General features: G+C 42.0%; 54 protein-coding genes and 1 tRNA gene (2 of these 55 running past the window's edge). 18 read left to right on the top strand and 37 right to left on the bottom strand.

Features of this window, described 5'->3' with window-relative positions; translation table 11 throughout:
- From AC1DXF_RS15945 to AC1DXF_RS15925, 5 genes are all read right to left on the bottom strand, one after another.
- Window positions 1–89, bottom strand: partial view of an amidohydrolase gene (locus AC1DXF_RS15945; protein ID WP_477449715.1) — the 5' portion only. The gene continues 697 nt to the left of window position 1, outside the view; 89 of the gene's 786 nt are visible here — the first part of the coding sequence; its start codon is at window positions 87–89; the stop codon falls past the left edge of the window.
- A 179-nt stretch (window positions 90–268) separates the two neighbouring features.
- A complete protein-coding gene (locus AC1DXF_RS15940) occupies window positions 269–1,414 on the bottom strand; it encodes a methionine aminotransferase (RefSeq protein WP_477449714.1) in 1,146 nt (381 codons plus the stop codon).
- A gap of 46 nt (window positions 1,415–1,460) precedes the next feature.
- Window positions 1,461–1,898, bottom strand: a complete 438-nt coding sequence (locus tag AC1DXF_RS15935; protein ID WP_477449713.1) for a virulence RhuM family protein — start codon at window positions 1,896–1,898, stop codon at window positions 1,461–1,463.
- A 113-nt stretch (window positions 1,899–2,011) separates the two neighbouring features.
- Window positions 2,012–3,295 carry a site-specific integrase gene (locus AC1DXF_RS15930; protein WP_477449712.1) on the bottom strand — a complete coding sequence of 428 codons (1,284 nt, stop codon included), beginning with the start codon at window positions 3,293–3,295 and terminating at the stop codon, window positions 2,012–2,014.
- Between the two features lie 314 nt (window positions 3,296–3,609).
- Window positions 3,610–3,683: transfer RNA gene (locus AC1DXF_RS15925), tRNA-Ile, on the bottom strand.
- Window positions 3,684–3,747: 64 nt separating this feature from the next.
- On the opposite strand from AC1DXF_RS15925, the gene AC1DXF_RS15920 reads away from it, so the two are divergent.
- Window positions 3,748–4,377 (top strand): HAD family hydrolase, encoded by a 630-nt coding sequence (locus tag AC1DXF_RS15920; protein ID WP_477449711.1) that lies wholly within the window; start codon window positions 3,748–3,750, stop codon window positions 4,375–4,377.
- Between the two features lie 99 nt (window positions 4,378–4,476).
- Here AC1DXF_RS15920 and AC1DXF_RS15915 read toward each other — a convergent pair whose 3' ends face one another.
- Window positions 4,477–5,454 carry a GlxA family transcriptional regulator gene (locus AC1DXF_RS15915; RefSeq protein WP_477449710.1) on the bottom strand — a complete coding sequence of 326 codons (978 nt, stop codon included), beginning with the start codon at window positions 5,452–5,454 and terminating at the stop codon, window positions 4,477–4,479.
- Window positions 5,455–5,554: 100 nt separating this feature from the next.
- On the opposite strand from AC1DXF_RS15915, the gene AC1DXF_RS15910 reads away from it, so the two are divergent.
- The 6 genes from AC1DXF_RS15910 to rpmA all read left to right on the top strand — a co-directional run bounded on the left by AC1DXF_RS15910 (window position 5,555) and on the right by rpmA (window position 10,001).
- Complete coding sequence (locus AC1DXF_RS15910; RefSeq protein ID WP_477449709.1) at window positions 5,555–5,695, top strand: hypothetical protein; 141 nt, start codon at window positions 5,555–5,557, stop codon at window positions 5,693–5,695.
- 1,092 nt (window positions 5,696–6,787) lie between these two features.
- Window positions 6,788–8,164: a dicarboxylate/amino acid:cation symporter gene (locus tag AC1DXF_RS15905; RefSeq protein WP_477449708.1), complete on the top strand. Its 1,377-nt coding sequence runs from the start codon at window positions 6,788–6,790 to the stop codon at window positions 8,162–8,164.
- A gap of 80 nt (window positions 8,165–8,244) precedes the next feature.
- Window positions 8,245–8,622 carry a four helix bundle protein gene (locus AC1DXF_RS15900; RefSeq protein ID WP_477449707.1) on the top strand — a complete coding sequence of 126 codons (378 nt, stop codon included), beginning with the start codon at window positions 8,245–8,247 and terminating at the stop codon, window positions 8,620–8,622.
- Between the two features lie 138 nt (window positions 8,623–8,760).
- Complete coding sequence (locus AC1DXF_RS15895) at window positions 8,761–9,177, top strand: hypothetical protein (protein ID WP_477449706.1); 417 nt, start codon at window positions 8,761–8,763, stop codon at window positions 9,175–9,177.
- A 75-nt stretch (window positions 9,178–9,252) separates the two neighbouring features.
- Window positions 9,253–9,561 (top strand): 50S ribosomal protein L21, encoded by a 309-nt coding sequence (gene rplU / locus AC1DXF_RS15890; protein ID WP_090650782.1) that lies wholly within the window; start codon window positions 9,253–9,255, stop codon window positions 9,559–9,561.
- 50 nt (window positions 9,562–9,611) lie between these two features.
- Entirely contained in the window at window positions 9,612–10,001 is a 390-nt protein-coding gene (gene rpmA, locus AC1DXF_RS15885; protein ID WP_477449705.1) for a 50S ribosomal protein L27, read from the top strand.
- Between the two features lie 79 nt (window positions 10,002–10,080).
- On the opposite strand, the gene AC1DXF_RS15880 is transcribed toward rpmA, so the two are convergent.
- From AC1DXF_RS15880 to pbpC, 9 genes are all read right to left on the bottom strand, one after another.
- The gene (locus tag AC1DXF_RS15880; protein ID WP_477449704.1) at window positions 10,081–11,673 is read right to left on the bottom strand and encodes a M1 family metallopeptidase; all 1,593 of its coding nucleotides are present in this window, start codon (window positions 11,671–11,673) and stop codon (window positions 10,081–10,083) included.
- 13 nt (window positions 11,674–11,686) lie between these two features.
- The gene (locus tag AC1DXF_RS15875; protein ID WP_477449703.1) at window positions 11,687–12,136 is read right to left on the bottom strand and encodes an energy transducer TonB; all 450 of its coding nucleotides are present in this window, start codon (window positions 12,134–12,136) and stop codon (window positions 11,687–11,689) included.
- A gap of 75 nt (window positions 12,137–12,211) precedes the next feature.
- On the bottom strand, window positions 12,212–13,186 hold the full coding sequence (locus AC1DXF_RS15870) for a polyprenyl synthetase family protein (protein WP_477449702.1): 975 nt from the start codon (window positions 13,184–13,186) through the stop codon (window positions 12,212–12,214).
- Window positions 13,187–13,291: 105 nt separating this feature from the next.
- Window positions 13,292–15,430, bottom strand: coding sequence for a ribonuclease R (gene rnr / locus AC1DXF_RS15865; protein ID WP_477449701.1), 2,139 nt, complete (start codon window positions 15,428–15,430; stop codon window positions 13,292–13,294).
- A 73-nt stretch (window positions 15,431–15,503) separates the two neighbouring features.
- Complete coding sequence (locus AC1DXF_RS15860; protein ID WP_477449700.1) at window positions 15,504–15,884, bottom strand: type II toxin-antitoxin system VapC family toxin; 381 nt, start codon at window positions 15,882–15,884, stop codon at window positions 15,504–15,506.
- A complete protein-coding gene (locus AC1DXF_RS15855) occupies window positions 15,866–16,105 on the bottom strand; it encodes a hypothetical protein (RefSeq protein WP_477449699.1) in 240 nt (79 codons plus the stop codon). Before AC1DXF_RS15855 ends, AC1DXF_RS15860 begins: the two co-directional genes overlap by 19 nt.
- Window positions 16,106–16,228: 123 nt before the next feature.
- Window positions 16,229–17,941, bottom strand: coding sequence for an ABC transporter ATP-binding protein (locus tag AC1DXF_RS15850; RefSeq protein WP_477449698.1), 1,713 nt, complete (start codon window positions 17,939–17,941; stop codon window positions 16,229–16,231).
- Window positions 17,941–18,654 (bottom strand): 3'-5' exonuclease, encoded by a 714-nt coding sequence (locus AC1DXF_RS15845; RefSeq protein ID WP_477449697.1) that lies wholly within the window; start codon window positions 18,652–18,654, stop codon window positions 17,941–17,943. The genes AC1DXF_RS15850 and AC1DXF_RS15845 overlap by 1 nt, the downstream gene beginning before the upstream one ends.
- 274 nt (window positions 18,655–18,928) lie before the next feature.
- Window positions 18,929–21,319 (bottom strand): penicillin-binding protein 1C, encoded by a 2,391-nt coding sequence (pbpC, locus tag AC1DXF_RS15840; protein ID WP_477449696.1) that lies wholly within the window; start codon window positions 21,317–21,319, stop codon window positions 18,929–18,931.
- A gap of 82 nt (window positions 21,320–21,401) precedes the next feature.
- Between pbpC and AC1DXF_RS15835 the strand changes: the two genes are divergently transcribed.
- Window positions 21,402–22,127, top strand: coding sequence for a glycosyltransferase family 2 protein (locus AC1DXF_RS15835; RefSeq protein WP_477449695.1), 726 nt, complete (start codon window positions 21,402–21,404; stop codon window positions 22,125–22,127).
- A 158-nt stretch (window positions 22,128–22,285) separates the two neighbouring features.
- Here the strand turns inward: AC1DXF_RS15835 and AC1DXF_RS15830 are convergent, their stop codons facing one another.
- The 11 genes from AC1DXF_RS15830 to AC1DXF_RS15780 form a co-directional block, all read right to left on the bottom strand.
- The gene (locus tag AC1DXF_RS15830) at window positions 22,286–23,461 is read right to left on the bottom strand and encodes a glycosyltransferase family 2 protein (RefSeq protein ID WP_477449694.1); all 1,176 of its coding nucleotides are present in this window, start codon (window positions 23,459–23,461) and stop codon (window positions 22,286–22,288) included.
- Window positions 23,458–24,381: a glycosyltransferase family 2 protein gene (locus AC1DXF_RS15825; RefSeq protein ID WP_477449693.1), complete on the bottom strand. Its 924-nt coding sequence runs from the start codon at window positions 24,379–24,381 to the stop codon at window positions 23,458–23,460. The genes AC1DXF_RS15830 and AC1DXF_RS15825 overlap by 4 nt, the downstream gene beginning before the upstream one ends.
- Window positions 24,382–24,404: 23 nt before the next feature.
- Window positions 24,405–25,604 carry a glycosyltransferase family 2 protein gene (locus tag AC1DXF_RS15820; protein WP_477449692.1) on the bottom strand — a complete coding sequence of 400 codons (1,200 nt, stop codon included), beginning with the start codon at window positions 25,602–25,604 and terminating at the stop codon, window positions 24,405–24,407.
- A 52-nt stretch (window positions 25,605–25,656) separates the two neighbouring features.
- Window positions 25,657–26,877 (bottom strand): glycosyltransferase, encoded by a 1,221-nt coding sequence (locus AC1DXF_RS15815; protein WP_477449691.1) that lies wholly within the window; start codon window positions 26,875–26,877, stop codon window positions 25,657–25,659.
- 16 nt (window positions 26,878–26,893) lie between these two features.
- Complete coding sequence (locus AC1DXF_RS15810; RefSeq protein WP_477449690.1) at window positions 26,894–28,231, bottom strand: lipopolysaccharide biosynthesis protein; 1,338 nt, start codon at window positions 28,229–28,231, stop codon at window positions 26,894–26,896.
- A gap of 11 nt (window positions 28,232–28,242) precedes the next feature.
- Window positions 28,243–28,857, bottom strand: a complete 615-nt coding sequence (locus AC1DXF_RS15805; protein ID WP_477449689.1) for an acyltransferase — start codon at window positions 28,855–28,857, stop codon at window positions 28,243–28,245.
- A gap of 4 nt (window positions 28,858–28,861) precedes the next feature.
- Window positions 28,862–30,352 (bottom strand): O-antigen ligase family protein, encoded by a 1,491-nt coding sequence (locus AC1DXF_RS15800; protein WP_477449688.1) that lies wholly within the window; start codon window positions 30,350–30,352, stop codon window positions 28,862–28,864.
- A gap of 243 nt (window positions 30,353–30,595) precedes the next feature.
- Window positions 30,596–32,755: a GumC family protein gene (locus AC1DXF_RS15795; protein WP_477449687.1), complete on the bottom strand. Its 2,160-nt coding sequence runs from the start codon at window positions 32,753–32,755 to the stop codon at window positions 30,596–30,598.
- Between the two features lie 2 nt (window positions 32,756–32,757).
- Entirely contained in the window at window positions 32,758–33,438 is a 681-nt protein-coding gene (locus tag AC1DXF_RS15790) for a TolC family protein (RefSeq protein ID WP_477449686.1), read from the bottom strand.
- 4 nt (window positions 33,439–33,442) lie between these two features.
- The gene (locus AC1DXF_RS15785; protein ID WP_477449685.1) at window positions 33,443–34,528 is read right to left on the bottom strand and encodes a sugar transferase; all 1,086 of its coding nucleotides are present in this window, start codon (window positions 34,526–34,528) and stop codon (window positions 33,443–33,445) included.
- Window positions 34,509–34,895 carry a response regulator gene (locus tag AC1DXF_RS15780; RefSeq protein WP_090650835.1) on the bottom strand — a complete coding sequence of 129 codons (387 nt, stop codon included), beginning with the start codon at window positions 34,893–34,895 and terminating at the stop codon, window positions 34,509–34,511. Before AC1DXF_RS15780 ends, AC1DXF_RS15785 begins: the two co-directional genes overlap by 20 nt.
- A gap of 501 nt (window positions 34,896–35,396) precedes the next feature.
- Here AC1DXF_RS15780 and AC1DXF_RS15775 point away from each other — a divergent pair.
- Both AC1DXF_RS15775 and AC1DXF_RS15770 read left to right on the top strand, forming a co-directional pair.
- Window positions 35,397–35,864, top strand: coding sequence for a response regulator transcription factor (locus tag AC1DXF_RS15775; RefSeq protein ID WP_477449684.1), 468 nt, complete (start codon window positions 35,397–35,399; stop codon window positions 35,862–35,864).
- A gap of 103 nt (window positions 35,865–35,967) precedes the next feature.
- On the top strand, window positions 35,968–36,507 hold the full coding sequence (locus tag AC1DXF_RS15770) for a DUF4199 domain-containing protein (RefSeq protein WP_477449683.1): 540 nt from the start codon (window positions 35,968–35,970) through the stop codon (window positions 36,505–36,507).
- A 97-nt stretch (window positions 36,508–36,604) separates the two neighbouring features.
- On the opposite strand, the gene AC1DXF_RS15765 is transcribed toward AC1DXF_RS15770, so the two are convergent.
- From AC1DXF_RS15765 to AC1DXF_RS15740, 6 genes are all read right to left on the bottom strand, one after another.
- Window positions 36,605–36,994: a VOC family protein gene (locus tag AC1DXF_RS15765; RefSeq protein WP_477449682.1), complete on the bottom strand. Its 390-nt coding sequence runs from the start codon at window positions 36,992–36,994 to the stop codon at window positions 36,605–36,607.
- A gap of 68 nt (window positions 36,995–37,062) precedes the next feature.
- The gene (locus tag AC1DXF_RS15760) at window positions 37,063–37,284 is read right to left on the bottom strand and encodes a hypothetical protein (RefSeq protein WP_477449681.1); all 222 of its coding nucleotides are present in this window, start codon (window positions 37,282–37,284) and stop codon (window positions 37,063–37,065) included.
- Window positions 37,285–37,320: 36 nt separating this feature from the next.
- Window positions 37,321–37,710, bottom strand: coding sequence for a DoxX family protein (locus AC1DXF_RS15755; RefSeq protein ID WP_477449680.1), 390 nt, complete (start codon window positions 37,708–37,710; stop codon window positions 37,321–37,323).
- Between the two features lie 29 nt (window positions 37,711–37,739).
- The gene (locus AC1DXF_RS15750) at window positions 37,740–38,123 is read right to left on the bottom strand and encodes a DoxX family protein (RefSeq protein ID WP_477449679.1); all 384 of its coding nucleotides are present in this window, start codon (window positions 38,121–38,123) and stop codon (window positions 37,740–37,742) included.
- An 11-nt stretch (window positions 38,124–38,134) separates the two neighbouring features.
- Window positions 38,135–38,566 (bottom strand): VOC family protein, encoded by a 432-nt coding sequence (locus AC1DXF_RS15745; protein ID WP_477449678.1) that lies wholly within the window; start codon window positions 38,564–38,566, stop codon window positions 38,135–38,137.
- A gap of 118 nt (window positions 38,567–38,684) precedes the next feature.
- Window positions 38,685–39,425, bottom strand: a complete 741-nt coding sequence (locus AC1DXF_RS15740) for an NUDIX hydrolase (RefSeq protein WP_477449677.1) — start codon at window positions 39,423–39,425, stop codon at window positions 38,685–38,687.
- Window positions 39,426–39,547: 122 nt separating this feature from the next.
- Here AC1DXF_RS15740 and AC1DXF_RS15735 point away from each other — a divergent pair, with 122 nt between their 5' ends.
- A complete protein-coding gene (locus tag AC1DXF_RS15735; protein WP_477449676.1) occupies window positions 39,548–41,176 on the top strand; it encodes a carboxylesterase/lipase family protein in 1,629 nt (542 codons plus the stop codon).
- A 62-nt stretch (window positions 41,177–41,238) separates the two neighbouring features.
- Here the strand turns inward: AC1DXF_RS15735 and AC1DXF_RS15730 are convergent, their stop codons facing one another.
- Entirely contained in the window at window positions 41,239–41,886 is a 648-nt protein-coding gene (locus tag AC1DXF_RS15730) for a LysE family translocator (protein ID WP_477449675.1), read from the bottom strand.
- Between the two features lie 51 nt (window positions 41,887–41,937).
- On the opposite strand from AC1DXF_RS15730, the gene AC1DXF_RS15725 reads away from it, so the two are divergent.
- Entirely contained in the window at window positions 41,938–42,639 is a 702-nt protein-coding gene (locus tag AC1DXF_RS15725; RefSeq protein WP_477449674.1) for a uracil-DNA glycosylase family protein, read from the top strand.
- Window positions 42,640–42,641: 2 nt separating this feature from the next.
- Here the strand turns inward: AC1DXF_RS15725 and AC1DXF_RS15720 are convergent, their stop codons facing one another.
- Window positions 42,642–42,965, bottom strand: coding sequence for a hypothetical protein (locus tag AC1DXF_RS15720; RefSeq protein ID WP_477449673.1), 324 nt, complete (start codon window positions 42,963–42,965; stop codon window positions 42,642–42,644).
- A gap of 367 nt (window positions 42,966–43,332) precedes the next feature.
- Between AC1DXF_RS15720 and AC1DXF_RS15715 the strand changes: the two genes are divergently transcribed.
- From AC1DXF_RS15715 to AC1DXF_RS15705, 3 genes are all read left to right on the top strand, one after another.
- Window positions 43,333–45,630 carry a family 20 glycosylhydrolase gene (locus AC1DXF_RS15715; protein ID WP_477449672.1) on the top strand — a complete coding sequence of 766 codons (2,298 nt, stop codon included), beginning with the start codon at window positions 43,333–43,335 and terminating at the stop codon, window positions 45,628–45,630.
- A 9-nt stretch (window positions 45,631–45,639) separates the two neighbouring features.
- The gene (locus tag AC1DXF_RS15710) at window positions 45,640–47,757 is read left to right on the top strand and encodes an alpha-L-fucosidase (RefSeq protein WP_477449671.1); all 2,118 of its coding nucleotides are present in this window, start codon (window positions 45,640–45,642) and stop codon (window positions 47,755–47,757) included.
- Window positions 47,758–47,819: 62 nt separating this feature from the next.
- A complete protein-coding gene (locus AC1DXF_RS15705; RefSeq protein ID WP_477449670.1) occupies window positions 47,820–50,102 on the top strand; it encodes a GH92 family glycosyl hydrolase in 2,283 nt (760 codons plus the stop codon).
- A 72-nt stretch (window positions 50,103–50,174) separates the two neighbouring features.
- Here AC1DXF_RS15705 and AC1DXF_RS15700 read toward each other — a convergent pair whose 3' ends face one another.
- Entirely contained in the window at window positions 50,175–51,827 is a 1,653-nt protein-coding gene (locus tag AC1DXF_RS15700; RefSeq protein WP_477449669.1) for a L,D-transpeptidase family protein, read from the bottom strand.
- Between the two features lie 422 nt (window positions 51,828–52,249).
- Here AC1DXF_RS15700 and AC1DXF_RS15695 point away from each other — a divergent pair, with 422 nt between their 5' ends.
- The 3 genes from AC1DXF_RS15695 (at window position 52,250) to AC1DXF_RS15685 (ending at window position 55,061) form a co-directional block, all read left to right on the top strand.
- Window positions 52,250–52,891 carry a peroxiredoxin family protein gene (locus AC1DXF_RS15695; RefSeq protein WP_477449668.1) on the top strand — a complete coding sequence of 214 codons (642 nt, stop codon included), beginning with the start codon at window positions 52,250–52,252 and terminating at the stop codon, window positions 52,889–52,891.
- A gap of 37 nt (window positions 52,892–52,928) precedes the next feature.
- The gene (locus tag AC1DXF_RS15690) at window positions 52,929–53,546 is read left to right on the top strand and encodes a beta-class carbonic anhydrase (protein ID WP_477449667.1); all 618 of its coding nucleotides are present in this window, start codon (window positions 52,929–52,931) and stop codon (window positions 53,544–53,546) included.
- Between the two features lie 66 nt (window positions 53,547–53,612).
- Complete coding sequence (locus AC1DXF_RS15685) at window positions 53,613–55,061, top strand: phytoene desaturase family protein (RefSeq protein WP_477449666.1); 1,449 nt, start codon at window positions 53,613–53,615, stop codon at window positions 55,059–55,061.
- A 267-nt stretch (window positions 55,062–55,328) separates the two neighbouring features.
- On the opposite strand, the gene AC1DXF_RS15680 is transcribed toward AC1DXF_RS15685, so the two are convergent.
- Together AC1DXF_RS15680 and AC1DXF_RS15675 are read right to left on the bottom strand one after the other, a co-directional pair.
- Window positions 55,329–56,879 (bottom strand): alpha-N-arabinofuranosidase, encoded by a 1,551-nt coding sequence (locus AC1DXF_RS15680; protein WP_477449665.1) that lies wholly within the window; start codon window positions 56,877–56,879, stop codon window positions 55,329–55,331.
- Between the two features lie 239 nt (window positions 56,880–57,118).
- Window positions 57,119–57,671 carry the 3' portion of a TlpA family protein disulfide reductase gene (locus tag AC1DXF_RS15675; protein ID WP_477449664.1) on the bottom strand. It continues 35 nt past the right edge of the window, so 553 of the gene's 588 nt are visible here — the last part of the coding sequence; its start codon lies beyond the right edge, outside the window; its stop codon occupies window positions 57,119–57,121.

Raw genomic sequence — 57,671 nt, 5'->3', positions numbered from 1 at the left:
GATAAGCGTAAAGTGATATTTTGTAAATTTTTATCAGTATTTTCCCAAAAAAGGTAGCCTTGAAAAACGGTAATTTTAAGATTATCCATACTTTTTAGTTCATAGTTGATGGTTCATAGATCATGGTTCATGGAACTTTTTATCGTGGTCTTGAACCCCTGTGAAATAATATCCCTCCGGCCATGATCCATCAACTATGAACCATGAACCGAAGTTAAAACAATATCCCTCCGGCCATGATCCATCAACTATGAACCATGAACCGGAGCTAAACTTTCAATAACCTATCAACGGCTTTATCTAAAGTTTCTTGCCTTTTGGCGAAACAAAACCTTAACACATGATGATCAATCCCCTTACTGTAGAAGGCCGAAACAGGTATCGCAGCCACCCCAAACTCCTTAGTAAGGCGCAGCACAAAATCGGCATCTTTCTCGTCGGTGATGTTGCTGTAACGTACTGATTGAAAGTATGATCCGTAGCAAGGAAGTAACTCAAAACGCGTTTGTTCCAGCCCCTGTCTAAAGTAGTCTCTTTTCTGCTGAAAAAACTCCGGTAAACCCACATAAGTTTCTTCATTTTTTAAATACTCGGCAATGGCATATTGTATCGGCGTATTAACCGCGAACACCAAAAACTGGTGAATTTTTCTGAATTCCTGCATCAGGTAGGCCGGCGCCATACAGTAACCAACTTTCCAGCCGGTAGCGTGAAAAGGCTTGCCAAATGATGCTACTATAAAGCTGCGCTGCTGCAAATCGGGGTAACGGGCCATACTGTGGTGAGTTTGGCCATCGTATATCAGGTGTTCGTATACCTCGTCGCTTAATATTAAAATATCCTGGTTTTTAACCAGAGCGCTTAATTCGTCAATATCCTCCTGGTGCAATATAGTAGCAGTAGGGTTGTGCGGCGAATTAAGGATAATCATTTTGGTTTTATGGTTGATGAGCCTTTTTACCATATCCCAGGCTATGCGGTAATTTGGCGGTTCAAGCGGTAATGATTTTACCACGCCGCCCATCAGCTTTATTGCCGGGGCATAGCAATCAAAGGCAGGCTCAAAAATAATAACCTCATCATTAGGATGTATAACTGCGCTAATAGCTGTAAATATAGCCTGGGTACCGCCCGCGGTGATGGTTATTTCGGTTTCGGGGTTGTAAACGGCGCCGTAAAGCTTCTCAGTTTTTTCGGCAATTCGCTCCCTTAAGCTCATCACGCCGGCCATAGGGGCATATTGGTTATGGCCATCTGTCATAGCCTTGTTAACCAGCCCGATTAGGTTGGCCGAGCAGTTGTAATCCGGAAATCCCTGCGACAGGTTTATTGCACCAACCTGGTTGGCCAGGGCAGACATTACCGTAAATATGGTAGTACCCGTTTGGGGTAATTTTGAAACAACAGAAATCATCTAACGGCTAAAGTAAGCAAAAAAGCACGAACCAATAAGCGTATTATTACGTATTTTTAGTTTTTTGAAAGTATTTCGTGTTATAAGAAAAATAATATCGCTGTTGTGAAGCCGCAGGTATGCGGCACATTGATCTATATTTGATGCCGGTTTTTTGAGGTACGATTTGCTTCTGCTGCTTTACACAAAATGCCGCCAGATATTTGTGGTAACCGACTGAGATTACAGCGTCAAGATTGAAATACTCAACGAGATAAGTTTTCCCGTCACTGGCAGTTGTTGCATTTTTTGCAACAACTGAATCCCGTACTAATTCGCCTTCCTTAAAAATATTACTAAGGTGTCTTGATATGACGGATTTATCTCTTTCAAAAAGATTGGCCAATTGGTGAAGGGATAACCATAAGGTGTCGTTTTCCAGTATGACGTCTACAGTTAAACTACCGTCAACTGATTGATATATAATAATTTGATCCTGATTCATGGTGTTATTTTTTTTATTGTTATAGATTTCGTAATCACTGGCGAAATTTGCCCGCTACTATTTTTTAAATTGTGCAAAAAACGTTTGCACAATTGCGTTGAACAGCCAAATGCTTATTTGACCTTTTTTATATTATTTGAAGGTCCCTTGCGGACCGCGCGCCGTTTAGGCTCAGGTTCCAGTTTTTCCCGAAGTATGCTCATATCATCACCGATCTTTTTGAGGAGAACCCTGGCATAAATTTGCGTGGTAGCGATCTTCGTATGGCCCATCATCTTACTGACTGTCTCAATCGGAACATTATTAGAAAGTGTGATCGTGGTGGCGAAAGTATGGCGGGCTACACCGAAGGTCAGTACCTTTTTAATCTGGTTGATGATACCGATCTCTTTTAGATAGCTGTTCACCCGCTGATTAGAATAATTGGGAAACAGAGTGCCGGTAATCGCAGCACGGTCGTCATAACGGTAACGCTCCAATATTTTCAGCGCAGGGGATAATAAGGGAATATTAGTTGGCTCATTGCTCTTTTGTCTGAAAAGTTTGATCCATTGATTGCCATCTTCACCAGCGGTGATATTGCTTTCCTTTAAATTCATCAGGTCGATAAAAGACAGCCCGGTATAACAGCTGAATATGAACAGGTCGCGTACCACATTCAGCCGCTCCGCTGAAAACTCTTTGTTTTGAATAGCATTCAGTTCTGTTTGGTTGAGAAAAGCGGTCTCTACTTTCTTGTAACGGAACTTGTAATTCTTAAAAGGGTCTTTGGATATCCAGGTTAGCTTTAACGCCAGCGTGGTCATTTTACGCAGGCGGATCAGGTGTTTCATTACCCCATTATTATTAAGCGGCTTCTGGTGATCTTTCGGCTTATGATTACGGAGAAAGGTTTCGAAGTCAATGATGAATTTGTAGTCGATATCGTTAATGCGGATATCGGTTGTGTTACGCTTTTCTTTGAGGAATTTTTCCAGGTAGCGACGGGAAACCGCATAATGCTTGAGCGTACTCCAGGTTAACGCGGCAGAGGCCACTTCGTAATGATAGTCCATTAATTTGCTCAGGGAATACGTTTCCTCTGTTTCCTCGCCGAGGAACATAGCTTTAAGCAGTTGAGGGGTGACTTCCTTACCGGCGATCTGCAATTGCTGGTAGTAGGTCGTGATCGTGAATTTGACCTGCTCCAGGTACGCATTCGTTTCCTTTGCCTCGGGAACTTTGACCTTCAGCCCGCCTCGTCCCGCGTCCCAGTTTTCAACCTTTACATAATGTTTCAAAGCGAAACGAACCCGCTCTTTGTTGACGGTAACGGATGTGTAAACGTTGGTTACGCCATCCTTCGCCCTTTCTTTTTTGATGGTGAAATGCACACCAAATGACTGCGATGTTTTCATCTTTTAACAGTTTTTAAATGAATAAATGATTAATTACATCCCGAAATCGTTATTTTCAGGGGCCAGGAAAGGCAAAAGCGAAGTTGTATTTCCAGTCTTTTTGGATTCATTATGATCCTTATTTAAGGATATAACTATTTATAATACAATCATTTAACTCATTCTTGGCCCCTAAAAGTAAAAACTATATTCAGGGTGCCGGATTGGTGTTCCAAAGTGTGCATTCGTAAGGACTGAAAAGGATCGGAATAAAACAAAAAACCCTCTAAATCAGCGACTTAGAGGGTTTTAAGAAGCGGTTAAACTTCATTTTGTGCGCCCACCTGGGCTCGAACCAGGGACCAAAAGATTATGAGTCTTCTACTCTAACCGACTGAGCTATAGGCGCGGTTATTTGTGTTTATTTAACGGGTGCAATTTTACATATTTGCAGTCAATTTACAAAACCCTTTATGCAAAATATCAAAAATATCATCTTCGACTACGGTAACGTTATCTTTAATATCGATTTCAGGAAGGCCCAGCAAGGCTGGAACCAGTTGGGTATCAGTAATGCTGCAGAGTTTTTCGGTCATAAACAGCAGGACGAAATTTTTGATAAATTTGACAGGGGAGAGGTGTCCGCAGAAGAGTTTAGGAACTATATCAGGCAAAAATCGGGCAATCCAAGCCTTACTGACGATCAAATAAACGGCGCGTGGAATAGCATGTTGCTCGGAATTGAGCCAGGCAACCATGAACTACTGCTGGATTTGAAAACAAAATACCGCACGTTTTTATTGAGTAACATCAATGCAATTCACTATGATCACATCATGGCATACCTGAAAAAAGATTTTGGGTTTGATGGTAACGACCATCTTTTTGAAAAGGCATATTACTCACATCTCACGGGCAAGCGCAAGCCCGAAGCCAGGATCTTCCAGTTGGTACTGGACGAAAATAATCTTAACCCGGCCGAAACTTTGTTTATCGACGACAGCCCGCAGCATTTGGCCGGCGCCGAAAAACTGGGTATCCAAACACTTTTAATGACCAGGCCGGATACTATTCAGCAGTTTTTCAAAAGATCGGGCTTGTAAACCAAATGTACCGAAGATGAGTAAGGTGTTGTAAAATAAGTTCAACAATCAGTGCTTCGTGCATACCGTTTACCGATTTTAAAATACAGTGGCAACCAGTTAGTTCAAATACTGCCGCTGGTATTTATTCCTGTAATCAATAGGAGACAGGCCTGTAATACGCTTAAATGTGGTACGGAAAGCTTTATTATCGGTGTACCCAACGTTATACATCACCTCATTTACGTTATCGCGCGATGTTTCCAGGCTTACTTTGGCCGCTTCTATTTTTACCCGTTGAATGTATTCGGCTACTGTATTGGATGTTGCTTTCTTGAAGCGACGCTCCAGGTTTCGCCTGCCTAAGGCAAACATAGATGCCAACTGTTCAACGCTTATCTTTTCTGAATAATTTTTCTCAATAAATTCCTGGGCTTTCTTAATAGGATCGTCTGAATGATCTTTTTGCCCCTGGAAAATAATGAACGACGATTGGTTGGTACGTTCCATTTCGATGGCAAATACCTTTGAGCTTAAAATAGCCATATCCCGGCCGGCAAATTTCTCAATCAAATATAATAAGAGGTTGAGGTAGGAGAATGCCCCACCGCTGGAGTAAATGCCCTGTTCATCAGTAATGATTTTTTCAGTCACCAGATTTACATCCGGGAACATGGTACGGAACTGATTGGCAGCCATCCAATGGGTAGCACAGCTTTTACCTTTTAACAACCCTGTAGAAGCCAATAAAAAAGCCCCCATACACAAACTGGCAATTTCGGCGCCGTTTTTATATTGATCAATGATCCATGGAATAAATTCCTTATTATTTTCAATAGCACTTGTTATTTCGCCATCAAGTGCAGGGATAACGATCAGGTCGGTTTTTTTAACTTCCCTCATTAAAACATGAGCATTTACAGTAAAGCAACCACCGCTGATGGGCGTTTCAGCTTGCAGGCCAACCAGCTCAACTTTAAAAATTGGCTCTTTTCCCATCGATAAAAAAAATTGGTTTACCTGGGTAAATAACTGACGCGAGCCTTCCAGGCTACCTAAAATTGCCCCCTTTGGTATTAAGATAGATATGTGCTTCATATTTCAAAAATATAATAAAGCAATAACGCAAGCAACATTTAATGCAGGTTATTTACCGCCGGCATTTTTTATTGAATGTGCTTGTTAGTTAATTGTTTGAATGCAAATGATAAATGCTTTTTATACCTGCATTGTTGCTGCCTGCCCGTATATTACATACGGTTGTTTTGCCGTGCCTGGCTTAATGGCTAATACGATGACCGATTTTACTTCGCCTGATAATGGTACCCGCCACATATAAATTGGTGCCTTTTGGTTTCCTAAACATCTCAACCGTTAAGCTGCAGACTAAAAATAGTTTGGCATGGCCATGATTATAGTTTTAAGTCGTTATTCAATACAGAAGCCACTTGTTTGGCAGTGTATTGGCAGATTTTTTTTAAGATTTTTTGTCAGCAAGATAGGCTATTGTCATGTGTGCTGACAAATTGACAAAAAAAATATTAAAATGCTAAGGAGGCTAAAACGGGACTTATAAACCAATATTTTTCCTTTAAAATTCAAAATGAGGTCGAAATTTTCATTATAAATTGGCTTTTGGGGTTTGTTTTTTAATTTTTATTGTTCAACGTAGCCGTTTTTATGCAATGTCATGTTTTTATACCATAATCTTTTAGCTTTTTTCTGATCCGGAATTTTACAATTTAAAAACATGCCTTATTTTTTTCCTAATGAGAAAAGCATCTTTTTATTTTTCGATATGGCCCTTCAATTTTTATAAATTATAAAATACAGCAATTTTACTTTTGGGCTTTCCGCCCCCCCTAAAAACCGGAATAGTTTTATGGCATATTTTTAGCCGGTATCTGGACGGGAAACCGAAATGTTTATCACTTAGTTCCATACAAATTAGGGATTTATGTGATTGACAATATGCTTCCCACGGTGTTAATAAAATATATAAATCACTTAAAAAATAAAACTATGTTAATCGTATTAGAAGTTGCCGCATTTTTAGCCGTTATCGTGTTACCGTTAATCCCAGCTAAAAAAGTTGCGAAATAATAAGGTACCAAGCCCTATCAACAATTCAATCATCATTTAAAAAATTAAGATCATGTTAATCGTATTAGAAGTTGCCCTATTTTTAGCAGTTATCATTGTGCCTTTGATTCCAGCTAAAAAAGTTGCGAAATAATTAGAGGTTTACATTAAGTTGTAAATAAAAGATGGATAGCATTGAAGCTACCCATCTTTTTTATTTTATAGGCGGAGGTTTTCTATGCCGATTTAAATAGATATTAAGACAGTACACTTAAATGGTAATGCAGAATCTTTGCAATTCCAAATTTTAGTGGAAGTAATTCGTATTTTTGTCGACTGATCAAAATCGATGCAAAAGAAAAGCAAGCTTACGCTATATATATTTATAGCCCTTATCGCCGGTGTAGTAGTAGGTTATATTTACAACACCAATGTAATCAACAGTATTAACACCAATATAAGTGCCGCCGAGGCTCATATTAAAACCATCGATAAAAAGCTGCTTGCATCGGCAGATACCACAACCGAGGCTTTTAAAGTCCTAAAACTACAGAGAAAGGCCGAGGTAAAAATACAACAGGATAATAGCACCCTAAGAGAGGATAAACTGGAAGGCTTTAATATTTTAAGCAAGATTTTCCTGAATTTGATAAAAATGATTGTGGCACCATTGGTGTTTACCACATTGGTTGTTGGTGTGGCCAAGGTGGGCGATATTAAAGCAGTAGGCCGGATAGGCGGCAAAACGATGCTTTGGTTTGTTAGCGCTACATTAGTTTCTTTATTATTAGGAATGTTGCTGGTTAATTTATTTGAGCCAGGTAAAACCATGCACTTGCCCTTGCCTGATAGCCATTTAACCACTGGCATTAAAAAATCGGCATTGTCATTAACCGAATTTATAGGGCACGTGTTTCCCTCAAGCTTTATCAAATCGATGGCAGATAATGAGATTTTGCAGATTGTGGTGTTTTCGCTGTTTTTTGGCATAGCCACAGCGGCTGTAGGTGAGCAAGGTAAAATTGTTATTAAAGCCATGGATGCCATTGCCCATGTAATATTAAAAATAACCGGCTATGTGATGAAACTGGCCCCCGTTGCCGTGTTTGGCGCTATAACGGCTGTAATTGCAAAACAAGGGTTGGGGGTATTATCAACCTATGGAATTTTTATCGGTGAGTTTTACTTTTCGCTGATGCTGCTTTGGCTCATTATTATACTCGCAGGCTTTATTGTATTGCGCAAACCCGTTTTCAGGTTAATAAGTAGTATAAAAGATGCCATGCTGATCGCCTTCAGTACTTCAACCAGCGAAGCTGCTTACCCGAAAGTACTGTTAGAATTGGAGCGTTTTGGATGCAGTAATAAAATTGTGAGTTTCGTATTACCATTGGGCTATTCATTTAATTTGGATGGCAGCATGATGTATATGACATTTGCATCGTTGTTTTTGGCGCAATCGTATGATATACATCTATCGTTTGGGCATCAGTTGTCAATGTTATTAGTGCTGATGCTAACAAGCAAAGGAGTTGCCGGTGTGCCCAGGGCTTCACTCGTTGTTATTGCCGGAACATTATCGATGTTTAATATTCCTGAAGCCGGACTGTTTCTGCTGATAGGGATAGACCCGTTATTGGATATGGGCAGGTCGGCAACCAATGTGTTAGGTAACGCTATGGCGACGGCGGTGGTGAGTAAGTGGGAAGGAGAGCTTGATAGTTAGTGAATTAGCGAGTTAGTGAATTAGTGATTTTTTATTGATTTAAACAACGGCTTTTCGGTTAACATCAAAAATTATATTAAATGGCAAGTAGCGAAAATATTGATTTTGCAGAAGCATTTAGGAATCGTACAAAAAAGTTTGTCGTCGATAATGTTAAATTTTACAAAACTTTGCCAAAAACTGAGGAAGCTAAAATAATTGGAAAGCAATTACTTAGGTCTGCTTCTTCCGTTGGTGCAAACTATCGGGCCGCTTGTCGCGCTAGATCACAAGCTGAGTTTCATTCTAAACTTTCAATAGTAGTTGAAGAAGCTGATGAATCGGCATTTTGGATGGAGGTACTAATTGAAGCTCAGATAGTTAATAAGTCGGATCTGATATCATTATTAGACGAAGCCAATCAAATCCTTAAAATAGTATCTGCATCAAGAAAAACAGTTTCTACAAATCAAAAATGACAGGCAATTTATAATTCAAAAATCACTAATTCACTAACTCGCTAATTCACTAATTAAATGTCCAGTACTACCAAAAAAATATTTCTTATCTCCACAATCGTTATTCCGTTCCTATTATACTGTTTTTATTATTACGGTATGATGATCAAAAACGCGCCATACCGGTTTGCTGATTTTCAGTCGATCTCTATCCAGTATGGCGAGAAAGATTCGTTGGTTAACAAATTTAATTCAAGTACAGGCGACTATCAATACCTCAATAAGCGCGATTCGTTAGTTAAAACCCATATTAAACTAACCGAGAATGATTTGTTGTACCTGCATCACAAGGCAGCCGGCCTGGGTTTCTGGGATTTTCCATCAAACGAAAGGGGAGATACTGTTAAAGAAAAACCTGTGCGTTATATTATCGAGTTTAAATATAAAACCAAAACCAAGCGGGTTGTTTTTGATTCGAACTTTGCTGGCGACCCTAAATTGATAGATGCCAACAAGCAACTGATTAAGGAAATTGACCAGAGTTTAACAACAGCTGAAAGAAGGCTGAAAAAATAAACGGCGGTCATGTTGTTTATTAAATATCCAATTCCTATATTTGCACCTCGAATTTTAAAACAATAATTAACAAACATGTACGCAATAGTAAGTATAGCAGGACAGCAATTTAAGGTTGCAAAAGACCAGCAGATCTTTGTACACAGGTTACAAGGTGACGAGGGCGCTAGTATTGAATTTGACAGTGTATTGTTAGCAGAAAACGAAGGTTCATTCAAATTAGGTTCTGATTTGAAAGGCGCTAAAGTATCGGCTAAGATCTTGTCTCATTTAAAAGGTGATAAAGTAATCGTTTTCAAAAAGAAACGCAGAAAAGGCTACAAAAAGAAAAACGGTCACCGTCAACAATTTACCAAGATCGAGATCACTGGTATCACATTATAATTTAAAGTTTTAAACCGAGCCGATTTATCAGCTCATAAAAGATATAAACAATGGCACACAAAAAAGGGGCCGGTAGTTCCAGAAACGGCCGCGAGTCGCATAGCAAACGTTTAGGTATCAAAATTTTCGGTGGTCAGCCAGCAATTGCAGGTAACATCATCGTTCGTCAGCGTGGTACTAAACACAACCCAGGCGTTAACGTAGGTATCGGCAGAGATCATACTTTATTCGCTTTAGCCGAAGGTATTGTAGTTTTCCGCAAAAAAGCTGATAACCGTTCATACGTTTCAGTTGTTCCGGCTACAGAAGCAGTTGCCGAAGTAGCAGCAGCGCCAGCTGTAGTTGAGGCAACACCTGTTGCAGAAGAAGCTCCAAAAGCAAAAAAAACAGCAGCACCAAAAGCAAAGAAAGCTGATACTGAAGAAGCAGCAGCTGAGTAATTAGCAAAGCTTTATAGATATAAGAAAGCCCTGGTCAATTTGACCGGGGCTTTTTTGGTATGTAGAAGAATGAAGGCGATCATTCAATGATCAGTTTCTTCAAATAATAAGTATCCGGATCAACTATCGGCATAGTTTTACTTGTAACAGTTATACCCTTTTTATCTGTTGTATACCGTTTGGTAATGCCATCTACGTTAATATCCAAGGGTAGCGGCATATCAATGTTTTGAAGCTGAATGAGGTATTTATCGCCACGTTTTGCCGTTATATGAACCTCCAGTTTGTTGATGGAATAAATGTACAGATCGAACAAAGGTTTAAGATCACGATCGGCAGCTTTGCTAAAATATTCCTGCACATCTGCCGTAGTAACCAGGTTGCTGTAGGTGTATTTAGGGCTGGTTACAAAGCTTTTTATAGCAGGGAAGAAGATGGTATCGCCCATGATGTATCTTAGCGTATGCATAAAGAACGCGCCCTTGCCATAAATATCCCCATTATAAGCGGCTTCCTCGTCGATATCTTTTCCTATTACCAAAGGAATTTTGTTGCCAAATGAAAGTGCAGCTTGCTGGAAGTGTTTAATATAGGCTTGTTCGCCTTCCAAATCCCGTATGGGCATCGCGTCGCCAAAGGTGCAAATACCTTCGTGGATCCAGTAATCGGCCCAGTCTTTGGCGGTTACTTTGTTGCCCCACCATTCGTGGCCAAATTCATGGTGCATCAGCCAGTCAAAATCCTTTCCGCCAAGTTTACTATACCTGAATTTGTTGCCATAGGCGTTCATGGTTTGGTGCTCCATACCCAGGTGCGGAGTTTCGGCTATGCCTATTTTCTCTTTGGCCCATGGATACTCGCCAAAGTACTTTTCCTGTATGCGGATGGTTTGCTCGAAAATATCCAGGTGGCGGTTTGCCTTAGCGGCGTCCTCCTTCAATACATAAAACTGGATGGGTACAGTAGTTCCGTTAACGGTTTTATATGGCCTGCTTACTACGGTATAATCGCCGACATTAAACAAGATGCTGTAATTGTTGATGCTATAATTGGTTTTCCAATGATAAGTAGCTTTATCGCCGCTTTTGGTCACTTTTTGCAACAAGCCTGGGCCGGCAACTACCAGGTCTTTAGGTACGGTTATCATCATATCCACGCCGTCGTTCGGCTCATCGGAGGGATGATCTTTGCACGGGAAATACAATTTTCCGCCTGTCCCCTCGGCTGTAATGGCAACCCATGCATGGCCGGTTGAATCCTTTGTCCAGGTAAACCCATCATCCCATGGCGGGCGACGGGCAACATGAGGTTTGCCTCCATATATTACTTTAATGCTTGCCTTTCCGGCAGATAATTCTTTTGTTGTGTTTATAGTTATCAGGTTGTTTTGATAAGTGAATGGTTCCTTTTTTCCGTTTACCAAAACGTTGCTGATCTTTAAAGAGTCTAACAGGTCAAAAAGTAATACTTTGGTGGGTTGCGCCATGATTACATCAATAGTGGTGTAACCATCTATCGTTTTTTGAACTGGATCAACGCTTAACGAGATTGTATAATGGCGCACGTCCATAATGGCTTGCTCGGGTTTGAGTTTGCCGCCGGAGGTTAGTGTTTGGGCCTGCAATTGACTTGTTAGCATCAAAATCAGAGCAGCGGCGTAAAATATTTTCATGTGGGAATGGATATCAGTTTTCGCTTGTTTTAAAAGGGATTGCAACGGTATAACGCACCCTTACCGGGATATTTCGTTGTGTGCCCGGAAGCCATCTCGGGCTTTTAGCAACCAGTTTTAACGCTTCTTTATTTAAGGACACTGATAAACCCTTATCAACCAATTTTACCCCAGTCAAAGATCCATCCTTTTCAACTATAAAGGTTACAAGCACACGTCCTTCAAATCCCTCAGAATCGGCAGGCCACCTTAAGTTTTTGTTAATGTATGCCTCAAATTTAAAATAGCCACCAGGAAATTCAGGAGCCTTTTCGGCGTAGGCGTAAGTCGAGTCACTTAACTTTAAAACCTCATCGTCGGTAGTTGTCGGGCTCGCCTTATCAACTCTTAAAGCTTGAAAAACCTGGGCATTCGTTGTTAAAGCGCAAGTAAGAAAAAAAAATAACAGGTAAATGCTTTTCATACTTTAAATATAGTAATACTTCCTCGTTACCAAAAAAGTGGAACCTTCGCGGGCGTTTCCTCAATCTAAATATAATCAATACTCCCTCACCAGTAAATTATCGGCAAACTGTCTCAAGTATTGGCGGCGATCTTCTGATAGATTGATCTGATCCAGGGCGTTAAAAGCCATTTCTGCATAAGTTTGCATGGCATCCTCTGCATAATTTCTGATGTCCAGTCTGTTGTAAATAGCGGTTACGGCCGCTACCTTATCGGCGGCGGTAAATTCATCAAGCTTTAGCCATTTGTCGAGCTCAGTTGCCTGGTCGCCTTTGGCCAGTTCAAGCGCTTTTATCAGCAGGTATGTTTTTTTGTTAGATAGGATATCCCCGCCAACCTGTTTGCCAAATTTTTCCGGGTCGCCATATACATCCAGGATATCATCCTGTAACTGGAAAGCAATACCAAGGTTTACGCCAAAACTGTACAGCAATTGTGCATCGTTTAACGTGGCGCCGCCAATAATGGCACCTATTTTTAAAGTACCACCCAATAATACTGCGGTTTTAAGCCTTATCATGTCCAGGTATTCATCAATGAGTACATTGTTACGCTGCTCAAAGCTCATGTCAATTTGCTGGCCTTCGCATACGCCTGTGGCGGTTTCATTAAAAACGTCCATTACCCGGCGCAAAATAGCATCGTCAACTTTCATCATAAATTTGTTGGCCTCCACCATCATGGCATCGCCGGATAGTATGGCCACGTTGGCGTTCCATTTTTCGTGCACCGTAACTTTACCGCGGCGCAATGGGGCTTTATCCATAATGTCGTCATGCATCAGGGTAAAGTTGTGGAATACCTCAATGGCCAGCGCTGGTTCTATGGCGCTTTCCACATCGCCGCCAAATAAGTCGCAGGCCATCAGCAACAGGGCAGGGCGCAACCGTTTGCCGCCCAATGCAAGTATGTAACTTATAGGTTCGTAAAGATCGGTAGGATAAGCTGGAAAAGTAAGTTCGTCTACAGCTTTGCTTACCAAAGCATGTAGTTCTGTAAGTTGTTTCATCTTTGTAGTTAACGGATGATTAAGTTGATTGAGTTGGATTAAGTTGATTGAGTTAAAAATTCAACCACTCACCTAATCAACCCAATCAACCACTCACCTAAAATATCAATCCTGTACTAACGAAAAATCAATTTGTTTCTTGGTCAAATCAACGTTTTTAACCCTGATTTTTACTTCATCACCCAACTGGTAAATTTTCTTTTTCCGCTGGCCGATGATGCAATAATTTTTCTCGTCCAAAGTATAAAAATCATCGGATATATCACGCAGGCGTATCATACCTTCACATTTATTTTCAATGATCTCCACATACATTCCCCATTCGGTAACGCCCGAAATAATGCCTGTAAATATATTGCCAACTTGGTCGCGCAGGTATTCGGCCTGTTTGTATTTAACCGACGAGCGTTCGGCATCGGCGGCCTTTTTCTCCATTTGCGAACTGTGTGTGCACAACTTCTCGTAATGCTCGGCATTGGTTGATTGGCCGCCGTTTAAATAATGGAACAGCAGGCGGTGCACCATCACATCGGGGTACCGGCGGATAGGAGAGGTAAAGTGTGTATAATGGTCAAATGCCAGGCCATAGTGGCTGCTGGCTTTTGTGGTATAAATAGCCTTAGCCATTGATCTGATAGCCAGCTGTGTAAGTACATTTTGTTCTTTTTTGCCTTCCACATCTTCCATCAGGAAATTTAACGACTTGGCCGTTTCTTTATCTGATTTAGTGTTTATCTTATAACCAAACCTGGCAGCAAATTGCGCAAAATTAGCCAGCGCCTCTGGTTTAGGTGAGTCATGCGCGCGATAAACAAAGGTATATTTGTGTTTTCCTTTGCCCATTTTACTTACATGCTCGGCAACTTTACGGTTAGCCAAAAGCATAAAATCTTCGATCAGTTTATGGGCGTCCTTGCGTTCTTTTACGTAAACACCAATGGGTTTCCCCGCTTCGTCGAGTTTAAATTTAACCTCGGTAGTTTCGAAGCTGATGGCGCCATTTTTAAATTTACGGTCGCGCAGTTTGTAGGCCAGTGCGTTTAGTTTGAGGATCTCGTCTTTAAAATCGCCTTCTTTGTTTTCTATTACTTCCTGAACTTCTTCATAAGTAAAGCGCCTGTCGGAGTAGATGATGGTTTTGCCGTACCATTCGGTTTGGATAAATGCATTCTCGTCAAGTTCAAACACTGCCGAAAAACATAGTTTTTCTTCTTTAGGGCGCAACGAACACAAACCGTTTGAAAGGCGTTCCGGTAACATCGGGATAACCCTATCAACCAGGTAAACCGAGGTAGCACGATCTAATGCCTCTTTATCAAGGGCAGAATCCGGAACGATATAATGCGATACATCGGCAATATGTACACCAACTTCGTAATTGCCATTTTCAAGTATTTTGAACGATAGGGCGTCATCAAAATCCTTAGCATCAAATGGGTCAATCGTAAACGTAGTAATGTCCCTGAAATCCCTTCTGCGGGCAATTTCCTCTTTGGTAATCACATCAGATATTTCTTCCGATTCGTGCTCAACCTCTTTGGGGAAGGATAGCGGAAAACCATATTCGGCAAGGATGGCATTCATCTCGGTGTCATTCTCTCCCTGTGCACCCAAAATGTGTTTTATCCTGCCTATCGGATTTTTGGCTTCCGCCGGCCAGTCGGTAATTTCGGCAACCGCTTTTATTCCATTTTTAGCGCCATTGAGCTCACTCATCGGGATAAAAATATCGTGCATCATCTTACGGTCATCCGGGATAAAAAATGCAAAACGCTCAGATAGTTTTACAATTCCGGTAAACTCCATTTTGGCGCGCTGCAGTATTTCAATAATCTCACCTTCTTTACGTTTACCTTTGCTTATAGCATATACGTAAACTTTAACACGGTCGCCGTGCAATGCATTGCGGAGTTTGCGCGGGGCAACAAAAATGTCGCTTTCCAGTTCATCATCGGTAACTATAAATGCCGATCCGTCATTCGTCAGATCGACCCTGCCTTCCATAAATGTTTTTAACTCAAGGAGTTGAAATTTGCCCGGCGAAACTTCTTTTAGTACCGATTTAAAAGCCTCATCTTTTAGAATATCAAATATAATTTCGCGCGATTCGGGATCGCGGACGTTTAATTTTGCAGAAACCTGTTTATAATTTAGCGGCGTATTGCCATTTTGTTCAAATACATCAAGTACCATTTGGGTAAGTACCTGTACTATAGATGAGTTATTTTTCTTTTTTTTAGACATACAAAAGTATTTGCGCTAAGATACGGAATTTTGGTATTTAGGGAGGGAGACATGAAATGAAGTAATTGGCGATTTATATCTGGTAGGGATCGGTGCAGGATAGGGGCGTCACCTTGTTAAAATCGCTTAAGTTTCTTGTAAGCAGCGTCAAATTATTAGTTATAGCAGTAGCCGCAATGATGGCGTCAGGAAGTTTCAGACGATACATTTTCCTAATCTCTATTGATTTTAGTATGATATTTTCTGATAAATCAAAAACTATCGAAGCGTTTATGAAACTATTTAAGAAGCTTATTTGGGCGTCAGTTGCACTTCGCCAAACCAATAGTTCTATTCTGGATATTACTGACAGTTTGATTTCGATATCGTCAATTAAATTAATTGATTTCTGCGGTAGTTTGTTTTCAAGATAATCAATTATTGTATTGGTGTCCGCTAAATATCGTTGTTCCATTCGTTGCGGACTTCTTTTAAATGATTTTTAAAGTCTTTATATTGCTCGTCTGTCAAGTTCAATTTTCCTCTAAAATCAGACGGCTTTTTCTTTTGAGGGACTTCTTCTATGTTCAACTCATCAATGGCATATATTAGCACCTCTACCTTGCGACCAACGTAGCTTTCCGGTATATGGATTGAAGGGTCTTGGTTTTCAGGAGTTATTACTGTGCGTATCATATAAGTTACTTATCAAGATATTTACAATTCGTAAATAAAATGCCACTAATTGTATGAAATACTTACGATGTGTCACAAATTTAGACAATTTGTTCATACAATCGATTTATCTATTGAAATAATTTACCCCTGCGGAATCGACGCTATTAAATTCCTGGTGTACTCCTCCTTTGGCCTGTAATAAATATCATCCGGATAGCCCGTTTCAATAATCTCGCCTTTATTCATCACCATCATCCTGTCGGATATATGTTTAATAACGGCAAGGTCATGCGAGATGAAAATGTAAGTCAGCTTAAATTCCTGCTGTAATTCACGGATCAGGTTAAGCACCTGTGCCTGTACAGACACATCAAGTGCCGAAACTGATTCGTCGCAAATGATAAACTTAGGCTGTAGCGCCAGCGCCCTGGCTATTACTATACGCTGCCTTTGCCCTCCCGAAAACTCATGTGGATAACGGTTAAAATGTTCGGGCAGCAGGTTTACCCTTTCCAATAATTCAAGCACATGTTTTTTGCGCTGAGTGTTATTGGCATAAAACTGGTGCACCTGCAAGGGCTCTAATATGGATTGCCCAACGGTTAATTGGGGGTTTAAGGAGGAGTAAGGGTCCTGGAAAATGATTTGGATATTACGGCGCACCTCGCGCAGGTCAGTCTTTCTTAAGCTCCGCAAATCGGTGTTTTGAAAACTGATATTGCCCGCAGTGGGTTCGATCAGCCTTAAAATGGTACGACCCAGCGTTGTTTTTCCGCAGCCCGACTCGCCAACCAGGCCAAGCGTTTCGCCGGGGTAAACCTCGAAACTTACATTATTAACCGCTTTAACCACCTTTTTTGACATGCCTAATAAACCGGTACTAACCGGGAACCAGGTAGAAAGCTGATCGATCTTTAATAAGGGCTGTTGCTTATATAATTCAGTTCTTCTTGCTTCAATTTCACTTTCAGGATAATGATACAATGTCCGGATGTTTTCGATAGTTACCGACGATTTATTTTGGATATTATCTGCATTAAAAAAATCGGCAACTATCGGCAGTTTCTTTAGATGTTGATTGGGTGATGGCCTGCATGCCAATAGGCCTTTAGTGTATGGATGGCTGGGATGATTGAATAGATCTATTGTATTGGCCTCCTCAACAATTTCACCTTTATACATCACCATTACCCGGTCGGCAATTTCTTTAATAACCCCCAGGTCATGCGAAATAAAAATCAGGCTCATCTGGCGCGCTTTTTTAAGGCAAAGCAGTAATTCTATGATGGTTTTCTGCACGGTTACGTCAAGCGCGGTAGTTGGCTCGTCGGCTATTAATATCTCCGGATTGCAGGATAGGGCCATCGCTATCATTACCCTTTGTTTTTGTCCACCCGAAATTTGATGCGGATAGCTATCAAAAATCGCTTCCGGGCGGGGGAGCTGTACCTCGTTAAAAAGTTCGATGGTTTTCTTTTTTGCTTCGACTTTGCCTAATCCCAAATGTAGCCTAATAGCTTCTGCGAGTTGAAAACCGCAGGTAAGCACCGGGTTAAGGGATGTCATAGGCTCCTGGAAAATCATAGCCATGCGGTTGCCCCTGATGTGGCGCATATCAGCCTCGGATAGTTTGCACAAACTAACATCGTTTAAAAGTACCTCCCCGGTAATAACGGTTTTATCCGCATCCAACAACCGCATCAAAGCAAGTGAGGTAACTGATTTACCCGAACCGGATTCGCCTACAATCCCAATAGTTTCGCCTTTTTGTAAATTAAAGGAAATGTTTTTTACTGCTTTAAATAAGCCATCTCCTGTTTTAAAACCAACCTCCAGATTTTTTACTTTCAGCATTATTGGCCAACTATGGTTATCATTTCGTCTTTTATTAAATCTTCGCCACGATAACGCCTTATCAGTTGGGCGGTAGCAACTACATCTTTTTGGCAATAAGTGCAAATCCGGTCAAGCTGGTTTTCGTTCCAGTAAACGTGTCCCACCATGCTGCCGTCAATGTCGTCTTTTGGGGTAGGGATATCAAAAATGGCGGTGAGCAGGTTTAATGACGTGTAATTTTTATAATCACCAAATTTCCATAACTCCATGGTGTCCAGATGGATAATTTCCCAGGGCTTTTTACCTGCCAGTTGTAGCTGGGGCGGAAAAGGAAGCCCGTTTATCAATAAACGTCGACATATATAGGGATAGTCAAACTCTTTACCGTTATGTGCTACCAGGACCAGGTTAGCAGGCTGGCTAAACAACAAAGCCGAAAAGTTGATGAGCAATTCTTTTTCATTATGCCCCGCGAACGACTTTACCCGCAAACCTATATTTTCTTTTCCCTTAGTGAAAACCCCGACAGATATACATACTATCTTACCAAATTCGGCCCAGATACCGGCGCGTTGGTAATATTCTTCGGGCGTTTCATCTTTACGCTGATATTGTGTTTTTAAGTCCCAGAGCTTTTTGAAATGCTCGGGCACTTCATCATGTGTACCATATTGGGGTACCGTTTCAATATCGATTACCAATAAATTATGCAGGTCGTACTGCTCAAGCATCGTGTATTAATTTTATGGAGCAATATAATGAATGTTTTAGTTTGATAGGTTTTACGTGGTATGTTTTAAGTTATACGTTTGTAATATTACCAATTGGCGCCAAACTCATTTGCCGCAAATCATCAACATTTTATATTTCTTGGAATAGTACTTTGAAAATTATTTCGCAGAAATAATTTTCACTCACAACTCACAACTCACAACTCACAACTCACAACTCACAACTCACAACTCACAACTCACAACTCACAACTCACAACTCACAACTCACAACTCACTTACTCAATATTTCAAACCTCACGTTAACAGTGTTGCCATTGCCATCAACCAGGGTAAGTATGTGCTTGCCTGGCGGCGGATTTAAAGCCATCTGGTGGAAATCTTTGGTAGTACCGATATACTGATCATCCAGGTGCCAAAATATTTTCATGCCCGGCAGGCGATGTGCGGCGTTACAAATCATCCGGCCGCGGGTACCATCAGCTTCAAGGGGGATGTATATTTTTGCGCCATCTTTGGGGTAAATTACCTCCATGGTATTACCGTTTTCGGTTTGGGAGCAGTCTGCCCGAAACGGCGGAAGCACATGGTACTGATAATTTCGGGATTTATAATAATACTCCATAGATGGCGGCAGCACAAACCATTTTTTATTGAGTATCTGATCTGGTGGTTCGCAATTACCATTTACCTGGTATTGTCCATCGGCGGATAGATGAATAAGCTGGTGATAAGGGCAAACAGGCGCCCTTAAGCCGGTTTTAGGAACCAGCACCTGGTCAATATCCTGGCAGTATTGGCCGGTACGATAGCCGCTTTGCCTGCAAACGTCAATTTTTACCATTTCGCCGATTGGCATTTCAAACCAATCTTTTGATGCAGGCAATAATCTAAAAATCTCGAACAGGGCAGGGGCAGCGGTATTGATACCTGTTAAACCCGGTCTGCCTTCGCCATCGGTGTTCCCTACCCAAACGCCTACCACATACCTTGGGGTTACGCCAATGGCCCAGCCATCCCTGAAACCAAAGCTTGTTCCCGTTTTCCAGGCTACGCGCTGGCTCGAGCTGAATTGCTGCCATAACATTTCTTCGCCTGGCCTCATTACTTCTTCCATGGCCTGGAAAGTGCTATAGATAGAAGCGGCATCAAGCAGGCCAGATTTTTCCAGATCGGGCCTCGTGGCATCTTGTTTATTATAAACAGGGCTATGAAAATCGGCAGGATCGTAATTGCCGTCGTATTTATTATAATGATTAAGCACCCTGGCCATGTCCGCATAAGCGCCGGTAAGTTCCCAAAGCGTGTTTTCGCCGCCACCCAGTATCAACGATAGTCCGTAATGATTTGCCGGTTTGGTTAAGGTTGTGATACCCATTTTATGCAAAAAGTCGTAAAACTTTTCGAATTTATACTGTTGCAGTAATTTTACGGCTGGTATGTTCAGTGATCTTGCCAAAGCCTTTGAGGCAGGTACCGCGCCATCATACCCCATATCAAAGTTCTCCGGATGATAGCCTGCAATCAATGTGGGTACATCGGGCAGTAAACTGTTGGGCAATATTAACCCGTTATGTATTGCCGAGGCATATAGCAGTGGCTTCAAGGTACTGCCGGGGCTGCGCGGCGCGTCAATTACATCTACATCGCTTTCCATTTGCGGGTCTTCATGATGGGTGATGTTACCTGCATAGGCCAACGTTTCACCCGTTTCAACATCCAGCACTATAGCGGCAATATTGTTAATGTCATTAGCCTTTAATACCTGGTGGTGGTGCTCCAATACATCATTAACCTGCTGTTGCAGTGCCGAACGAACACTTGTACGGATACGGGTATCGCCCGCTGGCCTGGCGGCGTAGTCATTTTTAAAACGTTGCAGCAGGTGTGGTGCAAGGGAAGGCAGGGGTATTGGCCTTTCGGGCACGGGTTCTAACTGCGCCAAAGCGGCAGTTGTACTATCAATAACACCCTGTTTATAAAGCTTGTTAAGCAACCTGTTTCGTTTGTTAAGTAAGGTTTGCCGGTTCCTGCCGGGGTGTACCAAAGATGGGGCATTGGGCAGTACTGCCATGGTTGCCATTTCGCCCCATGAAAGTTTATCGGGGCTGCGGCCGAAATAGCGCCAGGAGGCGGCATCAAGGCCAATAACATTGGTGCCGAATGGGGCATTGCTGGCGTAAAGGGCAAGTATCTGGTTTTTATTGTGTGTAAGCTCCAGCCGGAGCGCCATGAAAATTTCTAATAACTTATTCCAAATGTTGCGTTTGTGTTTGGTAGCCAGCCTTATAACCTGCATAGTAAGTGTGCTGCCGCCGCTGGTTATTTTTTTTGAGCTCAGGTTTTGTTTGATGGCGCGTCCAAAAGCCAGGGCATCAAAACCGGGATGGTGTTCAAAGCGTTTATCCTCAAAGGCAATGATACACTGTTTGAACTTTTCCGGTACGCTATCATTATACGGAAAACGCCACTGGCCATCTTTTGCTATAGATGCGCCCAATAATTGGCCCTGGCTATCGTCAATTACATAGGATGTAGGACTTTTAAATAGAGGTTTTGGCAAACAAAACCAAAACAACACGGTTAAAACGAACAGGAATACGAGCAGAAATATTACTTTTGGTTTTTTTAAGTAAATTTTTATCCGTTTTAATACAGTTTGCATTAAATAATATTTTCAATAAAGATATAACTAAGCTTTATATCACTACCATATCCGAAACCGGATTTTTTGATAAACAACGATAATGGGCATACAAAAACTTTCAATTATTATCCCGGCTTATAACGAAGGTAACACCATACATTTAATTTTGGATAAAATTAAAGCGGTTAACCTGACTAATGATGTCCAAAAAGAAATTATTATTGTAAACGACTGTTCAACAGACCATACCGAGCTTGCCATTAGTTCCTACCAACAATCCAACCCGGATGTAAATATCCAGTATTTTAAACACGAGGTAAATAAAGGCAAAGGTGCGGCCCTGCACACCGGCATATCAAAAGCAACGGGCGAATATCTTATTATACAAGATGCTGATTTAGAGTATGATCCGGCTGAATATAACGACTTGCTGAAACCAGTAGTCAACGGTTTTGCCGATGTTGTTTACGGCTCCAGGTTTATGGGGAGCAATCCGCACCGCATTTTGTTTTTCTGGCATACCATAGGCAACAGGTGGCTCACTTTTGCATCAAATATGTTTAGCAACCTTAACCTTACGGATATGGAAACCTGTTATAAACTGTTTGATACCAGGTTGATACAGGCCATCCCCCTTACCGAAAAACGCTTTGGGTTTGAGCCGGAGGTTACCATCAAAATATCCAGGGTTCCCAAAATCCGGATTTATGAAGTGGGGATTTCTTACTATGGCCGGACCTACGAAGAAGGTAAAAAAATAGGTTGGAAGGACGGCGTGAGGGCTATATACTGTATACTAAAATACGGGCTGTTTAAAAGTAAATAGCTTTAAAAAAGTAGCAGTAAACCACACAAATCATACATTTTTTGACAAGTTTATTTCAAAGAAGTGCAACTTTTATGCAGTTTTAGCAAACAACCCTTATCCGGCTTTTTTTAATCAATTTTAATGCTGCCGGTTTGTTAAAAAATCATCGAAAATTATTATTGGCGGCGTTGTGCTTTTTCCCAAACGGCACTTTGGGTGGTGGTAAAGTACCTGATGATGCCGGCCAATACGGCGTAATTCATCACGCAAAAATAATAGGGAATAAACAATACTTTTATGCGCAACTGTTTTTTCTCCATGATATAACCTAAAAATGCCAGCAGGTAAAATAGTACCTGGGCAAACAGCAGCAACTGCCATCCGGTTGCGCCGGGCTCAAAAGCCAGGGCAATATTCAGCACAAACGATAAGATGAGTAGGAAAGGCGTAATTGTCCACCGCAGTACCCGGTGGCTGATGTACTGGAACGATAGTATTGGGTAAGGGAAAGGATTAAACAAACTTTTTAAACGCAATATGGATTGGATACCACCGGCCGCTATCCGGATTTTCCGTTTTAACTCTTCAGATACATTTGCCGATGCAGTTTCGGTGGCATAGGCTTCAGGTTCATAAACAATGCGATAGCCCTTTTCGGCAATCAGCATCGATATCATAAAATCATCCAATACCGTATCGGCCTGTACCGGTAGGTAAAGCGAACGCCTTACGCTGAACAGTTCACCGGCTGCACCAACAACCGAATATAATTCAGAATCCCACTTTTTAAGTGCCGATTCATATTTCCAGTAAAAACCTTCGCCGGCAGCGCTTGCATCGGCGTTTTCATCAAAATGCACGCGTTTTTCGCCGGCCACCGCGCCAACGGTCGGGTCGGCGTAATGCCTGCAAATCTTTATCAGCGCATCTTTGTTCAAAAAGGTGTTGGCATCGGTGAAAACAACGGCGTCTGTATTCACAAACTCCATAGCACGATGTACGGCAGCTATTTTGCCCGCGCGCTGCGGCTGATGTAAAAGCTGAATTTGGGGATATCCGGCAATAATCCCCGGCGTGTTATCCGACGAGCCATCGGTGATAAAAATGATTTTTAATTTACCGGCGGGGTAGTTAAGCAACAAGCTATTGGCTATTTTTTCTTTTATAAAAAACTCTTCGTTATAGGCTGCCACAACCAGGGTGCAGGTTGGGAGGGCGCTCAAATCCTCGGCGATAGGTTTTTTCGGCCCCCTCACCATTCTTTTCAGTTTTATAATAAAGTATAGCAGGATGCCGTATCCTGCAAACGTATAAAACACAATAAATAGGCTTAACAGTAAAATTATTTTCATGCTATAGTATTTATGGGGTAACCTAAGTTGGTGCTGTTTTTTGAGTGGGTTAAATTCCACCAAACTGCTTTAAAAAGCATGGATATAAAATTGTAATTTTTGTTTTTTATATAAGCTACCAGGTTACGCGGCACTACCAGCAACAGGAAGTAAACAAAAAAGAATACCTTTTTATACAGTGGGGCATTACGCCGCGTAAACAAAATGCGGTTGCGGTTCATGAAATATTCCTTGAGCTTACTTTTTTTGCCTACGGATGTCGATTCTTTATGATAAATCAACGCGTCTGTATTTACCCAGGCCGTGTAACCGGCCCTCTTGATCATTTCGCACCAGTCTACTTCTTCGTAATACAGGAAAAAATTTTCGGCCATGAGCCCGGCTTTGTCAATAGCTTCTTTTTTTACCATCATGGCCGCTCCATGGCAGTAGGCCGTTGGCCCTATAATATGATTAAACTGCCCCTGGTCTTTTTGTTTTAATCCAATGCAACTGTTGCGGCAGGTGTAATAATCCATAGGCGTATAGCCGGCATATTGAATTAAACCCTTGTCGCTATAATATTTTATCATAGGCGAGATGATACCTACATCATCATGTGTTTCTAAAGTATCTACCAGGCTATCTATCAGTCCGGGAGTAAATTCGGTATCGTTATTAACCAGGAAAATATAATCGCCGGTGGCCTGTTTAATGCCCAGGTTATTACCACCCGCAAAGCCCAGGTTAATATCCGACCGGATGGATTTCATGTCGGGATATTTTGCCAGCCATCCGGGTACCGGGTTTATTTTGCTGGCGTTATCCACCACAATTATTTCCAGGTTGGCGTAGGCGTTGTTTTTTTCTATGGATGACAGCAACTCTTCGGTAACTGCCGGCTGGTTAAAATTTACGGTTACAACAGATACTTTTTTCATCTATGCTGTTAATGTACATGCTACTAAGCAGCAGTATGGTCATGTGTGGTATGTATGAATTTTTTGTTGGCGCCCTTTAACTTGAATAACAGCAACAACATAGTGAAAAATATCAGCGGCAGCTTAAGTGCAGCTTTCAGCAATTGGATGTTAAAGTAGGGGCCTGGTATAGCAGCAAGAATACCAACATAGCAGCATAAGGTGGCAAGCCCCCACAATTGCCATGACGGCCCAACGCCCGGCGTTAACCACCACAGGAATAATGAAATGAATAACATAAAAGGCATCAATCCCAGCATCAACACCCTTGGTAATATCGACATTTGGTATATTTCGTTAAAATAGTCAAAGTTACCTCTCAAAAATAATTCGCTAAAGCCGCTCATGCCGTATTTACGCAACAGGTTAAACTGGGCCGAAAGCCATCTTTTACGCTGTTTTTTAAATACTTCGGGGTTGCTTACCTTCTCATCATATACATATGCTTTTTCGGCGTAGGCAACGCCAATTTTCTGGCGGGTAAGTATCAGGCCCATTTCTTTATCAAAGCCCCCAACAGCGTCAATCTGGCTCATGGTAGTTTTGAATAAGCTATATTCCAGCGCCATTCCCGAACCAATAATAGCAGCCGAAAGGTTAAAAACCCGTTGTGCCTTCCTGAAAATGTGGTTGTTAATCTCTTCACTTATGCCGTCAAGCACCGCTACCTTGGTATTGCTGTTTTTGGCTATTCTGTGGCCTTGTACTACCTTTTCGCCTGCCTGGAGGTAGTTGTTTATCTGGTACAAAAAGTCGGGCGCAGCTACGTTGTCAATATCATAAACTATGGCCGCGTCAAATCCGGGCACCGTATTTTCAATGGCTTTGTTCAGCGCTTTTGATTTGGTGCTGTTTTCAAAAAACACCTCAACAACCTGCAACGGCATCTGCCTTAGCTTCACCAAAGTTTCGGGCTTAAGCGAATCGGCTATAACACATACATGAAATTTGTCGGCAGGGTAATCAAGCGTTAACGCGTTTGCTGCAGAATTTAATAAAATTTCATCTTCTTTATAAGCGCAGATGTATATAACAAATTTGCTTAATGAAGTAGCAACCGGAGGATATTTTATAGGTACTAATTTCCCTAAAACCGAGAAGATAAAAAGGTACAGGCAATATATTCCCAGGTATATAAAAGCCGCCCACATGATTACCGAAGCAATAAACTTGATGATCTCCATTGTTTATTATGTTTTATAACTTTTACTGTATTTTAATAAAAAAGTTGCGTTATTATTGATTTATCGCTTTAAGCTTTAGCTCTAAATTTAATGCCAAAAGTTTTTCTATCTCAATAACCCGGTGTTCCCAGGTGTTTTCGGCGGCCACTGCAAGTCTTTTTTTCTGCAATTCGGGCGTGTCATTTAAAGCATCGTTTATGGCTATGGTAAATTCTTCGGCAGTTTTGCAGTAAGCAACTGTATCCTTTGTAAAGTCTTTTAAATCGGTATTAAAATTGGATGATACCGTTGGTTTGCCTGAACCAAGATATTCAAAAAGCTTCAACGGGAAAATAGAACTGCTTACCTCATCTTTTTTAAAAGGAATAATGGCTACATCAAAACCTTTTAACACTGCGGGCATTTGCTCATAAGGCACTCCTCCTGTTAAAAAAGCATTGGTACGTTCAAATACCGACATATCAGCATAATTATTATCCACGGGGCCTACAAACGCAAAATTTTTATCGGGGTTTTGGTCTAATAATTCTTTGAGCAAATTGTAATCAACCCGGCGCTCAATGTTGCCAAAGTATCCTATTATTGGTTTGCCAATGCCCAATAAAACCGCTGCTACAGACAATTCAGGATCAAGCGCTTTTTGGCTATGGTTGATGTTTGCTGCGTTTGGAATAAGGTGTGTGTTAGGGTTTAGCTTGAGCTTTTTGTTCCTTAATTCTTTGCTGGTGCAAATTACCAGGTCCACGTTTTTAACAACAATATCTTCGGATATTAAACCATGCCTGGTTTGGTAAACCTCTATCAGCGGGTCGACGCAGTGGTAAACCGTGAGCAATGGCTTTATTAAATTATGAAAGTTGGGGTAGGTGTAGTTGTATGAGTTGATGTAAATGTAATCGGTGATGTTGAATTGTTTTATTACTTTTTTTAATCGCGATGCAACTATCAGTTCATTCATTTTTACAGCCAGGCGATATGTTTTCCCCTCTGGCAACATATTAATGGATGGCACCGGAGGGCAAATCACTATTTTAAGGTTGGGTATTTCTGTTTCAATAATGCTATCGGATGATGAAAAGAAATGCGGCTTTCTGATTTTAAAGGCAGGCGTATCTTTATACATCACATAATCCCTCCAGGTAAAGGGCCTGTCTACGTAGTATACGTTATTGTTTTTAGCCAGGTACTTTGCCAAAGTGTAATTTGTTGACTCCAGGCGTCCATCAAACTGCATCTGTGAAAATATGATGATATTACGGTTCCTGAGCTCCATGCTGAAATTGCCTTGTTTACCTGTTCCTGATTTTTTTGTATGTTGTGCTGATAAGTTCGTTCAATTCAAGATATCCTAAATAAAACATGTCCCTAACAGAAAATTGTAAATGCTTTTTAAGGGCCCAGTAACCAAAAATGGCCCCCGAAAAGAAAGTAAAAATTGACGCTATGGCCACGCCATATAAATTATGAAAAATGAATATCCCTGCAAAATCGGCAATTACATTGATGGTTAACATGATAAAGACTTTTATCATATTTAATTGCGGTTGCCCGATAATATCCAATGTTATTCCAAAAAATCTATCAATAGGAAGCAGCATAACAAAACACATAAATATCCTGAAAATGTTGCCTGCATCCGAGTGCTTGTAATCGGCGCCGAATAATAAACCGATAATTATGTCGGCCAATAAAAAGGAGGCTATAGCTACAGGTATCAGCGCGATTGTAAGCATCCCTGCATATTTTTTCATAATGTAGGCTACATGCTTTTTGTCGTCACGATGTACCGAGGCCGACATAACAGGCAATGCCGTGGCGATAAAGGCCCTTAAGGGGATCTCAAATATCTCCATCAGCCTTTGCGGAATATAATATACGCCGAGTAAATAGGACGGGAACATCATTTTAATGATAATGGTATCTGAACTGCGCAGCAAATATGAGCTGATTGATGTGCCAACACTATATTTACCAAAGTGAGCCATCTCTTTTATTGATGCCCAGCTCTTGCTGGCAATTGTTTTTATTTTTGCCCAGCCGGTAAAAATTGCGATAAGGCTGCTGATAATACTATTTAAACAATAGCAATAAATTGAATTTTGTAAACTGATGTGACCGGTTACAATCAGCAATAATATAAAAAGGAAAAAGCCGCCCTGGTTAATTAACTGCACCAAAAAAAGCCTGTCAAAACGCTGCCCGGCCTGTAATAACCAGGTGGTTATGGTAGTTGGAAGCGAACATAGGTAAACAACACCAAGCCATTTTGTGATGAGGAACATATTGGGGCTTGCGCCGGTGTACGAAAGAAAAATAAACAACAATAAATTACCTAATCCAAAAGTAACTACTATAATTAAGCCAATATACCAGGCCGATCCAGCTATGTTTGCTGCCCTTTCCGGGCTGGCGCCGGCGTAGTATTTTATAAGTGATGTTTGCAAAAAACCGGTCCTGAACGTATCGGCAAGGTTAAATACAACCAGGAAAAATATATAATCGCCAAAGTCGGCTTTAGATAGATGGCGTGCCATTAAACCCAATATGGCCATACCCAAAACCGGCATAATAGCGTTACTTGCTAACGAAAGTGTATGCTTATTAATAAGTTTTTGTATAAACCGCATGGCTTTTTTTGTTACGCCTTTTCCCAGCAATTTGTTGTGAAATTGTATCTTTTTATAACCCTTGCCGGGTTGCCTACCGCTACCGAATAATCGGGTATGCTTTTGGTGATAACACTGCCTGCACCTATTATGGCATGTTTGCCAATAGTTACGCCCGCGGTAACCACACAATTGGCCCCAATCCAGACATTATCATGAATGGTTATGGGTTTGGTAACTACTTTTTGCATCCTTGGAGGAAGTGTTACATCTTCGTAACCATGGTTTAAGCCCGAAATAACGATGTTTTGCGCTAACATTACATAATTGCCCATAGTAACCGGGCCAATAATAACATTGCTGATGCCGATGCCGCAATGGTTGCCTATAATTACGTCGCCTACACCATTGTTGATGGTTGCAAAATCTTCGATAATACTTTTGCTGCCTAATGAGAATTTGTTAAAAGGAAAAACATCCAGCCGTGCATAATACCTTACAACAGCACCTTTGCCGCGCGGATAATAAAATGGCGTAATAAACCAGCGCACCCAGCGCCTGGGTCTTGATTCGCCGGTTGGTATCAGCATCCAGTGGACTAATTTTTTTAACCCCGGGTTTGTTTTTATGGTAGTTATTATCGACATCGGCTCAGTTCAATTCGGTTAATGCTGTTGTATCTTTGTTACTGCCGGTTACCAGGGCTTTTTGTTGCTCCAGGTCTAACCGCATGCAGGCGACAATAATGGCTATTGACAAGTAAAAAATAATATTGGATGGATATTGTACAATGGCCTGCTGCGGAAAATTACCAATGTTAAAGGCAAATACAATTAGTACCATGGCCATACAATAGTTTTTAAGCCTGGGGTCTTTTATCAGGAAAAAGAAGTTAATACCATTTTTTAATACCACAAAAAACAGGGTACAAAACAAGAAGAGGCCTATATAGCCCATCTCGACGGCCACGCGTACATACCCGCTATCGGGCGGAAATTTGGCCAGCATAGAATTAGGGGCGAAGCGCCGCCCCCAAACGCCTACCGACCCAAGCCCGCCACCTATGGGATGCGATAATATATATGGCTTTATTTTTCGTTGATTTTCGGCCCGCACATTATACGATGCATCTTTAGATGGGCTAAAAGCCGATTGGAACCTTTTTATTGCCGGGTTTGAAGTGGGCATTACAATCAGAACAACAAGCATTAAGCCGGCAATAAGTGTTCCGATAAGCACCTTACGATTAAAATTCAGAACAGCCAAAATAAGTAACGAGGCCGGTAACAAAACATAAGCGGCCCTGGTGCCCGAATAAAGCATCACAGTAAGGAAAAACATGGCCATGCAGCCCAGAATTATTTTTTTACGGATATCTATATTGCTCATGATAAGTGCGATACAAAGCAAGGCGCCGATAATCATATTATAGGAGAATGTAACAGGATCAGAAAAGATGCCCGTTTTACGCATGTGGCCGTTTATAAACAACAAACTCACCCGTTGCGGGTCGGAGTACAGCCATTTTTTTTCGAAGGATAAATATCCAAATTTTTCCTGTTGAAATGCCGAGAGCGCCGCGATAACATCAAGCAGGAGCCAGAGTTTAAATAAATATTTTATAAAGGCAACCGTACGGATGTGATAAACAAACACAAAATACATGAGCATAATAAAGCCAACTGTACGTACAGTGTAAATCCAGGCCAGCACCGATGCTGCAGACGGGTTAGCCACTTCAAGCATGTTGTAAGCTAGCCACAATATTATTACAACGCTTATTGGGTTTTTAAAATAACTCCAGTCGTTTTCGCTTTTTTGTTTGAGAAAAAAGCCCAGAATAAGCAAATAGGTTATGGCATCGAGCAAAGTGCCTATTGGGACTTGCGCGGGCAAAAATTCCGAAATGTAGTTGATAAAAAATGAGGCTACCACAAGTACCGTAATCCCAAATTTTGGATAGGCAACAATGCCAACTAAAATGGGTATGCCTATAACAATGGCCATAATAGCCCCTGCGCCAATAATGCCAAGCTTATAAACAACAACGCTTACAAACAAGGCGGCGAGCACCAAAAAAACAAGCACCAAAGGGTTTGAAAACTTTTGGGTCAATAGCCTTTTTCCAAATGTTTCGTTCACTTTAGTATAGTTGGTTGTTTCACGCTGCATTTGCTATGGCCAAAGGGTTTACAAAAACAAAATTTTAATTGCCCATACAAAAACGCCGATAAAGGCTATTGCAATTGCCGCTTTGCGCGACTTGTTTTGAAGTGGTGTTAAATCTTTAAATGGGTCCGGCTTTGCTTCAATGGGGTCTATTCTCATAATACTAAAGCTAAATTACCCTGTTAAAAAATAAACCGGCAAATGTATTTGACAGGGTTATGTTCTCTTTTTATTTGCGGTTGTTTTATTAAGCACCCATCCACCAAATTTGCCGCCCAGCGTTTTTAAAAACACCAGGTGAGGTTTCTGTGCATTGGTTAGTTCTTTATTCGCCTCAAAAATGGCAACGGTTTTGTTGGCAAATAACAACCATTCCTTTGATTTATTTAAAGCAGTTAGCGGGGCTGTATCAATAATAATAATATCGTATTTCGATCTTAGATCGTCAAAGCGGCTTTTAATAAAAGCTTCGTCGGCAATTTCCAGCAATGTAACGTCGCTGCCCCGGTTGCCCAGGGTAGTGGCCGCGCTACTGTCTAAATTCAGATTGTCTAACGGATTGTTTTTAAAATAATCTTCTAAAAACAATGCCGGGCGCAGTACATTTGTTAAATCCGGGCGCTCAAAATTCCCATCAATCAATAACACTTTTTTATTGATCATGGCATAGGAGTAGGCCAGGCTTGCAGCAAAAAGTGTTTTACCCTCATGAGGGCCCAGGCTGGTAACAGCTATAATTTTTTCTCCGCGTAATTCCTGGTCAATTTCAAATCTTACAGATCGCAGCAAATCTTTATACTGCTGCATTTTATCCCGGTTTTCAATATCCCAAAGTTTTTTAAGGTCAAGGTCGGTGCCAGGTATCCTGTTCAGGTAGCCCAATAGCGGTAATTGTGTTTTGTTAACAAGCTCGGCCGGTTCTTTTATTGTATTATCAAAATAAAACATTAAAAACAACACAAACACGCAACCAAAAAACGTTACCACAACGCTTATAACTATCAGCAGCATTTTTTTGGATGGCTGCGGGGCCTCGGGTTCGGCTTTCTCCACCTGTATCAGTTCAATGCTGAAATTGGATTTAAGGTTGGTAGCGTTGTATTTATTCAGCACGTCAAGGTATTCCTGGCTGGCAATATTGATGTCAAAATCGTAAGTTTTTACTTTGGCATCAAACGGAACAAGGCGTGCAAATTTGGCGTTCAGTTTGGCCAGTTCAGCATTAATAGATTGCAGGCCATATTTGGCCAGGTCGCGTGTTATCTCAAGGGCTAGTTTTTGCTTAACCAAATCATCCTTATGTGTAAGCGGGTTGGTAATATACTGATCTGACGACAGGTTGATCTGCGCCGATAATGATTTTTGAAGCGAATCAAGAGCGGGTTTATATTTAGGATCGTAGTTGCTACGGATATACCTGTTTTGAATAGCATGAAGCTCATCCTGGGTTGCGGTAATAGCCTGGTTAATTTTGCTCGATACCGACTCGAAATATCGTCTGTCGCCTGGTTCAAACCTGGCGTCAATCTTCTTTAAAGCTCCTTCGTATGATGCTATTTCTTTTTCGGCATCCTGTTTTTTGTCGCTATAGCTAATTATTTGGCTAAAAATAGCTCTTGACTGTTCTTCAAGATTTATTATCCCGTTATCTATCTTGTATTGTTGCAACTGGGCGGTTTTATCGCGAAGGGCGTTTCTTTTTTGAACTAAAAGCTCGGATAAAAATGAAACGGCATTTGATTGGTTTTTCTTTACGGTTTGGGTGTAATAGCTAATAAACTGGGTACATAATATATTAACCACATCTGCAGATAATTGCGGGTTGGCCGAATCATAACTTACAGTTATAAAATCGCTGTCTTCGTCCCGGTAAATAATCAGGTCCTTGCGTAAAGATCCGTCGTCATATTTCATGGAGTGTAACAGGTCGTTCAAAATCTTCTCCTGTTTGTTATAAAGTAACAGGGGTTCAAAGTGGTTGAATTTGTACTCAAAAAGCTTTAATGCGGCGTCGCGTTCATATTCAGCCATTTCTGCAAGCATCTGGCTTGGTTTGCTATATGGGTAGGCGGGGTATTTTAAGTCATGTATAATTAGCGAGTAGGAAACCTGGCTAACTATTTTCTTAAGCTTCATAATGGCCATCAGGTTACTAAACTCGCTGAATGCCTGTTGCGCCTGGATGCTTGCGTTTGCATCTTTATCCAGCAGGTGCCGCGATGCATCAATTATACCTGTAGCAATTTGCGCATGTGAAATATAGGTGTCGGGCAGTTTTTTAACCAAAAAAAATGTGCCTATACCTGCTATAAGCGGTATAAAAATGAGTACTAACCGGTATTTTTTTAATAATTTAAAAAAAAAGCTTAACTCCATCTTTACTTTATGTCTTCCAGTTTAATTCCCAATAGTTCTTCCAGGTTTGTTTTGGCTGTCCAGGTAGCCAGTTCCGCCTGCAACATAAACGCGTTTTGATTGTAATACGTGGTCAGTTGTTCGTTATATATCTGGAATGTGGTTTCTCCCTTTTGAAATGCGTATTTAAGTTGTTTAACGGCAGTGCCGGCATCTGTTACCGCGCCCGAACGAAGCCTCAATTCGGCCATAGCTGCCAGGTAAGCAAAATAAAATTTCTTTACCTGTGCTTCAAGGTTAAGCATATATTCGGCCTGTTGGTATTGTGCTATTTTATAGCTTTCATTTGCAGCACTTGTTATTGATGGGTTTTTAAGGATTTGCCCTATATTAAGCGTTATGGCCAGTTGGTAGCCTTTAAAAATAGTTGGGCGTGCCTGGTTAACTAAATTTTGCGGGCTATAAATGTAGGATGCCGTTAATCCGTCCAGCCACGCAAATTTTGTTTGATTGTAAGTGCTGCGGGCTATTTTAACCTGGCTTTGCCTTGCTTTAACCTCCGGATAGTTCTTTTTAGCTGTGGCAATCAGCTTATCCAGGTATGCCATGTTTACAGTGTTTATAAAAGTTTCCTGGGCGCATACCTGCCTGGAAAACAGTGTGATGGTTAACAAAAAGCAAGCAACTACTATATTTCTGTTCATTAAATTATACTTTTTCTTTTTGAAAGAGGGCCGGTATAGTACCGGCAATAATCCGTAAATCTAACCAAATAGAATACTTTTGGGCATAAAAATTATCCAGTTTTTTTCTTTCTCTTTCAGACATATCTTCTTTTCCCCGTTTGCTTATCTGCCATAAGCCGGTAAGCCCCGCGGGGCCCAGGAACCTCATCGACCACTCATTTGATGTCAGCATCTCGGCTTCGTACACAGGCAAAGGGCGGTTACCTACCACCGACATATCGCCCCTGAGGATGTTGAAAAGCTGGGGGAGTTCGTCGAGGCTGGAGTTGCGTAAAAAATTACCAAGCCTGGTAATGCGCGGGTCGTTTTTTATTTTTACAAAAGCCGCTTTACCGGCGCCTCCTTCATTCGCATATTGGTTGCTCTCGGTGGATAGCTTGGCCAATAACTGATCGGCATCGGTACGCATCGATCTGAACTTATAAAAATCAAACACTTTATATCCCGTACCAACACGCTTACTCTTATAAAATACAGGCCCTTTTGAATCTAATTTAATAGCTATGGCTACAAGCAGGTAAATGGGCGACAGGAAGAAAAGCATCGAACATGATATAACCAGGTCGATAATTCGTTTCCCGAAAGGCATTTTATAGGTAGTATCAACTTCTTTTGAAAGTTCGAGCAGCTTTGGCTTTATCAGCTTAAAAGTTACCAGGAAGTTAAGCCTTTCGCGCAGGTCATCAACAGAAAAAGGTACGCTATAAAAATCATGTACCCTTAATTGAAGCGCTTTTTGCTTAAGGCTTTTATCGTTTTGGGTTGATAGCAATACGATGATAGACCCATTGAGTAAAAAGCTTCTTTTTATAGCCTCTACCATCGCAAAACATTTGCCTTCGGCATCAACTTCCATCAGGATGATATCCGGAACAGTTAAAATAGATTGCTCGCCCAAATAAACGTCAAGTTGGGTGATGGTATCGTTACAAACGATATTAAAATTACCAAGGCCGCTTAATATGAGGTCCTTTAACTCCAACCCCGCGTAAGCAATCCTGATGTGTGAGCCGGAATTTTCGTTCCAATCAGACGTTTGTCGATTCATAAACTTGTAGAAGTTGGTTAATTGCTGATTTGAGTTCGTTCGGCTTAAAAGGTTTGTGCATGTAAGCGTCAATTTTGAATGGCATATTGCTCACCTGCTCATCCAGGTCATGTGCTGCAGACAATAACAATACCGGGATATCGCGGTAAAAACCACTTATTTTAACATTTTTTGCAAATGATTGCCCGTCAAAATAAGGCATCTGAAGGTCAGAGAGGATCAGGTCGGGAAGGTGTCCTTCTTCCAGCCAGCTAAACGCCTCGATGCCATTGTTTTTAACAACGCAATTGTAATCTTTTGAAAGGATAAAACTGAGTAACTTTAATATGCTTAAATCGTCATCGACAATTAGTAACGTTTTCTTCATATGGTTAATTTGGGAACCAGCGTTAAAGCGGTTAAAACATGTAAACTAATAATAATTTCAGGGGCCGCCAGGGCTTTAATTATATACAAATTCCTATATTTCTTATTGATTTGCAAAACGATCAGGTATACGTTAAAAAGAGGTTTAATGTTTTGTTTTTGACTGATATTCCTAAAAACCTACGCCGGTTAACCAGTTTGCACGCATTCAGACAATTACTGTACCGAAAATACGGATAAAAAATTTACCACAAGCACCAATAATGTTTTTATTTGCTAACAAGTCTTTTACTCAAAATGTTCGCGTCAATTACGATATTGCTGTGTTTTTCATTGAAGATACCGTGCCGGGGTGTACTCCGCAATTGAGGAATTTTTTCCCATCTGAAGGAGGTGGCTTTTAAAACGGGAAAAAATTTACCTGATACGGTATGATCGCTTAAGTGTGAATAAATATTTAATTGCTGATTTATATTTTTGACATTAAAGGAGATTAAAGGCAGTGAACAAGTTTGCAAAAAATAAGCATATAATCATGTATGGCGGTTCGCTGGCCGTACTGCTTTTTTTAATGAAATGGCTGGAATACCGGTTTATTTTAATAGATCATGCATTCGAGATTTATATTGGCGCCATCGCCATTGTTTTTACTTCGCTTGGCATCTGGCTGGCATTAAAATTAAGCTCACCAAAAGTTAAAACGATACAGGTTGAAAAAGAGGTTTATATTTATGCCAATGATAATTTTGTTTTAAACGAAACCGCTTTAACCCAACTTAATTTAAGCAGGCGCGAGATGGAGGTGTTGCAGTTAATGGCCGATGGTTTAAGTAACCAGGAGATTGCCGCCCGGTTATTTTTATCGTTAAATACGGTTAAAACACATTCGTCGCGTTTGTTTGAAAAGCTGGAAGTTGAACGTCGTACCCAGGCTGTTGATAAAGCTAAAAAACTGGGTATCATTGCCTGATAAAGTTGGTACTTTGGTATGATTTAAGCAAAATCACCCTAAAGTATGACCGCGTTGCAGACTCAAAGCCCCAAATTTGTACCATAGATTTAAACTTAAAACAATGAAAAAAAATGTAATCGTTTTTGGATTAATTGCAGGTGCAATAGTATCCGGTTTGATGGCAGTTACCATGGCAATGTGTTATGCCAACGGGCACACCAATGGCAGCATGTACTTAGGGTATGCTACTATGCTTATTGCTTTCTCCATGATATTTGTAGCTGTTAAAAACTACCGGGATAAATATAACGGCGGCGAGATAACTTTTGGAAAAGGATTTATGATAGGGCTTTATATCGCGCTTATCGCATCTACCTGTTATGTAGTTAGCTGGCTGATAATTTACTACAACTTTATGCCCGATTTTATGGAAAGATATGCAGCCCAGGTGCTTGCCGAAGCCAAGGCCGCCGGAGCAAGCGCAAAAGAACTGAGCGATGAGACTGCTAAAATGGATTCATACAAGCAAATGTATAAGAACCCCGTTTTTATAATGTTATTTACTTACATGGAAATATTGCCCGTAGGCTTAATTATAGCCGTTATTGCCGCTTTAATATTAAAAAAGAAACCGAATAATAATCTGGTGATTACGGGTTAAGTCTGAAGTCTTAAGTACTAAGCCCGAAGTCATAAGCCGGTGTTTCTTTTTTCGACTTAATACTTTGGGCTTAGTACTTAAGACTTTGGACTTAGTATCATTTAGCTTCTTCAATAACCGACAGGATATTACCTGCCGGGTCATTAAACCAGGCTATGGTGGGGCCGCCGGCTGTAAAAATGCCTTTTTCGTTGGTTTTAAAGTTTTCGTCGTTGTAAACTATAAATTTAACGCCGCGCGCTGTTAATTCATCTACAGCTTTTTCAACGTCTGGTACCGGGAAGTTAAGTATAGTAAAAGTGGCTGGCTCATGGTTGGGCTTCGGGTATATCACAATCGCATTGCCACCCAAAACCTCCAGGTGTAAAATGCCAGGCATTTCGGTGTCGTCTTTTACTTCCAGGCCCAATGTTTTGCCGTAAAACTCCTTTGCTTTCCCGATGTCGTTTACCGAAAAGCTGCTGAATGCTTTGCTTTCTTTTAACATGATGTTCTCCTTTTATTATAACGTTATTATAACAATTAACCATAACGGATTTTGTTTGCGTATTAAAGCTAATCGGTTAATACCTCGGCGCGATAGCCAAAGCGTTGTAAAAAAAGTATCATCGTGTGAGGGCATATGGTTCCGTTGCTGCATTGCACCCGCAATATGTTATCACAATCGTCCAGGTCGAAATTTGCGTGATAGCCGGCAAATGTCTTATGGATTTCGGTTAATAACACTTTGGCGTATTTACGCCTGTTTACATTGGTTTTAAAAACTTCTACCGTCATAACAGTTTGATTTTTTAATCCGTGTGTATATCTTATTTATTTTGCCGTGAATAACGGCGCGTATTTTTCACGTTGGGTATAAGCCAGGAATAATACACCTGCCAGCAACGGGATAACCACAGTAAGGCCCGATGGCGATAAAAATGCATTTACTAAAACAATATTTACCATTACCGGGAATAAAACTACCAAAGCCAGCGCAACATACCTGCCAAATAATAAAAGCAGCGCGCAAACCAATTCGGTTATTTTTATAAGCAGCATTAAATAACCCGAGGCAGCCAATCCATCGTTAAAAATTTTCATATTGCCTGTTACAGCGGGCATCGGGAATGCATGGAAGTAAACCATGGCAAAATAACTTACCGATGCAAACAGGAACATCAGGGCTACCAGTGTACGTACAATAATTACAGCGATTTTCATAAAATTTTGTTTTTTAGCGTGATTGGTTATTATTCAGTTGATTTTAATTGGTTAAACTTTTTCCAGAAATAGTAGGTCACAAACAAGAATACAAGCATGATGATAGGAGGAATGAACTCACTCATGGCATCGCCCGCAAAAGCCCTTGACGCGATGGCGCCAAAAAAAGTAAACGAAAAACCGGCATAAGCCCATTCTTTAACTGTCTTGTATTTGTTTTGCAATATAGCTGTTACCCCAAGCAATTTGGCAGTGCCCACTATCACCATAAAATAAATGGGATAACCCAGGTGTTGCAGCACATCAATGCCTGCCTGTTGCTTAGTAACTCCGCCAAAACCGTCACCGGCCATAGCTAATGCCAGTAAAATTGTTAACACCCAATAGGTGATCTTAATCGTTTTCGCGCTCATAACCGTCAACGTTATTGTGGGCGGTTAGGTGAATAGCTTACCATCCATGATATGCCGAATTTATCGGTAAACCATCCAAAAAGGTCGCCCCACTCGGCCATGGCAAGCGGCACCATAACCTGGCCGCCCGCAGATAATGCGGAAAATATGGTTTCGGCTTCTTCCTTGCTATCGGCATTGATGGAAACATGATAGTTATTACCTTGTTTGTAGCCCATGCCCATTTCACCAATGCTATCGGTAGCCATCAGGATGTTTTTGCCTATGGGCAGGGCAATGTGCATTAATTTGTCTTTGTCAGCTTCGGCTACGTTCTCAGACCCTCCCGGCGAATCTTTAAAACGTATCACGGCCAAAAACTCGCCGCCAAATACTGATTTGTAAAAATTAAAAGCTTCTTCGGTTGTACCGGGGAGATTCAAATAAGGATTAATTGTTGCCATGGTAGTTGAGGTTTTAAGTAGTTAAATTTCTGTTGATTGATAATGTAAATCTACAGTCATTAAATATAAACCAAAAGGGTGTAATACGACAATTAAAGGGTATAATTATGACACAAAATTATCTTCCGGAAATAAACCTGTACAGGTAAGGCGCTTTATGCGCGCCGCCGGTAAATTTTTTTGCTATCCGCTCTAATATGCCCAGGCTTAGCATCTTACGCTGAAAGGCCGCCCTGATGAGTTTTTTGTTCAGGATGGTTTCGTACAGGCTTTGTAAATCGCCCATGGTAAAATCATCGGTGAGCAGGTTAAAGCCTATCAGTTTCTGATCCAGGTTGGCGCGCAGGGTTTCCAATGCTTTTTGGATGATAAGCCGGTGATCCTGCATTAGCACAGGCAAATCATCAAGGCCATACCAATCGCAACTATCCGAGATACTATCGGGGGTAGGGATGGCTTTTGTAAAATCTACCAGCGCGTAAAATCCTATAGATACAAAACGCTTCAACAGCCAATGATCGGCCGGGGGGATCTTGCCACTTACAGACATAATCTTTTTTAGTGGCTCCGGGTCATGCCTGCTTCTGTCGCCAAAAACATAAAACTGGTCAAGGAAGATGTTTTTTAGGCCCGTGCGATCAAATAATACCCGTCGCGCAGCTTCATTAACATCTTCGTAATCATGAATAAAACCACCGGGCAAGGCATACAAACCGGTATTTTTATAGGCAAGCAGCAAAACTTTAAGCTGTTTGTCATGAAAGCCAAAAATTACCGCGTCAATAGCCAGGCCGGGCAAATAGCCTTCGCCTTTTGCATCAGCTTCCTGTTTTTTGAATTCGTTATTGTTTGCAGGCATATATATCGTAGCAATTAACAAAAAAATTTGTTAGCTGCGTAAAATTAATTATTATTGTAACATAATGATACAATAACATATCTAATGTTTGTATTAATTCTCACTAACCAATTATAAACCACATGAGGAAACCATTTTTAGCAGTATTGCTGCTGGTGCAGCTAACTACCATGAAGGTAATTGCACAAACAAACCAGGTGACTGTAGAGAACGGCACGCTGGAAGGCATAAAAGAAGCCGGTTCGCCCGTTACTATTTTTAAAGGTATCCCGTTTGCGCAGCCGCCCGTGGGCGATTTGCGTTGGAAAGAGCCACAACCTGCCAAAAACTGGACAGGCGTTTTAAAGGCCGACCATTTTGCGGGCAGCCCGATGCAGAAGCCAGTTTTTGGCGATATGAATTTCAGGTCATCGGGCACGAGCGAGGATTGCCTTTACCTTAACGTTTGGACGCCTGCCAAAACCATGAAGGAAAAACTACCCGTACTGGTTTATTTTTATGGCGGCGGCTTAGTTGCAGGGGATGGGTCTGAATCGCGCTATGACGGCGAAAGCATGGCTAAACGGGGGATTGTTGCATTAACTGTAAATTACCGTTTGGGTATATTCGGGTTCTTTTCTCATCCGGAGCTGACAGCCGAATCACCAAATCATTCATCAGGTAATTATGGGTACCTCGACCAGCATGCCGCGCTGGAATGGGTGAAAAAGAACATAGCCAAATTTGGCGGCGATCCTGATCATGTTACCATCGCAGGCGAATCAGCCGGGTCGATCTCGGTATCGATACAAATGGCCTCTCCTTTATCAAAAAACTTAATCAACGCCGCGATAGGAGAGAGTGGTGCCGGCATCAAGCCAACTTTAAATTCTATCCCATTGGCTGATGCCGAAAAGAACGGGGTAAAATTTGCCGAAAATATGAAAGCCGGATCGATAGCTGCTTTAAGGGCGCTTTCAGCGGCCGACTTGTTAAATGCTGCCTACAGCCCAAGCGCAACCCCCAACTCACCAACTATTGATGGCTATTTGCTGCCAAAATCGCTGCCCGAGATTTTTGAGGCGGGCGAGCAGGCAAAAATTCCAATCCTGGTAGGATGGAACTCGGCCGAAGTGCCTTATCAATTTGTAATGCGTGCCGACGCACCAACCCTGGATAATTACAAAAAAGCATTAAATACTTTGTATGGCGATAAGGCCGGCGAAGTAATGAAACTTTATCCTGCTTCGACAGATGCAGAAGTTATCAAATCGGCAACTGCCTTATCAAGCGATCGTTTCATTGTGTACAGTACCTGGAAATGGGCCGATCTGCAAATTAAAACGGGCGGCAAACCTGTTTATCGTTACTGCTTTTCGCGCATTCGCCCGGCCATGACGGCACAGATGGGTAATGCCTCCGCAGGGCTTGCCGGTGGTGTAGTAAAAAATAATGGTGGAATGGCCATGCCAAAAATGCCTGCGGCGGTTGGTGCATCTCATGCTTCAGAAATTGAGTATGCCATGGGGAACCTTGCCGGCAATAAAGTTTACGCCTGGACACCTGACGACTATAAAGTTTCAGAAACCATGGAAAGCTATTTTGCCAATTTCATAAAGAACTACAATCCAAACGGCCCTGGTTTACCAAAATGGGACGCCAATACAGGCAAAACCCCGGTTAAGTTTATGGATATCGATGTAAAAAGCGGACAGAAACAAGAAAACGACCGGGACAGGTATTTGTTCCTGGATAAAGAATATATGAAGTAAGATTTTTTATGGGGTGTTTTAATTGTCCTGGTTGCTGTAAAGCAGCCGGGACTTTTTTTATCTTATCTTTTGGTGAATGCAATTTTAACACCCATCAGCACAAAAACAACTGCCGAGAATTTATTAAGCCAAATACCAAATAAAGGTTGCTTTTTTAGCCGCCCGGATAATGAGCTGGCAAAAAATGTGAGTACAGCAAACCAGGCTAAACTCATTAGCGCGTAAGTTATACCAAGCAAAACAAAGGGCAGGGCATTGTGAATTTGTGCCGGGTGGATGAATTGCGGGAAAAATGCCAGGAAAAATATGGCAACTTTTGGGTTAAGGGTATTGGTTAACACTGCGGATAAATAAGTTTTATGCACAGGCTCCAATGCTATGGCCACATCCTGTTTTAAAATTTCGTCTTTGGAAAGAAACTTACTGATGCCAAGGTAAACCAGGTAGGTAGCGCCGGCGTATTTTATAAAGCTGAAAGCCATTGCCGATTGTGATAAAATTAATGAAAGGCCAAATGCCGCCAGTGTTGTATGTACAAGCACGCCTGTAGCAATACCCAAAGTTGCGTAAATCCCCGCTTTTTTGCCCTGGGCGATAGATTTGTTAAGCACGAAAATGGTATCGATGCCCGGAGAAATGATAAAAAGGAAAGATGTGACCAGGAATGTACTGAAATTTATGATGCCCATGGGGTACAAAACTAATAACATTATAACAAAATTGCTTTGCGGTAAGCTTTCTGCTTTTGTTAATTTTACCGAATGGACACTTTTGCCGACAGGATCATCGCCTTTAACCAACAACTGGAATATACAGGAACGCTACCAACTGGTGTAAGCATTATGAACCCATTCAGGGACAATGATTTTGCATTGGACGTATCTACCCGGTTTTACAATAAATATTACAGCGATAATCATCCCCGCCATTTGATATTAGGTATTAACCCGGGCCGGTTTGGCTCGGGTATGACAGGGGTATCTTTTACCGATCCTAAACGGATGATCAGCAAATGCCAAATACCCTATACCGGGCCAATTACACATGAGCCCTCGTCAGAATATGTGTATGATATGATTGATGCTTTTGGCGGTATAACCGCGTTTTATCAGCAGTTTTACATCCACTCGGTTTGTCCGCTCGGCTTCACCATAACCGGCCCAAAAGGCAAAGAGGTAAATTATAACTATTATGATACGCCCGAACTTACCAGGGCTGTATACCCCTTCATAGTAGAAAATATTCAAAAGCAAATTGACCTGGGTTTTGAAACAGATGTTTGTTTTTGCTTTGGTACCGGTAAAAATGAAACCTTTCTGCGCAAGCTTAATGACGAGCACCGGTTTTTTAAACAGGTTGTGGCGCTGGAGCATCCGCGCTTTATTATGCAATACAAATTAAAAACTAAGCAGGATTATATAGCCAAATACCTGAAGGCTTTTAACGCGGTTGTTATTCCTTAAAGCTATTTAGTGCTGATATCGCGTTTATGATCATCAAACTCCTTGCCGGTGGCGTGGTAATCCCTTATCAATTTGGCCAGTTGTTTCAGCTCAAAATCGGTAAGTTCGGTACCACCAGCGTAATGATACTCTGGTTCTGTGCCATCTAAAAAAATGGCGCCCAAATATCCCTTATCAAAAGTTTTTGGGCTGTCTATATCCCTGTATAACTTGTAGGTCCCGTTGTTGTTTTCGTTAATCTTATTAGTATCCGCCGGATCAACGGCAATAATAATATGGGTTCCGTCTTCTTTATTAATGCCGAATGTTACGCCGCTGGTTATCATTAATCAAAAAACAAGCCGGTTGGACAAATGTTTGAGTACACACGAATTTGAAATACACGAATTGAACGAATTGGAGCGAATTTCACGAATTTGAAAAGTTTGCCAAATTTTAAGCTCAGTATTAGTTACCATTAGTTCGTCAACTTGAAACTCATTATTTGTGCTAATTCGATTTAATTCGTGCAATTCGTGTTTTGTTTTTTCATACTTCTTTAAGAAAATTAAAAAGTTTTGATATGTTTATAAAATTATTCCGATCAGCTATTCCACGGCAAAATAAGCAGGGTTTATTATAACTTTGTTAGGTGGGTGACATAATTGGCGGCGAATAATTTCAGGAAAATAACACTCAAAATTCAAACTATCAATGATAGCTTTTTTACGAAAAAATGCCGGTATTAAGCTGGTAATCCCACTTTTGTTTGTATGGTTTAGTGCAAACGCACAAGACGCAGCTAAATTTCCGCTGATACCTTATCCCACAAAATTAATACCGGGTAAAGGAGTATTTGTCATAACACCGCGAACCACTGTGAGCGGGTCAGCGTTTAAGAGCGAGGCCAAAGAACTCACCGCACTTTTAGAAAAAGGACTTGGACAAAAGCTAATCCTAACTAAAAATCAATCGGCATCAGCAATAAGCATTATTAAAAGTGCCGATATAGCAGTATCAGAAGGCTACAGGCTTACTATCACACCAAAGCATGTCGAAATTTTGGCTAACTCCGGTGCCGGCGTTTTTCATGCCATCGAAACCATCAGGCAACTGTTACCTGTATCAATAGAGAAAGGCACAACAAGTAAAAAGTTGGTTTTGCCGGTGTTAACCATTGAAGATGAACCTGCTTATGATTGGCGCGGCATGCACATGGATGTTTCGCGGCATTTTTTTTCTATCAGCTATCTTAAAAAATTTATCGATAGGATGTCGCTTTACAAAATGAACAAGCTGCACCTGCACTTAACCGACGACCAGGGATGGCGCATAGAAATAAAAAAATATCCCAAACTAACCAAAGAGGGGGCATGGCGTACATTCAACGACCAGGATTCGTTGTGCATGAAACTTTCAAAAGACAACCCCGATTTTGCGATCGATAAGGAGCATATCATTCAACGCGGCGGAAAAACACTTTACGGCGGGTTTTACACCCAGCAGGAAATGAAGGGTGTGGTAGCCTATGCCGCGGCAAAACACATCGATATTATCCCCGAGATAGATATGCCGGGTCACATGATGGCGGCTATCAATTCGTACCCGTTTTTAACCTGTAATGGCGAGAATAAATGGGGAACGCTGTTCACCAAACCCATTTGCCCTTGTAACGAAACAACTTTTGAGTTTGCTCAAAACGTATTTACCGAAATTATGGACATCTTCCCATCCCAATACATTCACATTGGCGGCGATGAAGTTGACCGTACCGATTGGGGAAAATCCGATGCCTGCAAAGCTTTGATGGAAAAAGAAGGAATAAAAGACCTGGCAGCCCTGCAAAGCTATTTTATTAACCGGATGGAAAAATTCTTTAACTCCAAGGGCCGCAAACTAATTGGCTGGGACGAGATTATTGAAGGCGGCATCAGCCCTACGGCTATTGTAATGTACTGGCGCGGATGGGTACCCAACGCGCCTGTTGAAGCGGTAAAAAACGGCAATACGGTGATTATGACGCCCGGCGAGCCCTTATATTTCGATAACCAGCCCGATCAGTATTCGGTTGACCGGGTGTATCATTTTAACCCCATCCCCAAAGTACTAAATGCGCAGGAGGCTAAATCGATCATCGGCGCCCAGGCTAACATCTGGTCGGAGCGGATCCCATCCGAGCGCCGTGCCGATTATATGGCCATGCCCCGGATGACCGCCCTGGCCGAAATGCTTTGGACAAATCAGCCTGATAAATATAATTCATACCTGCAACGCCTGGTACGCCAATATAGCAGGATGGATGCCCTTGGGATAAATTATCGCCTGCCGGATTTGCCTGGCCTGTTAAACGAATATGTATTTACCGATGAGGGCAAATTAAGCATTGTATCGCCTTTGCCAACTTTGACCATCCGTTACACTACCGATGGAACCTTGCCCGGCGTAAATTCACCGGTATTGCCTTCGCCCTTGGTTATCAAAAAAGCCCAGTTGGTAAGGGTTGCAGCATTTACCCCAGGTGGCACCCGTGGCGATGTTTACAACCTGAATTATACTCAACAGCAAATGCTTGGCCCGGTTAAAATAGCGCCGCCAAAACCCGGCCTGGCCTGTACTTATTACAAAGCCTACTTTAAAGCAACAACTTTTATGAAGGACGCTAAAGTTGATAGTACATTTACCACAGATAAAATTGAAGTACCGGCAACTGTAAAAGCGCCATCATTTGGTATTACCTATAAAGGTTATATCGATGTACCCGCCGATGGCATTTATAGCTTTTACCTTACCTGCGATGACGGCGGAGTGTTAAAAATAGGCCCCCATATGGTTGTCAATAACGATGGAAATCATTCGGCCCAGGAACGCAGCGGGCAGGTGGCCTTAAAAATGGGGGCCCATCCTTTTCAGCTCGATTTTATTGAAGGTGGCGGCGGCTTTAAGCTGGGTTTAAAATATAGTTTTAACGGTTCTGCCCCGCAGGATGTGCCGGCAGCTTGGTTTAAAAATTAAGATTTTTTTATGAAAAAATTTACAGGCATAGCATTATTGTTATTGGCCATTGGCCTAAAAGGTTTTAGCCAGGGCGCACCAAAGCCCTACGGGCCGTTACCCACAAAAGGCCAGCTAAACTGGCAGGAAATGGGTATGTATTGCATTATCCATTACGGTGTTGATGTTTATACCGATAAGGAGTGGGGTTATGGCGATGAAGACCCTAAGCTTATCAATCCATCGCAGTTTAGCGCCATGCAAATTGTAGGTGCTGCCAAAGCCGGCGGTTTTAAAGGCGTTGTAGTGGTTGCCAAGCACCATGATGGCTTTTGCCTTTGGCCCACCAAAACAACCGAACATAACATATCCAAAAGCCCGTATAAAAATGGCAAAGGCGATATTTTGAAAGAATACCGCGAAGCTTGTGATAAATTAGGGATGCAGCTTGGGGTATATTGCTCGCCCTGGGACAGGAATAATCCTAATTATGGTACGGATGAATATATCAAAATATACCGCGAGCAATTGCGCGAATTATATACCAACTATGGCCCACTGTTTATATCATGGCACGATGGCGCCAACGGCGGCGATGGCTACTATGGTGGCAAACGCGAGGTGAGGCACATCGACAGATCGACCTATTATGGCTGGGATGCCACCTGGGCCATTACCCGTAAACTGCAGCCCAACGCCGTTATTTTTGGCGATGTTGGCCCCGATGTACGCTGGGTTGGGAATGAAGAAGGCCATGCCGGCGAAACATGCTGGGCAACCTATACGCCCCATGCCCCGGTAGAAGGCAAAAAGCCAGGCAATGGCTTTGTAAAAGATTACGAAGGTACAGAAGGCACCCGCAACGGTGATTATTGGATGCCTGCCGAATGCGATGTATCATTAAGGCCCGGCTGGTTTTACCACAAAACACAGGATGATGGCGTAAAATCGCCGTATACGTTGCTTGACTTGTATTACAAAAGTGTTGGCCGGGGCGCCGCGCTTGATTTGGGCTTATCGCCCGATCCGCGGGGAATAGTGAACGAGATAGATGTTAAATCGCTTACAGCATTTGGTACCCTGTTAAAACAAATATTTGCGGTTAACCTGGCAAAGGGCGCTACCGTTACCGCAAGTAATATACGTGGTGGCAATAAATTAAGCTTTGGCCCGCAGCTTTTGTTAGATAATGACAGGTACAGTTATTGGGCTACTGATGATAAAGTAACTATGCCAAGCCTGACAATCGACCTGCACACACCAAAAACATTCAACGTTATCCGCGTACGCGAAAACATTAAGTTGGGCCAGCGGATAGAAGCTTTTGAGGTTGATGCCTTTGTGAATGGCAAATGGCAGCAGATTGGCGCCGCTACCAGTATAGGCGGTAACAGGTTGATCCGTTTAACTCAAAACATAACAGCAAGTAAATTAAGGTTAAGGATAACCAAATCGCCGGTTGCCATTGCGCTTAGCGACTTTGGGTTGTTTAAAGAGCCGGTACATTTAACCGCCCCTAAAATTACCCGGAACAAAAAAGGCGAGGTAAGCATAACCACCGAGGCGCCTGTAAGCGCCATAAGGTATACTTTAAACGGACAGGAACCAACCATTAGCTCGCCGGTATATAAAGGCCCGCTTTTGCTGGCCAATGGCGGTATTGTTAAAGCCCGTAGCTTTGAAGGCAAGGCACAAAAAAGCGACGTTGCTTTTGCGTCATTAGGTTATGCCAAAACAGATTGGAAAATTATTGCCGCCACCACCGCAAACGACGGCGGCAACCGTGCCGAAAACGCGGTTGATGAGCACACCGGCACACTGTACAGCACATTAAGTAAAGAAGACGCAAAGTTTCCGCAGCAAATAACCATTGATATGGGCACTGCCCGCCAAATTAAAGCGTTTGGATATTTACCAAGACAGGATAAGCAGCCGGACGGCATAGTTGACCGGTATATTTTTTATACCAGCGCAGATGGGAAAGAATGGGTGAAAGTGGCCTCGGGCGAGTTCTCGAATATTAAATCGAACCCGATTGAGCAGCCGGTTGTTTTGAGTAACCCCGTTAACGCCAGGTATTTTAAATTTGAGGCTGAACATGTAATAGCCGGCAATGGCATTACTGTTGCCGAATTAAGTGTTTATTAATAATCTATTATATAGCCGGGTTTATGTTTGTGCAAACCCGTCATACAATCTATAAGTAACGAATGAAAAAACAAATCTTTTTAGCCGGGATCCTGGCAGTTATAACAGTAAGCGCGTTTGGCCAGGCCCATATGCCCAAAAAAACGAGGAAAGCGGTGCCGGTATCTTTTACCAAATATGTTGATCCATATATCGGCACCGGCTTTCATGGCCATGTGTTTGTTGGCGCAAACGTTCCTTTTGGTGCTGTGCAATTAGGACCAACCAACCTGTCCGAAGGGTGGGATTGGTGCTCGGGCTACCATATTTCCGATTCAACCATTATCGGCTTTCAGCACACACATCTAAGTGGTACCGGTATCGGCGATTTGGGCGATATATCCTTTATGCCAACAACCGGAGCCATCAAAACCTATAAAGGCAGTTTGAAAGACATGCAAAACGGCTATGTATCGCTATTTAGTCATCAGGACGAAGTAGTGAAGCCGGGATATTACAAGGTGAAACTAAAACGCTACGATATTGGCGTTGAGCTTACGGCCAGTACAAGGGTAGGGATGCACAAATACACTTTCCCGGCTTCAAAAGATGCACATATTGTTATTGATTTGCAGGAAGGCATAGGCTGGGACAGACCTTATGAAACCTATATTAAGCAGGAAGATAAATACACCATCAGCGGGTACCGTTTTTCAAAAGGATGGGCGGCCGATCAGCGTATTTACTTTACCGCCGTTTTCTCAAAACCGATAGAAAAATTCACCGTTTATGACAGCACCGCTAAAGTCGGCGTTACAAAAATAAAAGGTGTAAAAGTTAAGGGTGTTATCAGCTTTGCTACCTCAAAGGGCGAGGTTGTTTATGCTAAAGTTGGTATTTCGCCGGTAAGTTCGGCAAATGCCATGCTGAATATCAAGGCCGAAATACCAGGCTGGGATTTTGCAAAAGTTGTTAGCCAGGCAGACCAGGCCTGGAATACGCAATTGGGCAAAATCACCATTAAAGCTGATTCATTGTCGATATTGAAAAAGTTTTATACCGCTTTTTATCACTCCATGGTAGCGCCGTCTATATTTAATGATGTAAACGGCGAGTACTGGGGTACCGATAAAAAGGTGCATAAAAACGTTGGTTTTAATAACGTAACCACTTTTTCGTTGTGGGATACTTACCGGTCAAATAACCCTTTATCAACTATCATTCACCCGGAGCATACCAATGATATGATAAACTCGATGCTGGCCATTTACCAGCAGCAGGGTACCTTACCAACCTGGCATTTAATGGCCAATGAAACCAATTGTATGGTGGGTTACAGCGCGGTACCTGTTGTTGCCGATGCATTGCTTAAAGGCTACAAAGGTTTTGATGCTAACCTGGCCTATGAGGCTATGAAAACCACGGCGATGCAGGATGCGCGTGGCGTTAAATTTGTTAAAAAACTGGGTTTTATACCTGCGGATAGCACTGCTGAATCTGTTTCGATGGGTTTAGAATATGCCATTGACGACTGGTGCCTTGCCCAGGTTGCCAAAAAAATGGGCAAAACAGCCGATTATCAATACTTTAGCAAACGCGGTAAGTACTACAAAAACTACTACGACCCTAAGGCCGGGTTTATGCGTGGCCGCTTAGCCGATAATTCATGGCGTACGCCATATAGCCCTTTCATCTCTATCCACGAGACAGGCGACTTTACCGAAGGCAACGGCTGGGAGTATACTTTCCTGGTGCCGCAGGATGTTGAGGGATTGATTAGCTTACTGGGCGGACAGGACAAGTTTAATATCAAGCTCGATTCGTTATTTATTGCCGAGGGGGATATGGGCAAATTTAAGTCGCCCGATGTTTCTGGTTTGATTGGCCAATATGCCCATGGTAACGAACCTGGTCACCCAATGGCCTACTACTATGATTACTCGGGCCAGCCATGGAAAACTGCCGCTAAAGTACGCTATATCCTGGACGACTTTTATACCACCAAAACAGATGGTATTATTGGCAATGAAGATGTTGGCCAGATGTCGGCCTGGTACGTATTATCGGCCCTTGGTTTTTACCCGGTTAACCCGGCCAATGGCCTGTATGTTTTTGGCAGCCCTGTTATTAACGAGGCTACGTTGAAGCTACAGGGAAATAAAACATTTCACGTGGTAGTGAAAAATAACGGGCCCAAAAATATGTATATCAACGCCATGAAACTAAACGGTGTAAACTATACCAAAACCTATTTTTCGCACAAACAATTGATGGCCGGAGGCGAGCTGGAAATAACTATGGGCGATAAGCCAGGTACCGTTTGGGGTATAGGAGAGGCTAATAAGGCGGTATCGGTGTTGAAGTAGAAATTAAAAGCGGCGAAAGACTTACGAAGTTTTAAAAACTTCGTAAGTCTGGCTCTGCGGATGGGTATATTCTTAATACTTCCCGCTTCCCGATAATATCATCGAAGCCAGTTGTTCGTCTCTGTCATATATATCCTGGCGAAAATTCAGCTTGTTATCTCTATCGGTAAATGCCGTGAAATAAGCGATAAACACAGGCACTTTTTGTTTGAGTGTTACGGTTCGTTCTTTGCCAAGATGCATTGCCTTGTTAATTTTATCGGCAGTCCAGGTGGTGTCATATTTCAATAAAAAAGCAGCAAGCCTGGCCGGTTCGCCAACCCGGATGCAACCGTGACTGAATGCCCTTGACGATTCGCCGAATAACGATCGTGATGGTGTATCATGCAGGTAAATATTATAACTATTCGGGAACAAAAATTTTACAAGGCCTAAGGAGTTCTCGGGGCCGGGCTTTTGTTTAATTACCGGCAAACCATTCTCGCGGCCGGTAATCACCATATTATGCTTGTTGATATAATTGGGGTTCTTTCGCATATCGGGCAGTACCTCGTTTCGTACAATACTCTCGGGCACGTTCCAGTATGGGCTAAATACCACGTATTGCATCTGGCCATAAAATATAACCGTTTGGTGTACCTTTTGCCCCACAACCACATTACAGCTCCATAACAAACTATCGGCATGATAAACGTGCAATTTAAACTCGGGGATATTTACCGCCAGGTAATCGGTATTTAAACTAACAGGAAGCCAGCGGCACCGCTCCATGTTAACAATAATCTGCCTGATGCGTTTTTTTAGCGGCACGTTCATTTCGGCCAGGGTGCCGGGTCCCGGCAGCCCATCGGCGGTTAAGCCATGCCTTAGCTGAAACTGCTTTATGGCTTGTTGTAAAGTATCGTCAAAAACAATATTTAATGTATCTCCCTTAAAATCTTCCAGTTTATATAACCGTGTCCTTATTTGCGAAATAACTGCCGACGAGTCTCCCGGTTTTACGCCCTTGGCCGATGGAATTGCGGCCCAGTTTTCTTTTGCATCTAATGCCCGGTATTTGGCAAGATAGCCTTTTAATAAATCGTACTGCCTGTAAACAGGTTCTGACAAGGTGCTGCCGGCTTTGCCGCTTCGCTTCAATAATGTATCGAGGTAATCATTGTATGAAACTTTTTTGCGCGGCAAAAACCAGTTAACCGCTTTACTGGTAGAATCGCTCATTCCCTGGAAGGCCAGTTTAGAGAACACAAAATACTGGGCGGTAAGCATTAACTCAGTGGCAATATTGGGGTTGGGGCTTTTACTCTTAGGGGCAAATATCAATGAATCTAATGCTTTGGGGTAGGGGATAGCTTTGTAAATGCCTTCATTCTGCAAATTTCCTAACCTGTCGGCTAAGTTTCCGGCCTGTTCAAGCAGTTTTCCTTTATTATACCAGGCATAGGCAAATTTACGCTTACTGTAAAACATGCTGATATCTTTAACATACGGATCAAATGCCGGGTAAGCTTTTATGAAGGTTGCAAGTTGTGTACTATCAAAAGTTGCGTCGGTTTGATCGCTGAAACTGCCTGGGATGGTTTTATTCCATTCTTTAACAGCCTTTCGTTTAAGCGAGTCGGCTTTTGACTGCCGGTTAAGTTTAGAACTATGATTGCAGCCTAATGGTATGTATATGAGTGGAATAAGTGTTATGGAAATGAATTTACAAACGCCTTTTAACATGGATGTTTTTATTGGTAAGATAAGTAACTATTAGAAGAATAAAAAAAGTTATAAAAATGTATACTAATTATATAGACATTATAGTATATTTGTTTCATCAAATCGAAAGCATGTTAAGTAACACCATAAAATACCAATCAAACAACTCTTTAAATCGCTATGATTTTAAGGGGATGATGTGTATGTGTTGCTGCTGTTGAGTTTCTCCTCTTCAAAACCATAGATCAACCCAAAAGTTTACTGACCTTGTTATTAATAATATATTTTATGAACGCTTACCTGATAAATCCTTTAAAGAAACCATTTTTTGATAGGGTGTCGCATTACCGGCAGGTGATTTATGGATTATGCCATTGTTGAAGGTGATATTTAATCCGCTACTTCAATGAACGTAATTTAAACACCATTAATTGTACTACAAAATGTTAACTACCGCTAATAAATATCCGTTTTTCGATCTTTCAGAAATTGTTCCTGATAATGATATTCCATTTAAACCTTACCGTGCTTTGCAACCTGTAAAAGCAGGTAATTTTATCCCCGATCTGAAATTTTCCAATGATTACAGCCGCTGGCAGTCGTTTTTCAACGGCGCGCAAACACATGGGCCAATTGCTTTAAGACAGTTGCTTAAAAAACCATTGGTGATAGCGTTTTACTCGCACCACTGGAAAGAGCAAGGCTTTGAACTGTTGAACCAGTTAAACAACATTCAGCAGGAAATAAAAGCAAATGGTGGCACCTTGTTGGTTATCAGCGATGAACGTACCGACGAACTGGGAAAACAGGCCTGGGAAAACAGCTTTACCCTTAATTTTTATCACGACGAGGAAAAAAACATTGCCCAAACTTTCAGGATATACTCGGATAACGACCCGGTTTGGAACCGTTTTTCGGGCATTGATGTAAATGTGCCCTTATTGGCCACCTACATCATCGATGCCAATAAACAGGTGATATACAGCCATATTGACCTTGATTTTTTAGGAACGTTTAATGGCGAAGACATTATCTCTTCGGTTTACGAATCGTCGTTGATTATTAACAGCAGAAAGTCGGCCTGATAAATTTACAGGACAATTGTTAACAAAAACTAAGATTATGTCAAACGCAATTGATGAGCTTCAGCAAGTTAAAAGCAAGGTACATCGCCAGGTACTAAAGGCTAACGATGAATATGTAAAACATTTTGGCGATAAAGGCAATCTTACTATCCCGCCGGCGCGGCAGTTTGCCATTTTAACCTGTATGGATGCCCGGCTTGATCCGGCTAAATACGCCGGCCTTGCCGAGGGCGATGCCCACGTGATCCGTAACGCAGGTGGCCGGGCAAGCGATGATGCTATCCGTTCGCTGGTGATATCGCATAAATTATTGGGTACTAAAGAATGGTTTGTAATACACCATACCGATTGTGGTATGGGTTTGTTTACCGACGATATTATCCGCGATTTATTATCCAAAAGCCTGAAAACCGCAGTTATCGACGAAAACGGCTGGCGCAATACCGATGAAAACGGTGGATCTGACGAAGCCAATCATATCGCATTCCTCACCTTTAAAAACCTTGAAGCAAGCGTTGTGGAGGATGTGGAGCGCATCAGGCATCATCCTTTGGTAGCAGGTAATATCCCCATTTACGGTTATGTATATGATGTGCGGTCGGGTAAGCTGATTGAGGTGCCCGCGGCTACACATGCCGGAGAGGTTTTAAACTAAACTATATCCGGGTAAAACCGTTAATTTGGATATCTTAGGGGTATCAAATACCTCTTTGTGCCATACATGAAGCTTGAAAAGCGTGATTATGATGCGATAATAGTAGGGTCGGGGCCCAACGGGCTGGCTGCGGCAATTTTAATGCAGCAACACGGGCTTTCTGTTTTATTGCTTGAAGGTAAAAACGAAATAGGGGGAGGCCTGCGCACTGCCGAACTTACCCTGCCCGGTTTTAAACACGATATTTGCTCGGCCATCCATCCACTCGCAGCCTCATCGCCTTTTTTTGAAACATTGCCGCTTGCACAGCACGGCCTTGAATATATATTTCCACAAACAGCAGCCGCCCATCCCTTTGACGACGGAACGGCTGCTGTTTTGCTTAAATCGGTAACCGAAACGGCCAGGTTACTCGGCAACGATGAGCAGGCTTACCTTAATTTAATGCAACCCGTTGTAAAAAACTGGCCATTAATCGCGCCGGATGTTTTAGGCCCGTTGCATTTTCCCAAACATCCCTTGCTGATGGCACAATTCGGCCTGCCTGCTATAAGCCCGTCAACCTTGCTTGCCAACAGGTTTAAAACCAAAGCGGCTAAAGGTTTACTGGCGGGAATGGCGGCGCATTCTATACAACCCTTAAGTAATTTTGCTACATCGGCTATTGCATTGGTATTGATGGCACAGGGCCATTTAAAGGGTTGGCCGTTACCAAGAGGTGGTTCGCAGCAAATAGCGAAGGCGCTGGCCTCGTATTTTATATTTATAGGCGGTAAAATTGAAACTGGTTTTTATGTTGAGTCGCTAAATCAATTACCTTCATCGCATGCTGTTTTATTCGATATTACCCCAAAACAATTGTTAAAAATAGCCGGGCATAAATTTTCTCCGCTGTACAAATGGCAATTGGAGCGCTATCGTTACGGCGCAGGGGTATTTAAAATTGATTGGGCTTTGGATGCACCAATCCCCTTTAAAGCCGAAGCAGCAAAGCAGACAGGTACCGTTCACATCGGCAACACATTTGCTGAAATTGCCGAAAGCGAACAACTGGTGTGGAAAGGTAAACATCCGGATAAACCCTACGTGCTTTTGGCCCAGCAAAGCACCTTCGACTCATCGCGGGCGCCGGCAGGTAAACATACGGCGTGGGCGTATTGTCATGTACCGAATGGTTCAAAGGAAGATATGACCGATATTATAGAACGACAGGTTGAACGTTTTGCACCCGGTTTCCGGGATACAATTTTGGCTAAGCATACCTTTAACACCGCCCAGCTTGAAGAATATAACCCCAACTACATAGGTGGTGATATTAGCGGCGGTGCAATAGATATCGGCCAGTTATTTACGCGGCCTGTGCTGAGGGTTTCGCCTTATAAAACCTCGGCCAAAGGGTTGTACATTTGTTCATCATCCACGCCTCCGGGCGGCGGGGTGCATGGTATGTGCGGGTATCATGCGGCAAAAAAAGCGTTGAAAGATATATGGGGCATAAAGGTAAAACCCTTGTAATACAATATATTATTAAAATGTCATTGCGAGGTACGAAGCAATCGCTTATAATGACGTGTTTGTAAGTACCTGACTGTCAATATAAAATACCCGTCATTGCGAGGTACGAAACAATCCCCGACATGCTAAGTCCCACATGGTTCAGGATTGCTTCGTTCCTCGCAATGACGGGTGTTTAGGCCATTGGTTTAACTATATTTCGTTGCAGGTCATAACGATTTTTTTCAGGTTTTACCTGACGGACACTCGCAATGACATAATAAAATATTAATTCAACTCCAGCGTCACTACCGATTTTGCGGGTAGTGTAACCACCAGTTTATCGCCATCTTTTTTGGCATTGGTAAAGCTTGCCAAATGCAATTTGTTTGGCGCTGCAAAAGTGTTAATATCCGTGATATTGGCCGATGTTAATACCTGGCCTTTAACAGCGTTCCATTTTACATCCTTCAATTCGGTAGTAATGGTAATGGCATTGTGCAAATCAAGATTAACCAATGATATATGTACTTTACCTGCAGCATCCTGTGATGCCGATGCGTTTACCGCCTCTATTTTTTTGCCGTCAACCTCATAGTTTGGCACGTTCAGTTTAATTGGCAGGTATTTGGCATCCTGGTGCACCTTGTACATATCAAAAACATGATAAGTAGGGGTAAGCAGCATTTTTTCTTTGTCGGTTAAAATAAGCGCCTGTAATACGTTAACGGTTTGCGCTAAAGCTGCCATACGTACACGGTCGCTGTGGTTATTGAAAATATTAAGCGTAGTACCGGCAATTAAGGCATCGCGCAGGCTGTTTTGCTGAAACAAAACGCCGGCATTGGGGCCTGGTTCCGGATCTGTCCAAATGCCCCATTCGTCAACTACCAAGGATACCTTCTTTTCGGGATCGTATTTGTCCATAATGGCCGAGTGTTTGGTAACCAGCTCTTCCATTTTAAGGCAGTTAACCATAGTGCTGAAGTATTCTTTTTCGCTAAACTCGGTAGCTGATCCTTTTTTACCCCAGTTGCCTGTAGGAATGGTGTAATAATGTAATGACAGGCCCGACATCATCCCCGACGGAATGTTCTTCATACAAACTTCCGTCCAGTTATAATCATCAGCATTGGGTCCGCTGGCTATTTTTTGCAGGCGTGCACCCGGATAATCTTTGGCGAATGAAGCATAACGTTTAAAAAGGTCGGCATAGTAATTTGGCGTCATATTACCGCCGCAGCCCCAGCTTTCGTTACCTACACCCCAAATGGTTACTTTATAGGGTGCCGGGTGACCGTTTTTAACACGCTCTTTAACCACAGTGCTGGTACTGTTCGAGTTAAGGTATTCAATCCATTTCGACATTTCTTCTACCGTACCGCTGCCCACATTACCGGCAACGTAAGGCTCGCATTTCAATAATTCGCAAAGTTCCAAAAACTCATGCGTGCCAAAACTATTATCTTCTGTAACGCCGCCCCAGTTGGTGTTTACCATCCGTGGGCGTAAGGCCGTTGGGCCAATACCGTCGCGCCAGTGATATTCATCGGCAAAACATCCGCCCGGCCAGCGCAGGTTAGGGATTTTGATCTTTTTCAACGCCTCTACAACATCCAGGCGGATCCTGTCCTGTTTTTTAACAGGGAGATTTTTATCAACCCAAAAACCACCATAAATACCACGGCCCAAATGCTCGGCAAATTGCCCGTAAATGTGCTTGCTGATGGTTGTTTTTGAATCGGTACTGATACTAAGCGTTCCGGTTTGGCTGTAACCGGATGCCGAAATTAAACACATGGCTGCAACGCCAAGTGATGAAAGCAAATTTCTTTTCATTGAATAACAGGTTTATGCCGTAAAGAAAAGAAAAAATAATTAATAAGTGTTGTTTTAACAATAAAAAGATTTGACGAGTGGTGAGTTGTGAGTTGTGAGTTGTGAGTTGTGAGTTGTGAGTTGTGAGTTGTGAGTTGTGAGTTGTGAGTTGTGAGTTGGGGTTGGGGTTTAGCCTAATTTTCTTAGTTTTTAAATATAGTGACACTTTTATCTTGATTCTTAACTCTTGATTCTTGACGCTACTCCGCTTCCTTTTCCAAAAACTCGTTGAACTTATCGCTGTTGTAGTCGGCGGCGCCGGTGTGTTTATATTTTAGCTTGCCGTTTTTGCCAAATATTAATGTTGTGGGTATGGTGCCATTTAGTAACGTATCCGGGAATTTACTTATAGATGTATATAATGGCAGGTTGTAATGGTTGTTTTTGAAGTAGGCCTTTGACTTTGGCAGGTTGTTATCCGTATCAACCATAATAAAAACAACATTGGGATTATTTTTAAACTTCATATAAAGCCTGTTTACCGATGGCATTTCGGCAAGGCAGGGCGGGCACCAGGTAGCCCAATAATTTACAAAAACCACTTTGTTTTTCAGGTTGGATATGGTAATTGTATTTCCGGATGTATCCCGGTAGCTATAATCGGGGAACTTTACTGGCTCTTTATGATTACGGGCATAATCGTCGGGATCTGGCTTAAAAGCACCAACCGCCATCAGTCCACGAATAAGTTCAACTTTGGCTATGGGGTTTAGCCAGGTAATTACAACCAATACCATGAGCAATGCAAATATT

Source organism: Mucilaginibacter sp. P2_A5 (genome assembly GCF_056404995.1).
Note: the sequence above shows the minus strand (reverse complement) of the source record. Positions and strands in the feature narration are given on the sequence as shown.

Bases quoted from the DNA above. Each gene is read 5' to 3' on its own strand.
- AC1DXF_RS15940 (WP_477449714.1), bottom strand. From the start codon at position 1,414: ATGATTTCTGTTGTTTCAAAATTACCCCAAACGGGTACTACCATATTT.
- AC1DXF_RS15935 (WP_477449713.1), bottom strand. From the start codon at position 1,898: ATGAATCAGGATCAAATTATTATATATCAATCAGTTGACGGTAGTTTA.
- AC1DXF_RS15930 (WP_477449712.1), bottom strand. From the start codon at position 3,295: ATGAAAACATCGCAGTCATTTGGTGTGCATTTCACCATCAAAAAAGAA.
- AC1DXF_RS15920 (WP_477449711.1), top strand. From the start codon at position 3,748: ATGCAAAATATCAAAAATATCATCTTCGACTACGGTAACGTTATCTTT.
- AC1DXF_RS15915 (WP_477449710.1), bottom strand. From the start codon at position 5,454: ATGAAGCACATATCTATCTTAATACCAAAGGGGGCAATTTTAGGTAGC.
- AC1DXF_RS15910 (WP_477449709.1), top strand. From the start codon at position 5,555: ATGCAAATGATAAATGCTTTTTATACCTGCATTGTTGCTGCCTGCCCG.
- AC1DXF_RS15905 (WP_477449708.1), top strand. From the start codon at position 6,788: ATGCAAAAGAAAAGCAAGCTTACGCTATATATATTTATAGCCCTTATC.
- AC1DXF_RS15900 (WP_477449707.1), top strand. From the start codon at position 8,245: ATGGCAAGTAGCGAAAATATTGATTTTGCAGAAGCATTTAGGAATCGT.
- AC1DXF_RS15895 (WP_477449706.1), top strand. From the start codon at position 8,761: ATGATGATCAAAAACGCGCCATACCGGTTTGCTGATTTTCAGTCGATC.
- rplU (WP_090650782.1), top strand. From the start codon at position 9,253: ATGTACGCAATAGTAAGTATAGCAGGACAGCAATTTAAGGTTGCAAAA.
- rpmA (WP_477449705.1), top strand. From the start codon at position 9,612: ATGGCACACAAAAAAGGGGCCGGTAGTTCCAGAAACGGCCGCGAGTCG.
- AC1DXF_RS15880 (WP_477449704.1), bottom strand. From the start codon at position 11,673: ATGAAAATATTTTACGCCGCTGCTCTGATTTTGATGCTAACAAGTCAA.
- AC1DXF_RS15875 (WP_477449703.1), bottom strand. From the start codon at position 12,136: ATGAAAAGCATTTACCTGTTATTTTTTTTTCTTACTTGCGCTTTAACA.
- AC1DXF_RS15870 (WP_477449702.1), bottom strand. From the start codon at position 13,186: ATGAAACAACTTACAGAACTACATGCTTTGGTAAGCAAAGCTGTAGAC.
- rnr (WP_477449701.1), bottom strand. From the start codon at position 15,430: ATGTCTAAAAAAAAGAAAAATAACTCATCTATAGTACAGGTACTTACC.
- AC1DXF_RS15860 (WP_477449700.1), bottom strand. From the start codon at position 15,884: ATGGAACAACGATATTTAGCGGACACCAATACAATAATTGATTATCTT.
- AC1DXF_RS15855 (WP_477449699.1), bottom strand. From the start codon at position 16,105: ATGATACGCACAGTAATAACTCCTGAAAACCAAGACCCTTCAATCCAT.
- AC1DXF_RS15850 (WP_477449698.1), bottom strand. From the start codon at position 17,941: ATGCTGAAAGTAAAAAATCTGGAGGTTGGTTTTAAAACAGGAGATGGC.
- AC1DXF_RS15845 (WP_477449697.1), bottom strand. From the start codon at position 18,654: ATGCTTGAGCAGTACGACCTGCATAATTTATTGGTAATCGATATTGAA.
- pbpC (WP_477449696.1), bottom strand. From the start codon at position 21,319: ATGCAAACTGTATTAAAACGGATAAAAATTTACTTAAAAAAACCAAAA.
- AC1DXF_RS15835 (WP_477449695.1), top strand. From the start codon at position 21,402: ATGGGCATACAAAAACTTTCAATTATTATCCCGGCTTATAACGAAGGT.
- AC1DXF_RS15830 (WP_477449694.1), bottom strand. From the start codon at position 23,461: ATGAAAATAATTTTACTGTTAAGCCTATTTATTGTGTTTTATACGTTT.
- AC1DXF_RS15825 (WP_477449693.1), bottom strand. From the start codon at position 24,381: ATGAAAAAAGTATCTGTTGTAACCGTAAATTTTAACCAGCCGGCAGTT.
- AC1DXF_RS15820 (WP_477449692.1), bottom strand. From the start codon at position 25,604: ATGGAGATCATCAAGTTTATTGCTTCGGTAATCATGTGGGCGGCTTTT.
- AC1DXF_RS15815 (WP_477449691.1), bottom strand. From the start codon at position 26,877: ATGGAGCTCAGGAACCGTAATATCATCATATTTTCACAGATGCAGTTT.
- AC1DXF_RS15810 (WP_477449690.1), bottom strand. From the start codon at position 28,231: ATGCGGTTTATACAAAAACTTATTAATAAGCATACACTTTCGTTAGCA.
- AC1DXF_RS15805 (WP_477449689.1), bottom strand. From the start codon at position 28,857: ATGTCGATAATAACTACCATAAAAACAAACCCGGGGTTAAAAAAATTA.
- AC1DXF_RS15795 (WP_477449687.1), bottom strand. From the start codon at position 32,755: ATGGAGTTAAGCTTTTTTTTTAAATTATTAAAAAAATACCGGTTAGTA.
- AC1DXF_RS15790 (WP_477449686.1), bottom strand. From the start codon at position 33,438: ATGAACAGAAATATAGTAGTTGCTTGCTTTTTGTTAACCATCACACTG.
- AC1DXF_RS15785 (WP_477449685.1), bottom strand. From the start codon at position 34,528: ATGAATCGACAAACGTCTGATTGGAACGAAAATTCCGGCTCACACATC.
- AC1DXF_RS15780 (WP_090650835.1), bottom strand. From the start codon at position 34,895: ATGAAGAAAACGTTACTAATTGTCGATGACGATTTAAGCATATTAAAG.
- AC1DXF_RS15770 (WP_477449683.1), top strand. From the start codon at position 35,968: ATGAAAAAAAATGTAATCGTTTTTGGATTAATTGCAGGTGCAATAGTA.
- AC1DXF_RS15765 (WP_477449682.1), bottom strand. From the start codon at position 36,994: ATGTTAAAAGAAAGCAAAGCATTCAGCAGCTTTTCGGTAAACGACATC.
- AC1DXF_RS15760 (WP_477449681.1), bottom strand. From the start codon at position 37,284: ATGACGGTAGAAGTTTTTAAAACCAATGTAAACAGGCGTAAATACGCC.
- AC1DXF_RS15755 (WP_477449680.1), bottom strand. From the start codon at position 37,710: ATGAAAATCGCTGTAATTATTGTACGTACACTGGTAGCCCTGATGTTC.
- AC1DXF_RS15750 (WP_477449679.1), bottom strand. From the start codon at position 38,123: ATGAGCGCGAAAACGATTAAGATCACCTATTGGGTGTTAACAATTTTA.
- AC1DXF_RS15745 (WP_477449678.1), bottom strand. From the start codon at position 38,566: ATGGCAACAATTAATCCTTATTTGAATCTCCCCGGTACAACCGAAGAA.
- AC1DXF_RS15740 (WP_477449677.1), bottom strand. From the start codon at position 39,425: ATGCCTGCAAACAATAACGAATTCAAAAAACAGGAAGCTGATGCAAAA.
- AC1DXF_RS15735 (WP_477449676.1), top strand. From the start codon at position 39,548: ATGAGGAAACCATTTTTAGCAGTATTGCTGCTGGTGCAGCTAACTACC.
- AC1DXF_RS15730 (WP_477449675.1), bottom strand. From the start codon at position 41,886: ATGTTATTAGTTTTGTACCCCATGGGCATCATAAATTTCAGTACATTC.
- AC1DXF_RS15725 (WP_477449674.1), top strand. From the start codon at position 41,938: ATGGACACTTTTGCCGACAGGATCATCGCCTTTAACCAACAACTGGAA.
- AC1DXF_RS15720 (WP_477449673.1), bottom strand. From the start codon at position 42,965: ATGATAACCAGCGGCGTAACATTCGGCATTAATAAAGAAGACGGAACC.
- AC1DXF_RS15715 (WP_477449672.1), top strand. From the start codon at position 43,333: ATGATAGCTTTTTTACGAAAAAATGCCGGTATTAAGCTGGTAATCCCA.
- AC1DXF_RS15710 (WP_477449671.1), top strand. From the start codon at position 45,640: ATGAAAAAATTTACAGGCATAGCATTATTGTTATTGGCCATTGGCCTA.
- AC1DXF_RS15705 (WP_477449670.1), top strand. From the start codon at position 47,820: ATGAAAAAACAAATCTTTTTAGCCGGGATCCTGGCAGTTATAACAGTA.
- AC1DXF_RS15700 (WP_477449669.1), bottom strand. From the start codon at position 51,827: ATGTTAAAAGGCGTTTGTAAATTCATTTCCATAACACTTATTCCACTC.
- AC1DXF_RS15695 (WP_477449668.1), top strand. From the start codon at position 52,250: ATGTTAACTACCGCTAATAAATATCCGTTTTTCGATCTTTCAGAAATT.
- AC1DXF_RS15690 (WP_477449667.1), top strand. From the start codon at position 52,929: ATGTCAAACGCAATTGATGAGCTTCAGCAAGTTAAAAGCAAGGTACAT.
- AC1DXF_RS15685 (WP_477449666.1), top strand. From the start codon at position 53,613: ATGAAGCTTGAAAAGCGTGATTATGATGCGATAATAGTAGGGTCGGGG.
- AC1DXF_RS15680 (WP_477449665.1), bottom strand. From the start codon at position 56,879: ATGAAAAGAAATTTGCTTTCATCACTTGGCGTTGCAGCCATGTGTTTA.